Source organism: Flavobacterium frigidum, from assembly GCF_048286735.1.
Classification (GTDB): Bacteria; Bacteroidota; Bacteroidia; order Flavobacteriales; family Flavobacteriaceae; genus Flavobacterium.
On the sequence record NZ_JBLVPU010000006.1, the window covers coordinates 1 to 57,671 of the forward strand.

The window sequence follows — 57,671 nt, forward strand, 5'->3', positions numbered from 1 at the left end:
TCATTAAAATGTATCTAGCCCGACCACGATTATGCAACTTTGTTTTGTTATCAATTAATATTTCAAAAATAACTAATTCATATATTTGAATCCGATACAAAGATATGAGCCCGACCCGCTTTTTCTGCGGGACACACCCTAAAAATAAATTGTGAATAATAAAAAAATCTCGCCATTGCTGACGAGATTCTCTTGTTTTTGACTTGATATATTTCAGGATTAGATGATTAACATCGCATCTCCGTAAGAATAGAATTGGTACTTTTCTTCAATTGCTTCAGCGTAAGCTCTTTTCATTAAATCGTGACCACAAAATGCAGAAACCATCATCAATAAAGTAGATTTTGGTGTGTGAAAATTAGTAATCATACATGTTGGAATCGCAAAATCATGCGGAGGAAAAACGAATTTATTAGTCCATCCGTCAAAAGGATTTAAAGTATTTTGTGATGAAACTGAACTCTCCACCGCACGCATGGATGTTGTTCCTACGGTACAAATACGTTTCTTTTTGGTTTTTGCGCTGTTCACAATATCGCAAGCTTCTTGCGTGATTTTTAACTCCTCAGAATCCATTTTATGTTTAGACAAATCCTCCACCTCAACTGGATTAAAAGTTCCTAAACCTACGTGAAGTGTTACCTCAGCAAATTTAATTCCTTTGATTTCTAACTTTTTTAATAGGTGTTTAGAAAAGTGCAATCCTGCAGTTGGCGCCGCCACAGAACCCTCTTCCTTTGCATAAATAGTTTGGTAACGCTCTGCATCTTCTGGGGTTACATCTCTAGAAATATATTTTGGAATGGGAGTTTCTCCTAGTTCGGTTAGTTTATTTCTGAATTCTTCATAGGATCCATCATATAAAAAACGCAAGGTTCTACCGCGTGATGTAGTATTGTCAATCACCTCAGCGACTAACGAATCGTCATCTCCAAAATATAGTTTATTACCTATTCTGATTTTACGCGCTGGGTCTACTAGAACGTCCCAAAGTCTTTGTTCTGAGTTGAGTTCTCTTAACAAAAAAACTTCGATTCTAGCACCTGTTTTTTCTTTATTTCCATACAAACGCGCTGGAAAAACCTTAGTGTTATTTAGAATTAAAACATCTCCGTCATCAAAATAATCGATAACATCTTTAAACATTTTATGTTCTATTGTTCCTTTCTTACGATCAATAACCATAAGACGTGCTTCGTCTCTGTTTTCAGCTGGATATTCGGCAAGAAGCTCTTTTGGTAAATCGAATTGAAAGTGTGATAATTTCATCTTAAAAATTTATAAGTTATGAATTATAAGTTACGAGTTAAGCCTCAACAAATTATAATCGTGTGCAAATATACGATTGTGAGATAGGCGTTGTCAAGTGTTTTGCTGTTTATTTTTCCTCACCCCTCCCGAAACCTCGGGACTCACCAAAGGAAAGGGAGAACGAAAACATGTTTTCTTCAATGAATTGAGGGTGTGTTACGAAATTTTGAAACCTAAACTTTTTAAATCTTCCCAAAAATCAGGATATGATTTTGAAACTACTTCGGCGTTTTCTATAACAATTGGCACTTTTAAAGCTAATGGCGCAAATGCCATCGCCATTCTATGATCGTTATAGGTAGCAATTTTAATATTGTGATTGATTTTGTTTGAGGCTACAAGCGTCAAGCTATCATTGGTAACCGATATAGTTGCTCCTAGTTTTGTTAGCTCTATTCGTAGTGCTTCCAGTCTATCGGTTTCTTTAATTTTTAGCGTATGAAGGCCCGTAAGATGACAACCAATTCCTAATCCTAAGCAGGTCACCACAATGGTTTGCGCGATGTCTGGCGTATTATTTAAGTCTAAATTTAAATTTTCTGGTTTAAAATCAGACTGTTTAACTAAAGTCATTTTGTTTCCTTGAAAATGCGTATCGACACCCATTTGTTTATAGATTTCGACCAAAGCCGAATCGCCTTGCAAACTGGTTTGTTTGTAACTTCTTAACGCTATCGTGCTGTTTTTGGATAAAGCAACAATACTAAAATAATAAGAGGCTGAGCTCCAATCGGATTCGACAGTCATTACTGTTGAGGCTACTTCTTGTTTTGGATAAACGGCAATAACATTTCCTTCAAAACTAGTTTTGATGTCCAAATCATTTAATAATGCCAAAGTCATTTTGATATACGGAACCGAAGTGATTTCGCCAACCAAAGTGATTTCGATACCGTCTTGCAATTTTGGCGCCACTAACAATAACGCCGAGATATACTGACTACTCACATTTGCTGGAATGCTTACCTGGGATTTGGTGATTTTTTGGCCAATTATCCGAATCGGCGGATAACCAACTTCCTTTTCATACGTAATTTTAGCCCCCAATTGTTCTAGAGCTTCTACCAATACTTTGATAGGACGTTCTTGCATTCTTTGAGAACCCGTCAAAATTACTTCACTCCCTCCGCTAACGGCAAAATAAGCAGTAAGAAACCGCATTGCAGTGCCCGCATGATGAATGTCTATTAATTGTGAGTTTTGAATTGTGAGTTGTGAATTTGCTAAAGCCTTACTCATTACTTCGCTATCATCAGAGTTGGATGTATTTTCTAAAGTTATATTTGGAAACAATGCTTGTAGCAATAACAACCGATTGGTTTCACTCTTTGAACCAGTAATATTTAATGATCCGGTATCAATTGTGTGTTGCGAATCCGTACTTATTTTTAAATTCATATAGCTAATTATGAGTTATGAAGTATGAGTTATAAATTATAGATGTGGACTACTATATTTCATGTTCGCAATTTATCACTCCGAATTTGGAATTCATAATTTATAGTTGACAAATTATTTGAGTTTATCGTTGTTTTTGTGACGATCTTTATCTCTAACGGATTTTAAATCCATTTTTTTATCGAAAGCCGCCTGTAAATCGATACCCGTTTGATTGGCTAAACACAATATTACAAAAACAACATCGGCAAGCTCCTCGCCTAAATCTTTATTTTTATCACTTTCTTTTTCGGATTGTTCGCCATAACGACGTGCAATGATACGCGCTACTTCACCTACTTCTTCGGTAAGTTGCGCCATATTAGTTAATTCGTTAAAATAGCGTACACCGTGTTCTTTGATCCAGGTGTCTACGTCGAGTTGGGAGTTTTTTAGGTTCATGGGTTTAGTTTTTTTATTTCTTTATCAAAATCAGAAATTATTTTTTGTGTTTTATTAAATTCTTCATAAGCAGCGATTGCTTTTTTATCAGCTTGTATTTTAGAAATTTTCCCTTTACCATCCAAAACCTTATAATCATTAAAGTTTAGAAATTTATTCACACTTGTTGCCAATTGACTCATCGTAAAAGTATTCTCCCGCTCTATCAATCCTTCTATGTAATCAAAATAACCCGTTACGGTGCGCTCCAATTGTTTAATTTCTTTTTCTTGTAAATAATTTTTGGCAACTACCACATCCGATTTCAAAACCCTTCCACTTGGACTGTTTTTCCAAGTCGTTAATCCCATATTTTCCTTTTTAGCATCGGCAATTTTAAAAATAATTTCTGCAGCCGTATTGCCTGTTATTGCAAAATGAAATTTATTTTGAACTGTGGCATAGAAATTTTTTGTGATATCGGCACTGCTGTCATAGTCAATACTGCACTCAGCAAAAATATCCGTTACTTGCTGGTAAATCCTTCTTTCACTTGCGCGAATCGAACGAACTCGTTGCAGTAACTCTTTAAAATAATCTTTACCAAAAATAGCCTGACCTTGTTTTAAACGATTGTCATCAAGAACAAACCCTTTTATAATATATTCTTTTAACGTCTGGGTTGCCCAAATCCTGAATTGTGTAGCTTTGGTAGAATTTACTCTGTAACCAACAGAAATTATTGCGTCAAGACTGTAATGTTTTACTTTGTAGGTTTTGCCATCTGATGCAGTTGCCGAGAAAACCTCGGTAACTGCATTTTCTTCTAATTCGTTACTCTCAAAAATATTTTTTAAGTGTAATGAAACATTGTCTGCACTGCAGTCAAACAATAATGCCATTGCTTTTTGTGAAAGCCACACCGATTCGTTTTGCAGTAAAACATCAACACGTATTTCTCCGCTTGGTGCAGTATATAAAATAAAATTTTTTAAACCTTCTTCCATAATTATTCTATTGCTATTGTATCAATTGCTTTCATTAAGCGATCGGTTTCGGTCAAGGCAACTATGATTTTTTTATAATGTGCAATATCGTCAAATTCCAGTTTGAGTTCCTTACGGTCTTTAAGCCATTTTTGAGCAGGTTGATAACCCTTAATATAGAAATTCCAAGCTACTTCAGGAACGTTGTCGAAATATTGGGTTTCATTGGTTGCGGCAACATCCGGAACAATACTTTCGATAAGTTGCTTTAAATTAACACAATAGGTATTTTCTGTTGCGTTTCCTCTTTTGTATGCGGAAATTAAATTTTGAATGAATTGTTCTAAAGTCATCTCAGTTGTATTTGAACAAATGTAAAGCATTGGAACCTAAAAAAACACCTTCAGTGAGGTGTTTCTTAGGATAATTTGTGGTATTTGCTTTTATGTTTGGAGAGCCCTACGGAAAGCTACTCTCTATTTTTACTATCAATAATAATGGTTACAGGTCCGTCATTTAGTATTGCTACTTTCATATCGGCACCAAAAACTCCCGTTTGCACTTTTTTGTCTAGATCTTGTTCAATTTGGGTGACAAATTTTTCATACAAAGGAACGGCTATTTCTGGTTTTGAAGCTTTAATGTAGGACGGACGATTTCCTTTCTTGGTCAAGGCATGAAGGGTAAATTGAGAGACTATTATGATATCGCCATCAATATCTTTTACAGATAAATTCATTACGTCATTTTCATCCCCAAAAATGCGGAGATTCACAATTTTTGAAGTCAACCAAGTAACATCTTCTGGAGTATCGCTATCTTCAATACCAACTAAAACCATCAATCCTTTTTGGATTTCGGCTACGATTTTAGCATCTATGGATACGGAGGAGGAAGAAACTCTTTGAATTACTACTTTCATTTGTTAGTCTTAAAGTTTTAAAGTCATAAGGTCGAAGGTCGTAAAACTAGTATAAATGATTAGTTACTTCTGACTTTCGACTTTCGACATTGCAATTTTTGACACTTTTACTCCCTCGTTTTATCACTTATAATTCGATCTTCATTATGAATGTCGGTTCGGTAATTTTCATCATCTCCTTCTAGAATTTTAAGATAACTTCTGTAACGAGACCATGCGATTTCATCTTTTTCCAAAGCGGCTTTGATAGCGCAATGCGGTTCGTCTTTATGCAAACAATTATTGAACTTACACTGGTCTTTTAACTTAAAGAACTCTGGAAAGTAACCGCTAATTTCCTCCTTTTCCATATCTACAATTCCAAAACCTTTGATTCCAGGTGTATCAATTATCCTAGCATGAAATGATAAATCATACATTTCTGCAAAAGTCGTCGTATGTTGCCCTTGCTTACTGGCTTCCGATATTGTCTTTGTTTTTAGATGCAAAGTAGGCTCCATAGCATTGACTAAAGTCGATTTTCCAACACCTGAATGTCCAGAAAACATACTTACTTTGCCAATCATTATTGCTTTCAATTCCTCAATTCCTTTCATTTCAGTAGAAGAAACGCGCAAACATTTGTATCCAATTTCTTGATACACATGCTGCATGTACAATTGCTCGTCTAAGGTAGATTCGTCAAACGTGTCTATTTTGTTAAAAACTAAAATAGTTTCAATTCCGTATGCTTCGGCTGTAACCAGAAAACGGTCTATAAAATTAAAAGTGGTTGGAGGATTGTTTATCGTTATCAATAAAAAAACACGATCAATATTAGAAGCAATAATATGCATCTGATGAGATAAGTTCACTGATTTTCGTACGATATAATTTTTTCTTTCATGAATGTTGTGAATGGTTCCGGTAACAGTATCCGAGGATTCTTCCAACTCATAATCAACAACATCTCCTACTGCAATTGGGTTGGTGCTTTTGATTCCTTTAATTCGGAATTTCCCTTTCATACGGCATTCTATAAAATCACCTTGATCGGATTTTACGGTGTACCAACTTCCTGTAGATTTATAAACGAGTCCTGTCATGCGGCAAAGGTAAAATTTTGTTTCAAGTTTATCCCGACACTTCGAGATAAAATTTGTGGTATTTAAGATTACCTCATAAACAAAGAACTCCAAAACTTTAAATTTAAAGCTTTGGAATTTCATTTTAGAAAATATTATTGGAAAATAAATTCCTTATTTTTTAACTTGGTAAGGAAAATTACGTCCCACTTTTCGCATCATTCTTTCCATGACAGCATTGGCTGAACTCATTACGTCTTCGTTCATTTCTTTGTAAAATCTCCAAAGCAAATCTCCATCTGCGCCATTGTAGACATTCATCGTCATTTCTCCACTGGCAACTTTTCCTGTTCCAAAACCAATTAAAAGTGTTTTTGCAAGTGCTAATCCTTCGCTGCTGGTTTTTTCATAAGCATAACCACATTTTATTACTGCATCAACACCTAGGATTTTGGCAAGTGCATCCGGAGTCATTTCATCGATTTTATCGTAAACTTCACTTTGTTTTAATAAAACATTTGTTCTTTCTATATCCTGAACAGTAACCGTATAATCCGCAGATTTTCTCAAAAGGTAGGTATACATTCCAGATTGCAAGTTAAAGCCTAATTTTCTTTCTTCATCTCTATTTGTTTGCGCATCAAAATTTTTAGGCAATCTTTTGTACGAAATGGATGCTTTAAAAGGTAATATTGCGACCGTTTTATGTTCTGCCACTAACTGAACTAATTTAGGGGATTCAAAAATTTGTTTTGAACTTTCAAATTGTGCTAGCATTAAAGTTGTCGTAAACAAACAGGTAAGCAGTAAAATAATTTTTTTCATTATAATTAATTGATTTTAGGTTACCGCAATACTACAAAAAAACCTACAAACATTTGTAGGTTTTAATAAAAAAATTACTTGTTTGAATTATTAAGCATTCAACACTTTATCTTGATGACTGATACTTTCTTGGTGAATGGCCTTGAATAATTTTAACACAAACTCTTCTGAAAGTCCTTTGGTTTCACCATCTAAGATCATTTTTCCTAATATTTCATTCCAACGGGTGTTTTGTAATACCGCTACATTGGCCGCTTTCTTCACCACGCCTATTTCGTCAGCTACTTTCATTCGTTTGCCTAAAAGTTCTAGCAAAGTGGCATCTAGAACGTCAATGTTAGCTCTTAATTTTTTCATTTTCTGTGTATACTCGTCAGACACATCATTTAGTTTTCTTACTTTCAAATCAATAAAAATTTGTTTCAAAGCATCAGGTGTTACTTGCTGAGCCGCATCGCTCCAGGCATTATCTGGATCAATGTGTGTTTCAATAATCATTCCGTCGTAATTCAAATCTAGGGCTTCCTGTGTAACTTCAAGAATCATTTTTCGATCACCAGTAATATGCGATGGATCAATAATTAAAGGCAAATCAGGAAATTTGTTTTGCAATTCTATAGCAATTTGCCATTCCGGAATGTTGCGGTATTTTGTTTTCTCATAAGTCGAAAATCCTCTGTGAATCACACCTAATTTTTCAATTCCTGCATTGTATAACCGTTCTACTCCACCCAACCACAAAGATAAATCTGGGTTTACTGGATTTTTTACCAAAACAATTTTATCTGTTCCAGCAAGTGCATCAGCAATTTCTTGTACGGCAAAAGGATTCACTGTAGTTCTTGCTCCTATCCACAAGACATCAATATCATATTCAAGGGCTAATTTTACGTGAGCAGCATTGGCCACCTCGGTTCCCATTAGCAATCCGGTTTGCTCTTTCGCTTTTTTTAACCATTTTAAACCTATTTCGCCAACGCCTTCAAATCCTCCCGGGCGCGTTCTTGGCTTCCAGATTCCTGCTCTAAAAATACTTACATCTGAATCCTTTAATTCATGTGCAATTTTCAATACTTGCTCTTCGGTTTCAGCGCTACATGGCCCCGCTATCACTAGTGGATGGGTCAAATTAAATGCCTCCAACCAATTCCTCATTTCTTTCTTATTTTCCATCTTTTCTAAATTTTATTTTCTAAGTTTTGTTTTTTTATGTTTTTTATGAACTCTCAAAACTGTTAACTGTGATTGAAAACTGCTCACTTCTTAACATTCATCCCGTTCAATATTTCTTTTATTTTATTCACACTTTCCATTTCATTGTAGATCGCCTCGTAATCCTCATTCTCTAAAAGCTCTTTAAATTTAGATAAATTCGAGATGTATTCATTCAGTGTTTTTACTACTTGCTTTCTATTTTGTTTAAAAATGGGTGTCCACATCGCGGGCGAACTTTTCGCAAGACGCACAGTACTTTCAAAACCAGAACCTGCCATATCAAAAATATCCTGCTCGTGTTTCTCCTTGTCAATTACTGTTTTCCCTAACATAAAAGCACTGATGTGAGACAAATGCGAGACGTACGCAATGTGCTTATCATGAGATTTTGGATCCATATACCTAATCCGCATTCCCATTTCTTGAAACAACGCCAAGGCACGTTCTTGCAATTTAAAAGTCGTTTTCTCCACCTCACAAATAATGTTTGTTTTTCCTTGAAACAAGCCTTTTATCGCTGCCGATGGTCCCGAAAATTCCGTTCCAGCAATAGGATGCGTAGCTATAAAATTTCTCCTTTTAGGATGATTGGCAATTCCCTCACAAATAGGTAATTTTGTAGAACCAACTTCAAAAACAATCGTTTGGTCCCCTATTGAATCCAAAACTTGGGGCACAACCGTGAGCGCTACATCTACCGGAACCGAAACAATCACAAAATCAGCATGCATCAAGTCTGCAAATGTTGCCACCTCATCAATAACACCCAACTCAATTGCCTGATCCAAATGTTTTTCGTTGGTATCAATCCCATAAATCACAGCATGGGGATACAAATCTTTAATATCCAACACCATCGAACCACCTATCAAGCCTATGCCTATTACAAATACTTTCATTTTTTTGTTTTTTATCCGAAGCTTATCCTGCTATCCGTTGCAATCTTTCCTGCCGAACGCCGGCAGCAAAGGATTTCCAGGGCTATCAGGGCTAGGGAATTTCGTTCTCGAGAACATTTATTTTTTCATTAAACAAATTCATTTGATCATGAATAATAAGTTATCACAATAAATCTCTCTGCTATTTCATTCCCCCTTTGGGGGTCAGGGGGCTTAAAATCGACTGATTGCTTCTCTAATCTTTTCTTCTTTAATACATAAAGCAAACCGAATATACCCTTCACCATTACTCCCAAAAATAGTTCCCGGCGTAATAAAAATTGATTTTTCGTGCAAGATCGTATCAATAAAATCGGCAGCCGATGTGACTCCATCTGGTAATTTTGCCCAAACAAACAAACCAACACCTTCTTTGTACACTTGACAACCTAATTTTTCGGCTAACTGTTCCGTAAGGATTCGTCGTTTTTTATAGATTTCATTCATAGAATCAAACCAAGCTTTTTCGCTTTTAAGTGCTTCAATGGCTCCTTTCTGAATTCCGTAAAACATGCCGCTATCCATGTTACTTTTTACTTTTAAAACCGCATCAATACATTTTGCATTTCCTAAAACCATTCCCACTCTCCAGCCAGCCATGTTAAAAGTCTTGCTTAACGAATTCAATTCTAAAACTACCTCTTCGGCACCAGCAATCTGCAGCAAACTAATCGGATTATCATTCAAAACAAAACTATACGGATTATCGTTTACTAACAAAATAGTATGTTTTTTGGCGAAAGCCACTAACTTTTCAAACAACTGTAAACTGCCACTTGCTCCTGTGGGCATATGCGGATAGCCAATCCACATGATTTTTACTTTCGTTAAATCCAGTTTTTCTAATAATTCGAAATCAGGTTCCCAATTATTGACCTCTTTTAAATCATAATAAACGGGTACTGCACCAACTAAATTCGTCACCGAAGTATAGGTTGGATATCCCGGATTTGGAATCAGCACCTGATTGCCTTCATTCAAGAAAGCCAACGAAATATGCATAATTCCTTCCTTAGAACCCATCAAAGGCAGGATTTGGTTCGCTGGATTTAATACAACTCCGTAATTATTTTTATAAAAATCTGCCATACCCTCGCGCAACTCTAGTAATCCTTGATAACTCTGATACTGATGCGCGTTTTCATCTTGCATAGCACCAACTATAGCGTCAATAACCACTTGTGATGGCAGTAAATCTGGACTTCCAATTCCCATATTGATAATGGGTTTCCCTTCCGAAGCCAATTGCCTTACTTCTCTCAATTTTGACGAGAAATAGTATTCTTCAATTATATCTAGGCGTTTTGCTGTAGTTATCATGGTTTTGTATTTTTATATTCACCCAAAACTTTAAAGTATTCTGCCATAATGATCAACAACGCTTTTGCCTTAGCATAATCTTCGTAATTTTCGAAAGTAACATCTACGAAAAAGGAATAGCGCCAAGGTGTTTCTATTTTTGGCAACGATTGGATCTTGGTTAAATTCAATTTACAATCGCTCATTACATTCAAAACTGCAGCTAAACTGCCGCGTTTATGATTCAATTCAAATTTGATGGAAGCTCTATTTATTTCGTTTTCAACAACAAATGAATTCTCCTTTTTTATAATAACAAATCGTGTCATGTTATTATTTATAGTCTGAATCTCTGGAGCCAAAATTTCTAAATCATACATTTCTGAAGCCGTTTTACTGGCGATTGCAGCAATTCCTTTCAACTGCTTTTCCTTAATTCGTCGCGCTGTTTCGGCAGTATCTTTGTCTTCGACTAACTTTATATGTGGATATTTCTTCAAAAAATCCATACATTGTAATAGGGCCATCGGATGCGAATGTACTTCTAAAATATCTTCTATTTTTTGACCTTTAAGCGCCATTAAATTTTGATGAATACTTAAATAATGTTCCCCTATGATGTGCAAATTATTTTTATCAATTAAAGCATAATTAGGAATAATGGGGCCAGCAATAGAATTTTCGATCGCCATAACCGCTTGATCTGATTTACCTGATATTAAATTATCTATCAATTCCTCAAAAGACAAACACTCGTCTAGAACAAATTCATGATTGAAATATTCTTGAGCAACTTGATGATGAAATGAACCCGCTATGCCTTGTATTCCTATTATTGTATTCATTATTATTCCGTTTTAAGCAAAAAAAAATCCCGATTCACATCGGGATTGTATATTTATAGTATCAATTTAATATTTCGATTAAACAACCATACAACAATCCCTTTCGACCTTCCAGAAGAAATAATAAGAATTGCTAAAATAAAATTGGTTATCTAACATGATGCTGCTTTTTTGTAATTTTTACATTGCGAATGTATGCAAAATTTACACTTCACCCAAAGAAAAAGTTTCTTTTGTTCGACAAAAAAGAGAATCTCTAAAAAACTGGTTATTAATTGTATAATGTTCAATAAATAGCCTTTAAAATACCACTAAAAAGAGTGTCACACATTCGATTAAAAAAAACTGAATTGAAATCTTTAATTGAAATACTGAACTTTGTTACACCGTTACTTTCTCCGATAGCCATTTTTTCCCTTCTGCAATTCGGGTTACTAGCATAGCCGAAACTAAATCTCCATTGGCATTGAGCAATGTAGCCATAGGATCTACTAGTGTTCCTATAATCATAGCGGCTGGTAATGCTTGCTCCATTGGAAATCCATAAACTGATATGGCTAAAATCTCACCAATATACCCACCATTTGGGATTCCGCCTTCTACTACTGATACAATAACTGTGATTCCCAAAGCAACCAATATGGTATATGGATCTGTAAGGTCTTTTCCAAATAGAGCAAAAATCACCGCTATTTTGACGATCGACGACATGCTCGAACCATCTTTATGCAACGGTGCGCCCAACGGTATTACCACGTTCCTGATATATGCTGGAATATTCATTTTTTCTGCACCTTCCAGATTTGCGGGGATTGTTGCAATGCTACTACAAGTTCCCAGTGCTGTCATGGAAGGGGTTATGTTGTTTTTCCAAAACACTTTAAACCCTAATTTTCCGCCCGCCATATAGGCATACAAACTAAAGAACACTATAAAATAAAATGCACAAACCGCGTAATACAATCCTAAAGGTTTGGCATACGCGCCAAACAGCTGGGGACCAAAAATACCTACTTGGTAGGCAAAATAAGCACCCAAACCAACAGGCGCCGTTTTCATAATAATGTGAAGCAATTGCTTCATAACTTCATTACCAGAATGAAGAAACCGACTAAAATCCTTCCCTTTTTCGCCCGAGTTCAAACACGCAAATCCTATTAAAAATGAAAATATAATAAGTGCTAACATATTTTTTCGAGACAGAAGTTCGAAAAAATCGCTAGCCGTTAGCAATTGCGTAATTTGTGAACCAGCAGATCCTGTTTCGACCATTTCCACTGGAACCTGAGAAAGAATAATATCTTGTTGTATGGGAAAAAGCAAAACGCCTACCAGCATCAAGATAGCCGAAACCAATACCGTAAATAAAAAAACGCCTAGAACTATTGCAAATAATTTTCCTAACTTTTCCGTCTTTTCTAAACTAGCAATAGAAGAAGCGATAGTAAAAAATATCAACGGGATAATTGCGGTGAATAATAGATTTAGAAAAATATCGCCTAGCGGTTTAATAACAGTAACATCTTTTCCAAAAACCAAACCTAAAATACTCCCCACAAAAATCCCACCGAGTAACAAAATAATACTGTTGTAATTTTTTAAGAAACTACTTGAAGTCGTGTTTTTCATATTTCTCTTTTTTTAGCGTACCGTAAATATAGAAATCTAAATGCTAGATTAGTAACCTCATTTGTCTTTTTATACCGTATTGCAAGTGAATAGATACTCTTGTTCAAAAAATAATTTAGGAATTAGCAGGACGTCTAACAACAAATTCATTGATTTTCTGTTTACTTTTGCAACAAATATTTCATCATGTCAATAGAGGTAAAAAACATATCTAAAAGTTATGGTGCTCAAAAAGCGCTAGATAACATTTCATTTGCGGTTAAAAAAGGAGAGATTGTTGGTTTTTTGGGCCCTAATGGCGCTGGAAAATCGACTTTGATGAAAATATTGACTACCTATATTAATGCAGATGAAGGCGATGCCCTAGTAAACGGCCATAATGTAAACACCAACCAGAAAGCGGTACAACTTGCTATTGGGTATTTGCCGGAGCACAATCCGTTGTATTTAGATTTGTATGTTCGTGAATATTTAGCGTTTAACGCAGATGTGTACAAAGTTGCCAAATCTCGAATCGAAGAGGTAATTCAACTGACTGGATTAAGTACCGAAAGCCATAAAAAAATAGGCCAACTCTCTAAAGGGTACCGCCAGCGTGTAGGTTTAGCCAATGCGCTACTGCACAATCCTGATGTTTTAATCTTAGATGAACCTACCACTGGTTTAGATCCAAACCAGTTGATGGAGATTAGAAACGTAATTAAAAACGTGGGAAAAGACAAGACTGTTTTTCTTTCAACACACATTATGCAAGAGGTTGAGGCTATTTGTGATCGCGTTATCATCATCAACAATGGAAAAATTGTAACAGATAAAAAACTGGATAACTTAATTTCTGAAGATAAAGAACAAGTAATTGAAGTGGAATTTGATTTTCAAGTCGAGGAACAAATGATTTCTAAAATTGAAAATCTTGTTTCGTATGTCAACATTCACGATATGATGTGGGAACTGACTTTTAAATCAGATAAAGACATGCGTTCTGTCGTCTTTGATTTTGCTCAAAACAATGGTTTGAAAACCTTACAACTCAATCAAAAGAATAAAAACTTAGAAGCGGTCTTTAGGGAGATTACGAAATAGTTAGCAGTGTTCCGTTATGTTTTCGAATAAAAAACAAACGCTGTTAAAACACAAAATTCGGCTTTGTCATTCCGACGAAGGAGGAATCTCACCAAGTGTGGCTCCTCTTTCATCAGAATGACAAGACAATAAAAAAAGCTTCTAGTTCACCAAGGCTAACTGGAAACTTTCAAAAATGTAGGATTGCTTCGTTCCTCGCAATGACTTTAAAAAAGTTGACTCGCAATTTGACGAATATTTTCCGATTTACCCATCGAATAATAATGCAAAACAGGAACTCCAGCAGCTTTTAATTCGCGTGATTGCTGAATAGCCCATTCGATCCCCACTTGTTTTACATCGGCATTCGTTTTGCAAACCGCAACGGCATCTATCAAATCCTCAGGTAAATCTATACGGAAAATTTGTGGCAAAATTTGTAAATGTCGGTGTACCGCTAAGGGTTTTATTCCGGGGATAATGGGAACGGTAATACCTATTTCACGGGCTTTAGCAACAAAATCAAAATACTTAGCATTGTCAAAAAACATTTGGGTAACCACATAATCCGCACCTGCGTCTACTTTTTCTTTCAGTCTCTTCAAATCAGAAAGTAGCGATGGAGATTCCAAGTGTTTTTCAGGATAGCCCGCAACTCCGATACAAAAATCAGCTTTATTGTCTACGTGTACAACTTCATGCAAATACTTGCCTTCATTCAATAATTTAATTTGTTGCACTAAATCTATTGCGTGAATATTTCCGCCCATTTTCGGTACAAAAGATTGTTCGTCCTTCATGGCATCACCACGCAACGCCATCACATTATTGATCCCCAAATAATGACAATCCACTAATAAATATTCGGTTTCTTCCTTCGTGAAGCCGCCACAAAGTACATGTGGAACAGTATCTACGTTGTATTTATGTTTTATTGAAGCACAAATCCCCAAGGTACCAGGTCGCATTCTAGTTAGTTTTTTGTCTAATAAACCATTGCCTTTGTCTACATAAATAAATTCCTCGCGAGATGTTGTTACATCAATAAACGGCGGTTTAAACTCCATCAAAGGATCAATATTGTCATACAGTTCCTGAATGCTTTTTCCCTTTTGTGGCGGAATAATTTCGAAGGAGAATAAGGTTTCTCCGTTAGCTGCTTCTATGTGTTGCGTTACTTTCATAATCCTCCCCCGACCCCTCCGAAGGAGGGGAGAACTCGGGTAATTTTAATTGAACAATTTTTTTATTCCTTTCTCAACTCCTCCCCTTTGGGGAGGCTGGGTGGGGATTTTAATCTGCAATATTTGGACCCAACCACTTCATTGCTTTATCTGTAGAAATACTTCTGCGTTTGGCGTAATCAATTACTTGATCTTCTTTTATTTTCCCCAGTCCGAAATACTTGCTTTCTGGATGTGCAAAATAATAGCCTGACACGGACGAAGCGGGCCACATCGCCATACTTTCTGTCAAGGTTACTCCTATTTCTTCTGCTACGTTTAGTAGTTTCCAAATAGTAGGTTTTTCTAAATGGTCGGGACACGCGGGATAGCCTGGTGCAGGACGAATTCCTTTGTAAACCTCATCAATCATCGCCTCTGTACTCAAGTTTTCATCAGGAGTATACCCCCAAATATTCTTTCTAATTTGCTCGTGTAAATATTCGGCAAAAGCCTCTGCAAAACGATCTGCCAATGCTTTCACCATTATCGAATTGTAATCGTCTAAATCTCTTTCAAATTCAGCCGCCCATTCATCTACACCAAAACCTGTAGTGACACAAAAACATCCCATATAATCTACTATTTTACTGTCTTTTGGAGCAATAAAATCAGACAAGGCAATATTTGGTGCTCCAGCCGTTTTTTGAGACTGCTGACGCAAAGTCAAAAATTTCTCTAGTACTTTCCCGTCCCCATTTTTTATGTCAATATCATCATCGTTCACTTGATTGGCTGGAAAAATGCCATAAATACCTTTAGCAGAGAGTTTCTTTTCTTTCAAAATAATAGCTAACATTTGTTGTGCATCTGCAAAAACAGATGTTGCTTGTTCGCCCACAATTTCATCAGTTAGTATAGCCGGATATTTTCCAAACAATTGCCACGTTCTAAAAAAGGGTGTCCAATCTATATACGGAACCAAAACATCCAAATCCACCTCGATAGTTTTTGTACCTATAAAATTGGGAGTTTTTGGAGTATACGTTTCCCAATTCAGTTGTAATTTATTTTTACGCGCTTGTTCAATTGTTAAATAGTCTTTATCTCGAGAACGGTTCAAAAAGGTTTCTCTAAAAGCATCATATTCGGCTCTAATATCGCTTGAGTATATTTTTCGATTGTGATCTAATAAATTCCCCGCCACTGTTACCGCTCTAGACGCATCGTTTACGTGAACTACCGTTTGCTTGTATTGTGGCGCAATTTTCACAGCAGTATGTGCACGTGAGGTTGTTGCACCTCCAATCATTATCGGGATTTGAACGTTCAATTTGTCTAATTCCTTAGCCAGATAAACCATTTCGTCCAGCGATGGAGTAATCAATCCGCTAAGACCAATAATATCAACGTTGTGTTCTATAGCTGCTGCAATAATTTTCTCTGGAGGCACCATGACACCAAGGTCAACAATCTCATAATTGTTGCATGCCAAAACTACCGAAACAATATTTTTTCCAATATCGTGAACGTCCCCTTTTACAGTAGCCATGAGGATTTTTCCATTGCCCGACTTGTCGCCAACTTGCTTAGCGGCTTCTATGTATGGAAGTAGATACGCCACCGCTTTTTTCATCACTCGTGCCGATTTTACTACTTGTGGCAAAAACATTTTTCCCGAGCCAAATAAATCGCCCACTACATTCATACCAGTCATCAAGTTGATTTCGATTACTTCAATCGGTTTTGCGGCTGCTTGTCTGGCTTCCTCAACATCTTCTTCAATAAATTGATCGACCCCTTTTACAAGCGAATGCGTAATTCGTTCTTGCACCGTTCCTGATCGCCATTCTAAAATCGCTTTTTCAATATTTTTTACATCGCCCTTAACATTCTCAGCAAAATCTAGCAATCGTTCTGTTGCGTCATCGCGTCGATCCAGAATTACATCCTCAACATGTTCCAATAAATCTTTTGGAATATCGTCATAAATCGATAGCATTTCTGGGTTTACAATCCCCATCGTCATTCCGTTTTGGATCGCATGATACAAGAAAACCGAGTGCATCGCTTCTCGAACAGTATCATTCCCTCTAAACGAAAACGACACATTACTTACGCCGCCACTTATGTGTGCGTGCGGTAAATTTTCGCGTACCCATTTAGTCCCTCTAAAGAAATCCAAAGCATTCAATCGGTGTTCTTCCATTCCTGTCGCTACTGGAAAAACATTCAAATCAAAAATAATATCCTGCGGAGGAAACCCCACTTTATGCACCATAATATCATACGAGCGTTGGCATATTTCTATGCGACGCTCGTAATTATCTGCCTGACCTTTCTCGTCAAAAGCCATGATAATTACAGCAGCACCATAACGTTTTATCAATTTAGCATGTGCAATAAAAGCTTCCTCACCTTCTTTCAGCGAAATAGAATTTACCACACTTTTCCCTTGAACAACCTTCAAGCCCGCTTCAATGATTTCCCATTTTGAGCTATCAATCATAATCGGCACACGAGAAATATCGGGCTCTGCGGCAATTAAGTTCAGGAATTTGGTCATGGCATACACACCATCGAGCAATCCCTCATCCATATTAATATCAATGATTTGGGCTCCACCATCTACTTGCTCCCGTGCAATTTCAAGCGCCTCATCGTATTTTTCTTCCTTAATCAACCTAAGGAATTTTCTGGAACCCGTCACATTAGTCCGCTCGCCAATGTTCACAAAAACACTTTCGGGTGTAATTATTAAGGGCTCTAATCCTGATAATACTAGGTTTCTTCTGTTTTCTGCCATTTTAATTTAAGTTACTAAGACCCTAAGTAGCTTAGGTGCTGAGTTGTTTTTATGATATCATTTGCTGCAAAGTTTTCAAAACCTTACCATTTTATTTCAATTTTTTTTTGGGCGTGTCCCTCTAAAAAAAGTCGGGTCGGGCTATTCGTTCTATCTTTTGCTCCGCTATCGCTTCACAAAAGGATGCCACTACTATCCCTCACGCGGGCATTGTGCTAACAACTCTTCTTTTTTTATTGATTCTTCCGTTTCTTTATTCTTTAATTTTGTCATTCTGAGGAACATAGAATCTAAACAAATTGCTCTGCTGCTTGCGCGAGCGTCACGCTCGTGCTTATTCTTTTTTCTTAAAAATCTTTTCCTGCCTATATTGTGTGCACTAGCGGGACGCTTGCGCTAGCTTTAGGCCACAACAATCACTTAAAACTCATTTGAGTCATCTCTTTCTTCATTAAATTTCTCTACATCCAAATCTTCAAATTCTAAACAATTATTAATCTCATGAAAAGTAATGGGAAGTAATTCATTAAATGTTTTAGCTTGTTCGTAACTTATTTCATCAGGGAAATTAAAATAATATTTATTTATTAATTCTATTCCAAACTCTGATTTATAATAATCTTGTAAGCTCAAAAAAACTTCATCATAATTATCACAACCATATATAAAATCAACTACATTTTTTCCCGCTAAATTTATTATTGATAAAGTATCAGCCTTAGTTCTTCCGTCTAATGCTTTTTCAATAGTATCAAATCTACCAACCAATAACCCTAATTCACCCTCGTCAACATAATAAGATTCACCTGAGTGCAAATAAACTATCTTTCGAACAACAAATTTACCAGTCTTATTTTCATTGAGAATTTTGCTGTATTTTTCTATTAAATTATCTCTAATTTCAAAATTTACTAAGTTTTTTAAACTTGGCAAGATTTGAATTTGTTTTATTTTATTTGAGCTCAAATCCAAACTATTTAGAGAAATTAAATTATTTAAGTTTTCAATTTTGGAGATATAATTATGGCCTAAATACAATTTAGTTAATTGTGACTGATTTTCTAAACAATCTATTTTTGATATCTTATTATTACTCATCCATAATTCTTTCAAACTAACAAGGTTTTCTAAACCTTCTAACTTACATATTTGATTGTCAGATAAATATAATTCTTCAAGATTTCTTAAATCATCTAAACCCTCTATTTTAGTGATTTCATTATTAAACAAATACAAAACTTTTAACTTTCTCAGATTTTGTAAGTTTTCAATCTTTTTTATTTTATTATTAAATAACGTAATTTCATTCAAATTTATATTTGAATCAAGCCCTTCAATTTTTTCAATATTATTATTATCAAGACTAATAAATCGAAGTTTTGTTAATTTCCCTAACCCTTCTATTTTAGTAATTTGATTTTCATCCAGAATTAAATTAAATAACTCGGTAAAACTTTCAAAACCTTGTATTTTGTTTATTTTATTTCTCCGTAGATTTAATCCAATTACATTTCTATTGATATCTAATAAATACCTATTATTATTATCTATCGAATTTATATGTCCTTCAGTGTGTTCCTCAATTGTAATCTTATAAATTTTCTCAAGTCTTAAAATTTCTTTCGGCTTACTTGTAGTTTTAACATTAAAAAAAAACTTTAAATATTTCAATATGTTAATCTTTCTTATTCTTTAATATATTTATGGTATAAAAATATTTAAATCTTCATAATTTAAGTAAAATCATTAACATTTTCAGTTAAAACTACATCACCGCAGAAGAAACTCTCGGTTTATACTCCTTAGCAATATCAGCAATTAACTTGATGTGTGCCGGTGTTGTGCCACAACACCCGCCTATGATGTTGACCAAATTATCATCGAGATATTCTTTGATAAAAGCTTGCATTTGTTCTGGTGTTTCATCGTATTCTCCAAAGGCATTCGGTAAACCTGCATTAGGATGCGCAGATACGTTGAACGAAGTGTTTTGTGACAAGGTTTGTAAATACGGCTTGAGTAAATCGGCACCAAGTGCGCAATTAAATCCTACACTCAACAACGGTATGTGCGATACCGAAACTAAGAATGCCTCAACCGTTTGTCCCGAAAGTGTTCTTCCAGACGCATCGGTAATCGTTCCTGAAACCATGATTGGAATATCAAGATTGCGTTCGTCTTTTACTTCTTCAATTGCAAAAAGTGCTGCTTTAGCATTCAAAGTATCAAAAATCGTTTCTACCAATAATAAATCACAACCGCCATCCATAAGCGCTTCTACTTGTTGCTTGTACGCGATGCGCAAATCATCAAAAGTTACGGCTCTGTATCCTGGATCGTTTACATCTGGTGACATGCTTGCCGTTCTGTTCGTGGGACCGATCGAACCCGCTACAAAACGAGGTTTGCCAGGATTTTTGGCGGTAAATTCATCGGCTACTTCGCGGGCTATTTTGGCCGACTCATAGTTCAATTCATACACATATTCTTCAAGATAGTAATCGGCCATACCGATGGTGGTTCCTGAGAATGTATTGGTTTCAACAATATCAGCTCCAGCTTCAAAATAAGCAGCATGAACGTCTTTTATAGCTTGTGGCTGAGTGAGCGACAATAAATCGTTGTTTCCTTTTAGCGAATGCGGAAAATCTTTGAAACGTTCTCCCCTAAAATCTTCTTCGGAGAAATTGTAACGTTGCAACATGGTTCCCATAGCTCCATCAAGGATAAGGATGTTTTTTGTAATGGCTTCGTGAATGCTTGACATAACTTTCTATTTCTTGCAAAACACAATTTGAAATTGTGATTTTTACTTTTGATTAGTATTTCCAAAAGTTCACTATTTTTCTTTTTAGCCCTGATGGTAGCGGCATCCTTTCTATTAGCCTTTTTTCGGCGAATAAAAAGATATAGCGTACAGCAGGAACGATTATGACTGAAAAGGGTCATTAATCTGCTCTAAAAAAATCGATACGTTGTCAAGAAAAGGTTTGAGAAATACTGTAGAAGTATTCTTGTGTTATCTATCTTAGATGTTGAAACAAGTTCAACATAAAGTAGAATGTAGCACCTTCTTTAAAGATAAAGGGTTGCTAAGGTTTCATTGGGTCTTTCCCTCCGCCTTTCGTGATAACTTTCAATAAATATAGGAACACTGCAAAGAAAAGACAAAGCGCTAACAATTGCAAGTTTTTTTTTAAAGTTTCTAGCGGAGTTTGTTGCAAATCGTTTAAATAAAAAGGTTCTGAATTGCAATGATTTGAACCAACCTTTGCAACTCAGAACCTTTGTATCTCAGCACCTTTTTAGACTATGGCTTTCACTACAGCTTTTGGAGCTTCTTTACGTGTACCATCAAAACCATCTACGCCAGAAACAGTAGTATATTTCAAAACATAACGCTTGCCTGGATTTATGATTTGGTACGCTGCCTGACACATTAAAGTGGCTTCGTGGAATCCGCAAAGAATCAATTTCAGTTTCCCTGGATAGGTATTTACGTCACCGATGGCGAATATTCCCGGAATATTGGTTTGGTAATCCAATGAATTATTGACTTTTATGGCATTTTTTTCGATTTCCAATCCCCAGTCTCCAATAGGACCCAACTTTGGCGTAAGACCAAAAAGCGGAATAAAATAATCGGTTTCGATGGTGCGTTGTGCACCATTTTCTTCGACCACAACTCCTTCTAAATGTTCAGCACCCTTTAAGCCAACCACTTCTCCGGGCGTAATCATTTTTATTTTACCAGAATTTTTAAGCTCTTGTACTTTTTCAACAGAATCTAATGCGCCTCTAAATTCGTTACGTCTGTGAATTAAAGTCACTTCAGAAGCTACATTGGACAAGAAAATACTCCAGTCTAGCGCCGAATCTCCGCCTCCAGCGATTACTACTTTTTTATCCCTAAATTTTTCTGGATTTTTAATAAAATACTTGATTCCTTTGTCCTCGTAAAACTCAATGTCTTCGATAAGTGGTTTTCTGGGTTCAAAACTTCCAAGTCCACCTGCGATAGCAATAACAGGAGCGTGGAATTTTTTCCCTTTGTTTGAAGTCACAATAAATGTTCCGTCTTCTTGTTTTTCAATTGTTTCAGCACGTTCTCCCAGTGTAAATCCAGGTTCAAATTGTTTGATTTGTTCCATCAAATTATCCACTAAATCACCTGCTAGCACTTCTGGAAAACCGGGAATATCGTAAATTGGTTTTTTAGGATACAATTCTGATAATTGTCCGCCAGCTTGTGGCAATGCATCTAAAATATGACATTTTAATTTTAATAATCCTGCTTCAAATACTGCAAATAAACCTGTAGGTCCTGCTCCAATAATTAGTATGTCTGTTTTAATCATTTTGTTTTAATTAGTCCTTAAATTTCCAACAGTGTAATTCAAGGAAAGTGTTATTTTATTTACTATTTTTCAAAAAAAAAGTCTGAATACTATTTATGTACAAATATCATTATTATGATTATCAAAAAAAACGAAAAACTATTATTAAGAACTAGTACAAGTTAGTTTTAGTATTTTTTGAATTATGCTTTTCGCACTCTATTTTTATTGACCTTTTAAACTTGCTGTTATTTCATTCATTTTTTGAACTTTTTCTTCAAAATTTCCTTTCAACGTTTTGCGATATTCATTCAAATTTTCGACCATTGCATTGATGTCTTCTGGAATAACTTCTTCAAAAAACTCGCGCAATCGCTTTGCAGTTGTAGGTGATTTTCCGTTAGTCGAAATCGCAATTTTTACATGGCCTTTTGTGACAATTCCACCTAGATAATAATCACACAGTGGCGGGGTATCCGCAATGTTGCAAATTAAAAATCTTTTTCGGGACAAATCATAAATCCGTTTGTTCACTTTCAAGTCATCGGTACAAGCAATGACCATGTGGCGTTTACGAAGCATCCAGCGATTGAACTTTTTGTACGTAAGTTTTACTGATCCATGGCTTGCCGCTAAAGTTTCTAATTCGGGTAAAAATCGAGGTGCGACTACCTCAACAATAGCGTTTGGACTCGATTTTAACAAAAAAGACAACTTTTCTAATCCCACATTTCCACCACCCACAATTAGAGTGTTAAGATTGTGTAGTTTCAAAAAGATGGGATATAATTCATTCTTTTCCATAAGCCAAAACCTGGTTGTGCTGTGATTTTAATTCCTTGTAAAAAGCAGCATTTCGTTTCGCATCTCTTACCACTTCTCCGATAACAATTATAGCTGGCGAACTCAAACTTTTAGCTGCAACAACTGATTGAATAGTATTTACTGTGCCAATTCCTACTTTCTCTGCTGCTGTTGTTCCGTTTTGAATAATGGCAACAGGCATTTCTCCTTTTGACTCTTTTTGGAACAAAGCTACAATCTGATCTAACTTACTCATGCCCATCAAAATCACAACAGTTGCCGTAGATTGCGCTGCTAAAGCAACATCAGTTGACAATTTTCTTGCCGAAGTTGTCCCCGTAATCACCCAAAAACTTTCTGAAACACCTCTTTTTGTCAAAGAAATACCTTGCGAGGCTGGAACCGCAATCGATGAGGAAATACCCGGAACTACAAAGGTAGGGATTCCAAAACTCTCTACGAACTCTATTTCTTCGCTACCCCGACCAAAAATAAATGGATCACCACCTTTTAACCGAACTACATTTCCATAAGTAAGTGCATTGTCTACTATCAATTGATTGATTTCCTCTTGCGTATATTCATGCGAACCCTTTCGTTTTCCCACAAATATTTTAAGCGCTTTTTTAGGAGCATAAGACAGTAATTCTTCATTTGCTAGGGCATCATACAAAACCACATTTGCCTCAGCCAGCGCCTTTGCTCCTTTGATAGTAAGTAAATCTGGATCACCCGGACCAGCGCCTACCAGTGTTACTTGTGGTTCTCTTTTATTTTTCATCTTGTAGGTCTTTGGCTCTAAATGCTTCTATAGTTTCAAAAAAAGCAATGGCTTCTTGTCTGTATTTTTGAGCAAATTCTGGAGTAGGTTCATTATCTCTGATTTGAAACACTAGCTGTTTCAATGTTGTTGGCAATTGAATTTTGTTTGTTTCTACGAAAACGGTATCAAATAAATCGATGATTCCTGCTTGGTGATTTGTTTTTTGGTTTTCGGCAAGCAATAACGCTTTGGCACCATTAACAAAACCAGCATACGCATGGTAAATGGCATCTGACCATTTTGATTCTTCATACGCTTCTTGTGCATACGTTAATTTGTCTTTTGCTTCTAGAATTAATGTCGCCACTAAATCAATCACAACTCCAGCGCATTCGCCAACTCCAACTGCTTTTACATAATTATCTGCATTACCCCAATCTACAAAATCAGCTTCGGTAAGATTGGTTAGATCGGCTAATGGTTTCAAAAATTCGTAGAAATATTTTTCGCCTTGAGCGTCATAATAATTCAAGAACGATTGTCCGTTTGCATTGGCTTCGAAATCATTTAAAATCAATCGCAAAGCATCCGGTCCTCTTCGGCTTGGAATTTTGATTACTTTATCAGAGAATCTTCCAGATCCATTTCCTAAATTTCCTCCTCCTAATAAAACTTGTAACGCTGGAGCTACTAATTTAGCCGCATTGATTGACATGCCTTGAAAGCCAATTTCGGCCATATTGTGTTGCCCGCAAGCATTCATACAACCACTAATTTTAATGGTAATTTCACGGTTGTTGATGTACTGCGGATATTCAGTAATTAACACGCGTTCTAACTCTACGGCGATTCCGGTGCTACTCGCAATTCCTAAGTTACAGGTGTCGGTACCTGGACACGCTGTTATATCAGAAATACTGTTGTAGCCTGTGGTTACAAAATTTAATTTTGCTAATTCTTGGTAAAAGAAAAAAAGGTTTTCCTCTTTTACGTGACGAATTAAAATATCTTGACGCAACGTAAAACGCAATTCGTTTGCTGCATAATTTTTGATTAAGTGCGCTAATTCTCTAGCTTTATCAGTATAAAAATCACCTAATTGAACTTTGATTCCGATGGCCACATAACCCGCTTGTTTTTGCGGAATTACATTTGATTTTTTCCAAGCGTCGAAAGCTGCAGTATCTTCAATTTCAACTTGCGGCACTTCTAATAATGGCGCTGCAATAGCTCCCTCAAAAGCAGTGGTATCAATTTCGACTGTATGCAGTGACAACGCTTTTTTCTCTTCGTCTACCAATCGTAAAAATTCGTCTTTCCCTATTTCTTTCAGCAAAAATTTCAATCGTGCTTTTAAACGTTTGGCTCTTTCGCCATAGCGGTCAAAAATTCTTAAAATCCCTTCGGTAGTTGGAATGATTTGATTGGCCGGAATAAACTCTGTAAGCAATTCTGCATGACTCGGTTGCGAACCTAATCCTCCGCCTAACATAACTTTGAAACCTTTTACACCGTTTATAATTTTTGGAATAAACCCTAAATCGTGTAAATAACTCAAACCCGTATCTTTATCTGATGACGAAAACGACATTTTGAATTTACGTCCCATTTCTTGACAAACCGGATTTCTCAAGAAAAACTGAAACATCGCATGCGCATACGGAGACACGTCAAAAGGTTCCTCAGGATCAATTCCTGCTGTTTCGCTAGCGGTAATATTTCGAACTGTGTTTCCACAAGCTTCTCTTAGGGTAATATCATTTTTTTCTAGTTCGGCCCAAAGTTGCGGTGTTCTATCTAAACTCACATAATGAATTTGGATATCCTGACGTGTTGTAATGTGCAAACGTCCTGTTGAATACTCATCAGAAACTTTTGTAATTCGCACGAGTTGCTCGCTTGTTACTTTACCAAAAGGCAATTTGATACGAATCATTTGTACGCCTTCCTGACGCTGCCCATAAACGCCGCGTGCTAAACGCAGACTACGAAAACGCTCGTCGTCAATTTTTCCGTCACGGAATAAAGCAATTTTTCTTTCTAAATCGATTATGTCTTTTTGAACAATCGGATCTTCAATTTCGGTTCTAAAACTTTCCATTTGTTATAAGCTATTAGCTATTAGCTTTGGGCTGTTAGCTGTTTATGAAATTCATTTTACATTTTTGCTGAAGGCTCAAAGCCAATAGCTAAAGGTTATTTTATAAATCCTACTCCTGCTGTTGTGTTGGTTGTTGCATCAATTAAGATGAAGGCGCCGTTTGATTTATTATCGTTGTAAGCATCAAAATAAATGGCTTTGCTTAACTTAATGTTCACTTCGCCAATTTCGTTTATTGCTAATTGAGAGGCTTCTGAAGTTCCTGAGAAATCAGTTGAAATCACATTTTTTACACTATCAATCTTAGCCAAAACTCTGTTGGTATTGTGTTGTACAAAATATTTGGCACCGGGAACTAACTTTTTACTGTCCATCCAGCATACGGTAGTGTTGATGTCTTTCTCTACTTTTGGCAATTCAGATGATTTTACAATCATGTCGCCTCTAGTCACATTGATATCATTTTCTAATTCAATTGTGATCGAAGAACCCACAGCTGCTTCCGCAAATTGCTTGTCAAAAAAATGAATATTAGTCACCACTGATTCTGTTAAAGAAGGCAGCACCGTTACCGCATCGCCTACTTTGATATTATTGCCATACAATTTTCCAGCATAACCTCTAAAATCGTGGTATTCTTCAGTTTTTGGTCGGATTACGGTTTGAACGGGGAAACGCGCTTTTCCTTTTTCGTAAACATCAGCTGGCTCTAACTCTTCAAGATGTTGTAAGATCGTCTGTCCTTGGTACCAAGGCATTCCTCCTAATGATTCTACTACATTATCACCTGTCAAAGCACTTAACGGAATGTAACTCACGTTTTGTTCTTTGAAAGTACTTTTAGCATTTAAGGCTTCAAAATCCGCTTTGATTTTATTAAAAACTTCTTCTGAATAATCCACCAAATCCATTTTGTTGATCGCCACAATGACCTCTTTTACTCTCAATAAATTATTGATAAAAAAGTGGCGGTAGGTTTGCTCAATTACACCTTTACGAGCATCAATTAAAATGATTGATACTTGCGAGGTCGAAGCTCCTGTAACCATATTACGCGTATACTCTACGTGACCAGGAGTATCGGCAATGATGTAACTTTTTTTGGCTGTCGAAAAATAAATATGCGCCACATCAATGGTAATTCCTTGTTCTCTTTCGGCCACTAAACCGTCCGTAGCCAAAGAAAAATCTAAATAATCATATCCTTTTTGCTTGCTGCTTTTTTCTATTGCTTCTAATTTATCTGTTGTCAACGATTGCGTATCGTACAACAACCTCCCAATTAAGGTACTCTTTCCGTCATCTACACTTCCTGCTGTTGCTATTTTCAAAACTTCCATATTACCGTTATATTTTCCCCTCCCCGACCCTCCCTGAAGGGAAGGGAGACGAGTCTGGCATTTATTTAATTAAAACTAACTCTTTTATCTATTTCATTAATTTCTAAAACCCTCAACCAATAATTGCTTTTTATCCAGCTATGGCTCCCTTCCCTTCGGGGAGGGCAGGGGTGGGGGTGGGGATTCTAAAAATACCCTTGTTGTTTTCTTTTTTCCATCGCTGCTTCCGAACGTTTGTCATCAATTCTAGCACCTCTTTCTGAAATTGTTGAAGATCTAATTTCGCCCACTACTTCAGAAATTGTTGCTGCATAAGAATCAACTGCTGCTGTACAACTCATGTCCCCTACCGTTCTAAAACGAACAATACGTTCTACAATTTCTTCGTTTTCTTCTTGGTACACAAATGGAGAGTGCGACCAAATCATTCCATCTCGCAAGAATACTTTACGCTTGTGCGAAAAGTAAATGGATGGGATTTCAATTTGCTCATGTTCGATGTAACTCCACACATCTAGCTCGGTCCAGTTCGAAATTGGAAAAACACGTACGTTTTGACCATTCTCTATTTTTCCGTTCAACAAATCGAATAATTCAGGACGCTGATTTTTTTCGTCCCATTGACCAAAATCATCACGTACCGAAAAAATACGTTCTTTAGCTCTGGCTTTTTCCTCGTCACGACGTGCTCCACCAATACACGCATCAAATTTAAATTCTTCAATAGCATCTAAAAGTGTTGTGGTTTGCAAGCTATTTCTGCTTGAATATTTTCCGGTTTCTTCAACCACTTTTCCTTGATCAATCGCGTCTTGTACATTGCGCACAATTAATTCTAATCCTAGATCAGCAACCAATTTGTCTCTAAATTCAATGGTTTCCGGAAAATTATGCCCTGTATCTACGTGCAATAACGGGAACGGAATTTTAGCAGGAAAAAAAGCTTTTTGAGCCAAGCGAACTAGCGTAATCGAATCTTTTCCGCCCGAAAAAAGTAACACAGGTTTGTCAAACTGAGAAATTACCTCCCTGAAAATGTATATCGCTTCGCTTTCTAAAGCGTTTGTTTTTAATACTGAACTCATATTTTTATTGTAAAGATTTAAATGATTGAAAAATTCAAAGATTCCAACAATCATTTATAATTTATAATTCATAATTTAAAATTACTTTTAGTGCAACCCGCATTCTTTATGACTGGATTCCCACCACCATCGTCCGGCTCTAATGTCTTCATCTGGAGTAATGGCTCTCGTACAAGGTGCACAACCTATGCTTACAAATCCTTTTTTGTGTAATGCGTTTTGTGGTACATTATTTTTTTCTAAATAATCTTCCACTTCCAGTAAAGTCCATTTTAACAAAGGATTGAATTTGATAATCTCAAAGTTGGAATCGTATTCAAACAAAGCCAAATCATTTCTGTTTTCGGATTGCTCTGCTCTCAAACCAGTTATCCAAATTGCATTTCCTTGTAATGCTTTGCGCAAAGGCACTACTTTACGAATGGAACAACATTCTTTTCTATTCTCTACCGATTCGTAGAAACTATTAGGTCCTTTACTATTTACTAATTCCTCAACTGCTGTTGTTTCTGGAAAGTAGGTTTTAATGTTTAAAGTGTACTTAGTAACTGTTTTATGAAAAACATCATAGGTCTCTTGAAATAATCTGCCAGTGTCCAAGGTAAAGATGGAAATTGGAAAATGATTTGAACCAATTAAGTCCGTTATAACTTGATCCTCTTGACCAAATGATGTAGAGAAAATTACTTTATCCTTATACGTTACTGACAAAAAAGATAATGTTTCTTCCAAAGAAAAAGCTGCTGTTTTTTCTAATAAAGCCGTTGTAATTGCTGTACTCATTATAATAATTTTGATAATGTTCTTAAACTTAAAATAATAATTAAAATTCCAACCAAAATCATCATCGGTTGTCTTTTAATTTTATTGACTAATAAAGCAGCTATCGGTGCGGCAATAACACCTCCTAAAATTAATCCTATAATCACTTGCCATCCTTGGATTCCTCCAAAAAGCATAAACGTTACACCACTTGCAAAAGCTACTGCAAACTCCGCCGCATTTACAGATCCGATAGTATATCTTGGGTTCCTGCCACGACCTAATAAAGTGGAAGTCACAATAGGACCCCAGCCGCCACCGCCCACAGCATCCATAAAACCACCGAAAGTGGCTAATATGCCCAAGCGCTTCGTTTTCTTTTTGATGATATTTTTTTGCATTGCTTTCCTAATAATTATCACTGCCAACCCAATCATATACAAAGCAATAAATGGCTTGATCACATCTCCATCAATTACATCAGACAGCAAATACGCTCCGGTTATCGAACCTAAAACACCAGGTATCAATAGGTGTCGGACTAATTTTTTATTTATATTTCCAAATTTATGATGCGATATAGCAGAAACTCCGGTGGTAAACATCTCAGCGACATGCACTCCAGTACTACTTACCACGGGAGGCACACCATAAGCCAATAAAAAAGAAGTTGATGTTGCTCCATAGCCCATTCCTAATGTTCCATCTACTAGTTGCGCAAAAATTCCTATTGCAAAAAAGATTACAAATTCTGAATCAAACCCAGCTACAAAACCATTCCAAGAAAATTCAGCATGGTGATTGTAAACTAATGTTGAAAGCAATCCCACTAATAACACTACCGGAATTACAACCCATAAACGTTCTTTGAAGGATGTTTCAATTCTTACAGCACCATTATTCTCTCTCATTTCTTTGCTCATGCTTTTTCAATTTTCAACTGGTTTTTTATTTAAATCTATTACCCTATAGGAATAGTAGATTAATATGCAAAAGTAAAGAATTTAAAATAACTACAAAATTTATTTTGTGATAAATTGTCTAAAAAGCGATATCTGCAAGTGTGTTGTTTTCCAATATCATAAGTGTATTGTCTCGCACTTCGGTCATCAACTTACGTACTGCGCACGTAGCTTCATCTGTACAATCGATACAAGGCTCGTAAAAATTGTGGCTGGCACAAGGAAGTAATGCAATTGGTCCCTCAAGAATACGGTATACATGTGCCATATTAATCTCTTGTGGCGCTTTTATCAAGTAATAACCACCGCCTTTTCCTTTTTTGGCTCCTAAAAATCCAGAATGGCGCAACAACAGTAAAATACTCTCTAAAAATTTGAGTGAGATATTCTCAGACTTGGCAATATCAGCAATCGCAACAGGAGTTTGGTCTTTTTGGCGGGCCAAAAAAGTAAGTGCTTTTATTCCGTATTTTGTTTTTTTTGAGAGCATTTAAAAAGATATAAGATTTAGGTTTAACGAATTTTGATTTTTGAGTAAACGAAAACTGTTCGATTTACTTTTAAATCTATAAACCAACACCAAATCTACAATCTAAAATCGTTAATCCCAAATCTGAAATCTTACGAAAGCGCCTGCTCCAAATCGGCAATTACATCTTTTACGGTTTCTAAACCTACAGAAACACGCACCAAACCATCGGTAATACTAACAGCCAAACGTTCTTCAACAGATAACTTACTATGCGTTGTTGAAGCTGGATGGGTAACAATCGTTCTCGTATCGCCTAAATTTGGCGATAGCGAACACAATTTAATTTTATCCAAGAAAGCCCTTCCCGCTTCCAATCCTCCTTTAATTTCAAAAGCAACAATATTGCCACCCAACTTCATTTGCTTTTGTGCAATTTCATATTGAGGATGCGATTTCAAAAAAGGATATTTCACTTTATTCACTTTAGGATGATTTTCTAAAAACTCCGCTACTTTCAATGCGTTCTCACAATGTCTATCCAATCGAATGGCTAATGTTTCTAAACTTTTAGACAATACCCATGCATTAAAAGGTGATAAAGAAGGACCTGTAAGTCGCGAAAACAAATAGATTTTCTGAATCAAATCAGCATCACCAACAGTTATTCCGCCCAAAACTCTACCTTGACCGTCCATTAATTTGGTAGCCGAATGCACCACTAAATGTGCGCCCCATTTTATTGGTTGCTGCAAATAAGGTGTTGCAAAACAGTTGTCAATAATTAAAATCAAATTATGCTTTTTGGCAATATTTCCTAGCAATTCCAAATCAATAATATCAACAGCAGGATTGGTTGGTGACTCTGCAAATAGAATTTTTGTATCTGGCGTAATCAAACCTTCAATGGTCTCGGGTTGATTGATGTCAAAATACGAGGTTTGTATGTTCCATTTTGGAAAATAATTAATAAACAATGAATGTGTTGCACCAAAAACACTACTAGATGAAACAATGTGATCTCCAGAATTTAATAACGTAGCCAAAGTGGAATACACCGCTGCCATACCTGATGCAAAGGCAAAACCAGCTGCAGCACCCTCCATAGCGCATACTTTGCTAATAAATTCGTTGTTATTTGGGTTGCTGTATCGGCTGTAAATATTCCTGTCTTTTTCCTCTGCAAATGAGGCACGCATGTCTTCGGCATCCTCAAATACAAAACTAGACGTGAGGTACAACGGCACCGAATGCTCTAAATATTGTGTTCTTTCTAACTGATTGCGTATGGCTTGGGTTTCGAAACCATATTCTGAATTATTCATAGTGTATAATATTATCCCCACCCCAACCCTCCCCAAAGGAGAGGGAGCCGAAGTCGGAAAATTGATAATTAAAATTGTTTCATTAACTATTACTGGTTCCCCCTTCGGGGGTTAGGGGGCTTCCGTTCAAAACTACTCTGTACTGTATGGTTGCCGTTGGTTCTAATGTTTTGGAAACCGAACAGTATTTTTCAAAAGAAAGTTGTGCGGCTTTTGCTGCTTTGTCTTCCTTTATATCGCCTTCTAAATAAAACACCACATGGATATTTTTAAAAGGTTTTGCTTCTCCAACTTGTACGCGTTCTCCTTCAACCTCAGCTTTGAAAGACGTGATTTCTTGACGTTGTTTTTTCAAAATTGAAATCATATCAATGGCGCTACAACCCGCAACACCCATCAATACTAATTCCATCGGACTGGCGCCCATATCATTTCCTCCATACTCAGGACGGCTGTCTACGTTTACTAGATGCCCTCTTTCGTTTTTCAATTCGAAATGGAAATTGTCGTTTACTCTGTTTAATGTTATTTTCATTGTTATCTTTTTTGAACGCTGATGACGCGGATTTTCAAACGCGGATTCAACGGATTTTTATTTTAAAACTAATTACTGAAATCTGTTCACTAAAAACTGAACACTGAATACTCTTTTACCCTTTATCCGACAACCTCAGAATATCACCAAAAACACCTCTTGCCGTTACTGCTGATCCTGCGCCAGCTCCTTGAATTACAATTGGTCGGTCTCCGTACGATTCAGTGTAAATTTCGAAGAAAGAATCTGAACCTTTCAATCCACCTAAAGCCGTATCTGATGGCGCCGAAACTAATTTTACTTCTAGATTTCCTTTGTCATTTTGCAAATCACCTGATAATTCTCCGATGTAACGCAACACGTGATTGGGCTTTTGATCGGCTTTTATTTTTGCATAAATAGGATCAAACTCGGTCAATTTATTCAAAAACTCTCCCACATCTCCGCTACGCAAATGTTCTGGAATTAAATTTTGAATCGCAATTTCTTCAAACTCATTTTGCAAGTCTAGTTCTCTAGCCAAAATCAATAATTTTCTTCCTACATCATTACCGCATAAATCCTCTCTTGGATCTGGCTCGGTATATCCGTTTTCGATAGCTTCTTTCAAAATCTCGCTAAACGGCGCATCTTTGGCCGAAAAATTATTAAACAAATAACTCAATGTTCCCGAGAAAACTCCTTTAATCTTTGTGATATTTTCGCCAGAAAGGTGCAACAATTTAATAGTATCAATCAACGGCAATCCTGCTCCAACATTGGTTTCATAAAGATACGTCTTTTGGTTTTCTGCCAGAACTTTTCGCAATTTTTTATAAAAACTATAACTCAACGTATTGGCTACTTTGTTTGACGAAATCAAATCGAAACTGTTTTCAACTAACGAAATGTAATTCGTAACAAAATCTGCGCTTGCAGTGTTATCAATGGCGATTAAATTCTCTAAATGATGCTCATTTGCGTAAGCAATTACATCATCAATAGTATACGAGAATCCGTTGGTTTGAATCTCGTTTTTCCAGTTGGGTGTCACGCCGTTTTTATTCAAGAGCACGTTACTTGAATTAGCAATAGCAAATACATTCAATTTGATGTCTTTTCTTTTTTCGATGGCTACAGCCGATTCTAAAATTTGATTAATCAAAGTACCACCCACCAAACCGTGACCAAAAACAGCAATATTTATTTTCTTGGCTACGCCAAAAATCTCCCCGTGAATCACATTCAAGGCTTTATGCAGTTGTGATTTTTTAACAACCAAACTCACATTCTTACCCGTAACGGTGTTGTTGAAAAGTATTGGAACAATTTTATTTTTGATTAAAGCGGTGTACGGTTTGTGAAACGTGCTTAAATCCTGCCCGATAATGGAGATGACAGCTACATCATCAGCTACGGTTATTTTATTAACATCTTTCGAATAGAAATCATTTTCGAATTCTTTTTCCAATTCAATCATGGCCGTAGTAGCTTTATCAGCAGCCACAACCAAGCCTATTCCGCGTTCTGATGAACCTTGCGAAATAATACTCACACTGATATTATTGTCGCCCATTACTCTAAAAATTCGAGCATCGACACCTGTTTTCCCAAGCAAACCTCTTCCTTCTAGATTTACCAAAGCCACATTTTCAAGAACCGAAAGCGTTTTAATTCCCTCCTTATTAGAATTGGAAGTAATTAAAGTACCTTTATTTTCATGATTGAAGGTATTTAAAATTCGGAGCGGAATGTTTTTTTCTAATAACGGAATGATGGTTTTGGCATGCAAAATAGTTGCTCCAAAATTAGCAATCTCATTCGCCTCATTAAACGATAGATGATCAATTTTCTTAGCATCTATAACTAAATCTGGATTGGCAGTATAAATTCCGTCTACATGAGTGTAATTTTGTAATTCATCGGCATTTAAATAATTCGCAATCAACGAAGCGGTGTAATTACTTCCGTTTCGACCAAGAGTCGTTGCATCATTATTGGTCGTAGAACCTATAAAACCCGTGATTACATTGACCGTATTTTCAGAATTTTGCTTAAAAAAAGCAATTACATTTTTCTTCGAAAGTTGTTCTAAGGGTTGTGCATCACCAAATTTAGCATCGGTTTTTATCAATTCGCGCGTATCGGTAAAACGAGCGTGAATTCCTTTTTCTATGAGGATAGCCGTCAGTAATTTTGCCGAAAGCAATTCGCCTTTGGACAAAATTTGGTCTTTGATTTTTTTACTGTAATCGCCGATCAGACTTACGCCCTCGAACAATTTTTCTAAAATAATAAACTCCTCAGACAAATCAACAGCTTCATAAACATCTTGCTGATATGTTTTAAAATCTTCAAAAAGTGGTTTGTAATTTTCGTTTTGAGAAGCAAGAGTTAAAATTTGTTCCAACTCATCCGTTGCATTACCACGTGCCGAAACTACAATTGCAATTTTTTCGCCTTGATTTATTTTGTCTGTTATTATGGCAACCACCTTATTTAATCCGTCACCATTTGATAACGATTTACCTCCAAATTTTAATATTTTCATTGTGTTGTGTATTTTTAGCTTTAGAAAATATCCTGAAGCAAATTGTGTAATTGTTTGTATTCTATCAAAAAAGCATCGTGTCCGTGAATGGAAACAATCTCTTGATAACTGACTTTTTTATTCTGTTTTTGTACTATTTCAAAAGTGGCTTTGTTTTCACTTGCTGTAAAAAACAAATCCGAATTGATGGCTATGATGTGAATTTCTGCTTCAAAAGTTTCGATTGAATTTTCAAACGAAGACCTATTGCGAGTAATATCAATTGTTTTCAGTAATTGATTCATCATTTTGTAAGATGCCAATTGGAAACGCTGCTGCAATTTTTCGCCATGATGCAACAACCAACTTTCAACATTAAAAATAGCTAACTCCTCATTAGTGGTTCGCTGAAATTTTGCTGCAAATGATTCTGGAGTTCTATAACACAACATTGCGTGTGTGCGAGCGTCTTGAACGGGTTTAGATGAGTTATTCAGAATTTGTTCTTGCAAAAAACAATTGGCAATAAGCCAGTCTGTAGCTTTCCAATCGGTCGCAATAGGAATTAATTTTTGCGTTATTGTTGGTTCTAATGCAACCATTTCCCATGCAATTCCGCCACCTACAGAACCTCCAATAATGGCGTATAGTCTTGTAACCTCAAGTAGCTGAATGCCTTTTATAAAAATTCTAGCAATGTCTCTTGCTGTAAAATCAAGATAATTTTCAATTATAGCGCCATCAAATCCATTTCCAGGAACATTAAAAGCAAGTACTGTATATTTTCTAGTATCAATAGTTTTATTGGCGCCAATTAAGTCATTCCACCAACCAGTATCGCCCACAACCTGTGAATTTCCGGTTAGCGCATGATTGACCAAAACGATGGGAGCAGTATGTAATGACAACCCAAAAACTTGATAACTTAAGTTTAGATCATCAAAAATTGCACCTGACTCCGTGGTGAAATTGTGTAATGTAATTGTTGTTGGTTTATTTTCCAATTGCAAATCTGTTATAATTAGGACTTGTGTTTGGAAATATTAGAAAGAAAGCTAGGTGTTATCTAGACAAATTCTTAGTGTTATCTTTCCACGATGAGCGTGGTAGAATGCAGCACCTTCTTCGATAAATCGAAGGGTTGCTAAGGCTTCATCGGGTCTAATCCCTCTGCCTTTCTTTATAACATTTCAATACAGTTGTGAACTTTATGTATGCAAATTAAATACTATTTTAGTTAGCAAGCAAATTTTATAAGCAATCTATTGTTTCTTATCCATTTAAAAAAAAGAGATTTGTTTGTATTTTCTCCATTGTTATTTTGACGAGGCACCAGCTAACAAAACCATTTCACACCCCGCCAAAACAACAACATTAAAACTATTGCAAACCTCAACTTTAACCACAATAAATCAAGATTCTCTGCAAAAAAAAGCACCTCATTTTGATACGAATACCTTGCGACAAATAATAAACTACATGACACAATTCATTTTAATACATCCATTTTTTAATTTCAATCCTGAATGAATTAATGCATCGAAAATATCCATACAACTTACTTTACATTTGAAAATCAAAAGTTCTAAAAGATAAAAACCCTTTTAGAGGCTAATCAAAAAGGGCATTCAAGTTATACTATAACTTATACTTTTGGTATCAGCAGTCCAAAATCAATAAAATGGCACCAGAACAAAATAATTTTTTGTCAAAATATGTTCTGGTGATTTCAAATATTTGGTAATGCATATTTGTTTTAAATTTATGGCATTCTTAAATTTTGTTCAAAAAAAAACTTCCCTTTTTAGTGGGAAGTTATTGCTTTATAATTTAATTGAAATTATACAATATAACACCCAGAGGAGAACTCCTCTTCATCTTTATACATATTGCACATATTCATTTTCATGTTTCATTGATTTGATTATCAAATATCTAAATTAGTTTTTAGAAAAACAAACCCCTTTTTAAAATAAATTCAAAAAAGTTTTTTGAATTCACTTTTCTAAAAAAGATTTAACTACAAAAAAAAATGAAGTTTAATTTGCAATTCAAAATGGTTTCATACCTTTGCACCCGAATATTAGAGGAAAAATTTGAACTGATTGCAACCTCTTCATAATGATACTGATTCATTATGAGTACTGATCTATTTTCAGTAGAAAAAAATGCTAAAGCAGAAACGCTCCTTTAGTCCTTTTCAGCAATTATTTTTTCTCGCTTAATTTTAAAACAAAAGTACTTATGGCCTATTTATTTACGTCAGAATCTGTAAGCGAAGGACATCCAGACAAAATTGCAGATCAAATTTCAGACGCATTAATTGATAATTTTTTGGCATTTGATGCCGATTCTAAAGTAGCATGTGAAACTTTAGTGACAACAGGTCAAGTGATATTGGCAGGTGAAGTAAAATCAAATACCTATTTAGATGTACAACAAATCGCTCGTGATGTAATCAGAAAAATTGGTTATACCAAAAGCGAATATATGTTTGAAGCCAATTCTTGCGGTATTCTTTCAGCTATTCACGAACAATCTGCTGATATTAACCAAGGTGTTGATAGAGCAAATCCAGAAGAGCAAGGTGCTGGAGATCAAGGCATGATGTTTGGCTATGCTACTAATGAAACCGATAATTACATGCCATTGGCACTTGATTTGTCTCATAAATTATTACAAGAATTAGCGATTTTAAGACGTGAAAATAACGAAATTACGTATTTACGTCCTGATGCTAAATCTCAAGTAACTTTAGAATATAGCGATGATAACAAACCTACGCGTATTGAGGCTATTGTAATTTCAACACAGCACGATGATTTTGATGAAGAAGCAACAATGCTTGCTAAAATCAAAAAAGATATCGTTGAAATTTTGATCCCGAGAATTATTGCTAAAAATCCAACACACGCTCATTTATTTAATGATACCATTCAATACCACATTAATCCAACGGGGAAATTCGTAATTGGAGGACCACACGGGGATACAGGTTTGACTGGAAGAAAAATTATTGTAGATACGTACGGTGGAAAAGGAGCTCACGGTGGTGGCGCGTTTTCTGGTAAAGATCCAAGTAAAGTAGATAGAAGTGCCGCTTATGCAACACGTCATATTGCTAAAAACTTAGTGGCAGCTGGTGTTGCCGATGAGATTTTAGTACAAGTTTCGTACGCTATTGGTGTGGCTAAACCAATGGGTATTTTTATTGATACCTACGGAACATCAAAAGTAAATTTGACAAACGGTGAAATTGCTAAAAAAGTAGAAGCTATTTTTGATATGCGTCCGTACTTCATCGAACAACGATTGAAATTAAGAAACCCAATTTATAGCGAAACTGCTGCTTACGGGCACATGGGACGTACTCCAGAAACAGTTACTAAAACATTTTCTGCTCCAGGTGGAAACGAAAAAACAGTTACTGTTGAATTATTTACTTGGGAAAAACTAGATTTTGTAGATCAAGTAAAAACTGCTTTTGGTTTGTAATTCAATATAGACTTAAAATAAAAAAGGGGATTTTGTTCAGTCAAAATCCCCTTTTAATTTGGCTATATATTGTACTTTAAAATAAAGGTCACAAAACGCGGTAAAATAATAGTTTCATTCGCATTAAAACCATTTACGCTAAACGAGTTGTTTAATCTTGATCTCGTATTTAAAAGGTTATTTGCCTGTATTCTATACTCGAATTTCGAGTCCTTTTTGATATAATTTAAGCTTGCCGTCATGATTTCAAAATCGTTTGTTAACCCAGAAGTTTCATTTTTAAAGCGATTAAATGAATAATCCCAATTCACATTTAACCCATTCAAAAAATAGTAGTTCAGCTTAACCGTTGGCGTTTGCGTAGTAAACCTGTTCGAAGCTTGCTCTGAGAAATTAATTCGGTAGCCTAAATCAATATTCGGATATTTTTTGAATTGCGTTGCAAATGCTAGATTGTAGCTATGATTCACGTTTTCGATTCCTTGAATAAACTCCTGCGTAGTACCATTGGCCACTCTTCGGTTTAAAACAAAGTTTTTATTCCAGCTTGCATTAACACCACCCGTTACTTTGTAATACTTTTTAAAACTCTTGCTGTAAAACAAATTCCCGTTCAAGTTTTCATTTTCTGCGTCTAAATTCAAACGGTCTGATGTTGAATAAATACTTTGAAATGATATCCCATTCACCACTGGATCCTTTGTGGTTGTATACGATATATTACCAAAAATGGTAGTGAAATTATACAAATTGTACTTTGAATAATTCAATCTATGGCTCGCAATTAGTGAGTTTTGCAGTTGAGAATTTCCTCTTGCAATACTGTTGAAATTAGTAAAAATATACCCTTCGACTAAAGAGTTTATATCATTAAACCCATTACGAACATTAAAATTATAGGTTATGTTTTCTGATTTTTTTAAATCCCAACGGGCAAACATATCAGGAAGAAATCTACTGAAATTCAATTGATACCGAGTACCAAATTGCTGATTGTTGGTGTTGTATTGATGGATCGAAAACCCAGGATTAAAGGTAAACTTACCAACTATGAACTTGTAATGAAATCCTAAAAAAACATCATTAAACGCGTAGCGAACATCATTGTTATAGGCTGCTTGTTCTACTGGATTAACTGATTTATCCTCCAAAATTTGCAACAGACTTGAATTATAGGTTTGAAATGCATTAGAATTTCCTGCCGTTACATTCAATATACTTTTGTTAGAGATTTGGTAATAATAATCAGCTTTAGCATCTACTTTATTCGTTTTTACAAATCGAGACTGCTCAATATTTAAACTATTTTCATTTACAAAAACAGCGCTTGGATCATTTGGATCTTGCGAGCTATTGTTTTGATATGGATTAACAGATAATTGCGGATTGTAAAAGGGATCTTCATCCTCGTATTGATGCTGCACTTCAATTACCCAAGTATTTTTGGGGTTTTGTGTATAAAATAAATTCAAACTTTGATTGAATGAAACTGGTGCTTGATTTTGAAATGCAATAACCGTGTTTGAGCTGTTAAAAGAATTTCCATTAGCAAAAGAACTAAAATTACTTTGACTATTATCAACATCCTGCTGGTCGTTTTTTCTAAAGAAAACATCGTAATCCAGCTGAAAATTATCATTAGCTTTATACTTTGAACCTACCTTAGAGATAAAAGCATTATTTCTAGAATCGGTTCTGTTTTTTCTATTTTCGAGGGTTGCAATATTCGTTGTATTGGGTTCAAAAATACCGCGATCGGAGTTCGTTATCGACTGATTGAATGTAGAGGAATACGCTGCAAAACCGGTCAGGGTCCATTTTTTTGAAACAGAATGATTAATGTTTAAAGTTCCGAATTTATCGTTTGCCTTAGCAACATTATCGCCACCAGAAAGCCCAAAGAAATTCCGATTCAGATTTAAAGTAGTTCCGCTTCTGCCTATAGTATTTCTGGCGCCTCCATTTATCCTGAAAAAATCAGCTGAAGTCAAGGAAACCTCACCAATATTATTCAAATTTACAATAGAGTTGATACTAGTTTTAGGGGAATAGTAAAACACTTTTGGATTAAAAATATAGCCTTTATCGTTCGCTAAACCGGCACTTACATCACCAAACCAAAACTTATCTTTTCCTTTTTTGAGTTTAATATTTAGTGCGATGTCATCATTATTGTTTTCCAATCCTTTCATTTGAGATACCTCGTTGAAGTTTCGCAATACTTGCACTTTATCAACTGCATCCGACGGAATGTTTTTGGATCCGAGTTTAGTATCGCCATCCATAAATGGTTTGCCATTGACAAATAATTTGGTTACTTTTTTACCTTCAACTTGCACTTGACCATCGGCCATGACTTCAAAACCTGGTAGTTTCTTAAAAACATCTTCTAACTTTCGCTCTTCGCCCGTTTTAAAGGAATCAGTATTGTAAACAATGGTATCGCCTTTTATAGAAACCGGCATTTCACGGACAATTTCAACGCCATCTAACTCAATTCCTCCAGATTCCATGGTGATGTTTTGCATCATGTTTTCAGACTTAGTTACCACCGTGATTTCTTTATTTTGCATCCCAAGATAACTCAGCTTAATAACATAGGTAGAGTTGGGCTTTAAATTTAAACTATACTTGCCTTTATCGGTAGTAATTGCATATGCATCCATGGCTTTAGTAGTTTGATTAACCGCCATAACATTGGCCATTTCTAAAGGCGCTTTGTTTATATCTTGAATTACTCCTTCAACTTTAATATTTTGAGCAAAGGAGAATGAAGTTATAAAGAAAAATAAAAAAAGATACTGATTTTTCATTGACTGGTTTTATAAGTATGACTAGTTGGTCATAAAAAGGTTTAATTCGTTACAAAAACAACTAATTCGTGAAGGTTCTAAAAATGATATTTCCATCTTTATCCTTCATGCTGTCCATTTTTATTTTTTCTTCTTTATCGAATTCTTTTTGAGTTAATACTTTTCCTGCCGTTGGAGCTTTAATTTTTACTTTATCCTCACTATTTAAAACTACTTTAGAGCATAAAAATGTGACTTCTCCATCATTTAATTCTAAAATTAAACCTGGTAGACCTGAATATTTATCTGGTCCATGATTAACCGGGATTTCTAAGGTATACCAAGCAGTAACAATGTTGTTTTTGGGTTCATTCATTTCAAATAAATTTGTTTTCTGTTTAAATTTATTTTTTAAATAATCCTGATACTCTTCTTTTTGAGCAGCAGTAACCTGAATTACAACCTCAGCCTTATAACATAGGTAATCGCCAATTTTTTTAGTTTCTTCTTTTAATTGCCAATCCCAATTTTTTAATTCATCAGTAATAAGATATTTTTTTTCGAAGATTTCGTCTTCAAAAATTTGTTTTTGCATCTTTCGATTCATGTACTTCTTTCCATTTCCTGAAATGGTAATACTAATAGTCATTCCGCTATCACTTTGTCCCACAGGCTCTAGCTTTTGTTCTTCTTCAAATATAGACTCTGTTTTATTAAAACTTAATGAATATGTTTTTTGTGAAACTTTCTCCCATTCTTTTTGTACTGCCTTGTCAAATTCTACATCTTTTTCAGACTTGATCTCACCGTCAGTTTCACCAGATTTAATTTTAGATTGATAAATTGCTTTACCTTTAAAGTTTTGAGCAACCGTTAAATTGACATTAGTTAAAATAATTATTAAATAAATTACTTTGAATAAATTTTTCATTTTTTAGTTTTTAAGTTAGATGACAAATAAAGTTCTAAATAATCAGAATAATAGTTAACTAAAGTTAACGATTGTTAATGGCTAAATATAAAAGCATTTAGTTCTTATATTTGAAAAATGAAAGTGAAAAATTACGCCTCTATTATTTTTTTTGTAAGTCTAACTATTTTGGCAACCATCAGTTTACAAGTATATTGGAACATTAAAAACTACAAAGAAAACAAACAACGATTAATTAATGATGTGCAAATTGCTTTTGACAATAGCACTGAATACTATTATATCGAACAGTCAAAAGAAAATTATATCGCTTTTGTAAACCGAGATAATTTGATATCCGAAGAACAGTTTATGGATGACTTAAAACTTGATACAGTTTTTAAAAATTATAAAGCAAAAAGGAATCAAAATAAAATTCCAAAAGTTGATTCAATAAAATTTAAAAAAAAATCATCTGTAACTGTATCTTTAAAAACTTCAGAATCCAAAATTCGTCCGGTTCCCGACACCAGTAATTTGATAAAATTGGATTCAAAAATCATTAAAAACGAGAAAGAAAATGACACTAAAATAGTTAGCTATACTAAACCAAAGTCTAAAACGAATTCCTCAGTATTAATATTACGAGGAAAAAAAGCAACAGATAGCCTCCTACAAATAAAAGATTCAAGAAGTAGAATTGTAATATCTATGAATAAAGATTCCGTTGCATTCAATAAATTAAGTAAAATTTTAGATATTGAACTTTCTCGAAAAAAAATTGTTGTTGATTATACTTTAGAGCATTTTAAATTAAATACTCTTTTTGATAAATTTAAAAAAAATACTTCGGTCAAATCAGTTAAATTACCTCTTTCTACTTTTTCAAAATCAGTCTATCTTCCCATTAACGAAAAACTGAAAATTTCATTTTCTGATCCTACGGTACTACTTTTAAAAAGAAGCATGATTGAAATAATTCTTTCGTTACTGTTATCGCTTTCCATTGTAGGTTCTTTATTTTATCTTTTGAGAATTATAAACCGTCAGAAAAAAATTGATGAAATCAAAAGCGATTTAATCAGCAATATTACTCATGAATTTAAAACGCCTATCACCACCATTTCTTCGGCAATAGAAGGAATCAAGAATTTTAATTCCGTAAATGATCCTAAAAAAGCAAATCGTTACTTAGACATAGCAAGCCAGCAATTAGAAAAATTAGCCCTTATGGTTGAAAAACTTTTGGAAACTGCTTCGTTAGAATCTGACAAACTTACGCTAAACAGAGAACCGATTAATATCGTTCAATTATTAAAGAAAAATGTTGAAAAACACCTATTGAACACTTCAAACAAAACAATTGATTTTATTTCTAATCAGGAAAAATTAATTTTGAAGGTGGATTCATTTCATTTTGAAAATGCATTTTCAAATCTGGTCGATAATGCCCTAAAATATGGAGGTCCTCAGATTGAAGTTTGCTTAACATCAGACAAAAAAAGGATAGAAATAACAGTTCAAGATAATGGAACCGAAATTGATAAAAATCAACAAGAAAAGATTTTTGAAAAATTTTACAGAATTCCTAAAGGTAATATTCACGATGTAAAAGGCTTTGGAATAGGTTTATATTATTCCAAAAAAATCATAGAGAAACATCAGGGAACACTTGAACTAATAGTAAACTCCAAAAACATTTTTAAAATCACGTTAACTCATGTCTAACAAAATAAAAATAATCCTAGCCGAAGACGAGCTTGCTCTAGCACAAATCATTAAGGAAAGTTTAGAAACTAGGAATTTTGAGGTTATTCATTGTAAAGATGGCGAAGAGGCTTTTGAAGTTTATAAAAATGAAAAAATAGAGTTACTTGTTTTAGATGTCATGATGCCTAAAAAAGATGGTTTTTCAGTAGCTAAAGATATTCGGAAATTAGATAACAAAACTCCTATAATTTTCCTCACTGCTAAATCACAAACACAAGATGTAGTGGCTGGATTTAATTTTGGAGGCAATGACTATTTAAAAAAACCTTTTAGCATGGAAGAACTAATCGTTAGAATCCATTCTCTTCTTGGTAGAAAAACTGCTGTTAAAAATGATGATAACATTGATATAGGCAACTACATTTTTAATCTTACCAAACAAACCTTACAGGGGCTTGACACGACAATCACCTTAACGCATCGTGAAGCAATTCTATTAAATATACTGTCTGAAAATAAAAATGAAATAGTTGAACGTTCTTTAATTTTAAATAAAATTTGGGGAGAAGATGATTTTTTTAATGGTAGGAGTATGGATGTTTTTATTACAAAGTTGAGAAAAAAATTAAGCCTTGATCCCAATATTCAAATTATTAATATTCGTGGTCAAGGTTGCAAATTAATTTGTTAAAATTAGTTTATCCGCCTATTCGAAAGGTTCCCGTAGCATTACCTCCACGTCCTTGATTCATTTCTCTCCACTCTTCCATTTTTTTTATGACAGCATCATCATACTCCTTTTGAGAAACTACTTTCCCTTTTGTTAATGCTTTAATTTCTAATTTTTCCTTTGGATTCAAGACAATTTTAGAGCACAAAATTGTGGTTTTCTCATCGTTAACTTCTAGAATTAATCCAGGCAAACCCCAATATCCTTCTGGTCCTTGACTAACCGGAATTTCCGGAGTATACCAAGCAGTAATTGTAACTTCTTTGGGAAGTTCTATGGCATCCATAAAGTTGGTTTTCTTATCCGTGGCCGATTTATCATCCACTTTTTCAGCACCCTCTTTTTTAGCTTCTTCTTTTTTAGGTCGGAAATTTCTAAAATCAGTAACACTTGCCGCCTTAATAGCGGTAGCCTTGTAACAGGTATATCCACCTATAACTCTCGTTTCCGCTTCCATTTTCCATTTTAGACTTGGCAAAGAATCTTTAACTAAAAACTCTTTTCCCATAAAATCTTTATCAACGGTATAGTTTTTCTCTTTTACATTCTTATAATAAGTACCTCCGCCGCCACTCATCGCATTCATCATACGCATTCCACCGCCAGCTTGTGCTGTAGCCTCTAACTTTTCTTCTTCTTTGTAAATTGATGCCGATTTATTAAAATTTAGAATAAATGTTTTTTCAAACATTTTTTTCATACGCTCTTCAATCATTTTTTGCATATCGGGAGTCATATTTTTGTTGCCCTCCATTCGCGATTTAAAATCCGCCGTACTGGTTTTTGACTCGTACACCGCCATTCCTTGAAATTCTTGAGCATGAAGCCCCATCAATGATGCTACAGCCAATACTAATGTGAAAATTACTTTATACATACCTTTAGGTTTTTATAAGTGAGACAGAAAAACACAGCTATTGTTACAAGCACATGTGTTAAAATAATACTAAGACCATTATGCTAGTATATGGTTTAATTGTAAATTCGCTTTTATGAATAAATTCGCTTTTTTGCTCTTTATCAGCTCATTTACAATTGTTTTTGGTCAAAATCAAAAACCAAATCTTGTTACTGTTAATACGATTCATTTTGATGCAGATGAGTTTTTGGGGTATGATTCTTTTGGTTTTTATTACACCGTTAAAAACAATATTTTTTCTAAAATCGGCACACGCGAAACCTTCGTATATCAAAACTTTAGTTTAGGTAAGATCGCAAAAGTTGACCTTCAAAATCCGCTTAAAATTGTCTTGTTTTATGAGAACTTCAATACCGTTGTTACTTTAGACAATCAATTGAATGAAATTCAAAAAGTCAATTTTTCCGAAAGTTCAGTTCCTATTGTGGCAACAGCTATTGGCATCGCTTCGCAAAATCAATTTTGGATATACAATAGCTTAAATCAGCAGATAGGTCTTTTTGATTATTTAAATCAAAATTACAAACCGATTTCCGTTCCGTTAACGGATAGCATTGCTTACTACACCTCAGATTTTAATACCTTTTACTGGATTGACAGTACAAATAATTGGTACAGCTGCGATATTTTTGGAAAAGTCAGTAAGAAAGGTCTAATCCCAGATTATGATTTGATTGTGATAGTAAATGACAATCAATACCTGTACTCCAAAAATGGTGTTTTAAAGTTCATTGACGTACAAAAAGAGCAAAAAACTGAAATTGAAATTGCAGAAAAATCGTTTAAAAAATTCTACTACAAGGACCAAATTTTATCTATTTTTACAACTTCAGGAATTACAAATTATAAAATCACAATACCGTAATGCACATAGCAATAGCAGGAAATATAGGTTCAGGAAAAACAACTTTAACGCGTTTATTAGCCAAACATTTTAAATGGGAACCCCATTATGAAGATGTTGTCGACAACCCCTACTTGGATGATTTTTACCATCAAATGGAACGCTGGTCTTTTAATTTACAAATTTATTTCTTGAACAGTCGTTTCCGTCAAGTGATGCAAATTCGCGAAAGCGGTAAAAAAATCATACAAGACAGAACCATTTATGAAGATGCGCATATTTTTGCACCCAACTTGTATGCGATGGGCTTAATGACCAATCGTGATTACCAGAATTACTCCTCTCTTTTTGAATTGATGGAATCTACTGTTAAAGCGCCTGATTTATTGATTTATTTACGAAGTTCTATTCCTAATTTAGTGGGACAAATACACAAGCGCGGTCGCGAATATGAAAACTCTATTTCTATTGACTATTTGAGTCGCTTGAATGAACGTTACGAAGGCTGGATTCAAACGTATGACAAAGGAAAATTATTAATTATAGATGTAGACAACATCAATTTTGTGGATAATCCAGAGGATTTAGGAAATATTTTCAATAGAATCGATGCAGAGTTGCATGGGTTGTTTTAATCCCCTCCCGAAGCTTTGGGACTCTCCGAAGCAAAGGGAGTAAAAATTAAATAAAAAACATAGAAATAAAAAATGCCTTGCAAATTGCAAGGCATTTTTTGTTAGACTTTCACGAAACTACATTTGCTTTATCAAACTTATTGCTTTCTCTAAATTATAGGCGCCATCAATTGCATTTTTATCAAAAACCATCATATAGTTATAATTAGATCCAGAAAGTCGTGCCCAAGATTTTCCCAATCTCAACTTTGCTGCAGTATCTGGATTATTCAAATGAGAACCTTTGGTTTCAACTACAATTACTTTATTGGTTTTTGTAACCAATATAAAATCGGGATAATGATTTGATTTATACCCATTCAAAGAAAAACCCTTACCTCTTCCTAAATTACGATGCCAAAAAGCAATATTTGATAAACTGGAAATTTCCAAAATAAATTGCTCTTCTAATCCGTTCATATCGCCTTCGTGAACATACAATGAATTACCAATGTCATTTCCAATTCTTGTCGGAATGATGGCTTTATCAAATTTCCAATTGGGCTCCGTTCTAATTTTAGGAATTTCTAGCCAATCATTAAACTTTTCTTCCGCATACATATCGGCCAATTGATTTATTTTTTCCTTAATCGAATCAGAGTATGTTAACTTATATTGATTGAAATCTATCAACTCTTGTGCTGACATGTTCTCTAAAATCCTATTAACGTATTTCTTAATTTCATTATCGGCAATAGGTGGTAATTTGTCAATTTGTTTAACTATAAAATATGCTAAATCTTTAATTTGTCCTTCTTTAGGTTTAGCTAAGATGTATTCCGTCATTTTTTCTTGAACCGCATTTTCTATTTTGAAAGAAACCATTTTATAACCGCCATCGTTCGTTTTCTCAGTATCAATTTTATATAAATCAGAAGAAATACTTTTAAAAGCAATTTGAATATCTTTATCCGAAAGCTTAAATTCTTTCAAAAGATTGACTCTGTCTAACAATTGCGTGCCGCCTTGTTCCATTAAAAGAAATTCATTTCGAGGAACTTCAACTACAAATTTTGGCAATACAATTGTTGAAGCTTGTTCAGCAACACTTTCGCGCATTTTATATTGTTTCACTTTCATACCAACCTCTGAATATATTTGTTGAATTGTGTTAGAATCATCTTGATTTGCGATTTGAATCTCCATTTTCAGACTGTCTTCAATTGCCATTTTTTCCATTTCAAATACAGCAATATTAGGAGTGTTGTTTATTTCATTGGGATTGAATTGAATTTTTTGAACATCAATCAGATCTTCTTTTACAACTTCTATTTGCTCTGGAAAAAAGAAATTATCTAATGTTTCCTGCTTAACTTCTTCTTTTACAAATTCGGGCATTATGTCTTTTTCTCGATAATCTTTTTCGCTAAAACCGGATTGCTGCAAACCTTTGATGATATTTTGCAACGTATTCTGAAACTTAACCGAAGCTGTAATTACATACGATAAATTCAACATTGTACTGTTGTGTTTCATAACATACGGTTGACGTAAAACACGACCCAAAATCTGAGTAACATCAACTTCCGAAGATTTATCAGCCAAGGAAGCCAAGATATAAGCAAACGGACAATCCCAACCTTCTTTCAAAGCATTGATTGTAATAATATAACGAACTGGACAATCCTTGCTCATTAAATCTTCGTTTTTCAACTCATCTTTATTAGCCGTTTTTATTCTAATTTGTTCCTCTGGAATTCCAACAGCAATTAATTGTACTTTCAATTTTTCAAAAGTTGTATTATCCTCTTTCCCTTTGGGTTGTGCCTGAAACAAAACTATTGGACGAATGTATTTCCCTCCATTTTCTTCCAAAATTTTAGCTTCTGTCTCTAATTTGTTTTGCAAATGCAACGCACTTTCTATAACGCCTTCTATATTTTGATGGTTGTAAACGATGACCGGCAATTTAACCATGTGCTCTTTTTTGAGTTCAATAGCCGAAACTAAACTCACAATATTAGCATTTTGTTTAGGTGTTGCGGTCAAATCTAAAATAAAACTTGGGTTAAGATTATTCAGCATTTCGACACTCAAGTCACTTTCGGCATTATGACTTTCGTCAACAACCAAAATTGGGTTTAAACTTCTAATAACATTAATTAATGCTTCTTTTTCAGTCCCGTCTAAAACAATGTCGTCAGCAATAGAATCGGAGAAACTGGATAAATTTGAATTTTGCTCATTAAATTTTCTGTCCTCTTTATTCTTAGCTCTTATGGAAGCAAAATTTACAATCATAATACTCAGTTGCTCTTGCACTGATGATGGATTGAAATTAGCTCCTTGCAATAAATCCCGTTTTTCATAAACTTGAACACGATTATTGAACAACGAATTCATTTTTTGACAATAGGGATGATCGGGATTAGAAAGGTTTCGTACCGTTTGATCTAATAAATTGCTCCAGGGTACCAACCAAACAACCGCTCTTGTCTTAGTTTCTGGCATTGCATCAAAAATAGTTTTCAATGCATTGCAGGCAAGAAAGGTTTTTCCTCCCGCAGTTGGCACTTTTATACTTAAATGAACGGCATTTGGAACGGTGTTTTGATACGGCCTCATTCCTTCACCAGTTAATGGATTGTAGAAACCCACTTTTTCCTGCCAAAAAGAATTGAAAGCGATATCCGCTTTTTTATGGTTTTGCAAGTACTCGAAATACTGTTGCAAATCTTCGATGACTTGCTTTTGATAGGTTTTTAATTCCATAGTTAAAAACGAGTTATATCACGAGGGATTTTCTTGAACTCAATATTTTTTTCTTTCATAAAAGTTTCGGGCAATAAACAATTATCAGCATAAATGATATATCGCTCTGCTTTTTGTTGTACAAATTCCGCTAAAGATTCATAATCGAGTGTGGTTAAGTTGTCCTTTTCGTAAATGAAATAATAACTGGTGTCGTTGTGGATTCCTAAAAAAGGAGTAGTCAATTTTTGAATTGTATATGGAATTCGAGTTTCCGTAAACCAAACGTATTCCCTGATTTTTTCAATATCTATTGTTTCGTTAAGATTGTTGTTTTCATCAAAAAGTGGTTCTCCCAAAGTGTAATAATCAAAACTACCTCCAGTCCCTTCTTTGTCTGCATAGCCATTGATGACTCTTTTTACACGTTCGGCAGTAATGGTTTCAGCATAATCCTCCATTTCTATTAAAATGAATTTTCTATCGCCTCCGTCTTGTTTGTTAAGGCTTAAAACGGCGTGGGCTGCAGTTCCTGAGCCTGCGAAGCTGTCTAGGATTATGGAGTTTGGTTTGTTGTACGTAACAGATTTAATTAAATTTGAAATTAACAATGACGGTTTTGGATAATCGAATGGTTTTACTTTAAATATGCTTTGTAACTCCTTATCACTATCTTGGTTATCACCCCAATCTAACAATAAATCAACAACTGTCTTTTTTTTATCTTGTTCTTCAAATGTTGGCAATCTTCTGAAACCAAAATTTCTTGTAATAAATAGTAAATCTTCATCACAAAACTTATCAAAATCTTCTTGTTTGTTTCTAAAATTTCCTTTGACATTAAAGTCATTTAATGTTCTAAAATCTTTTATTAAAACATCATCTAAAAATTCTAATTGCATTGTTTTATTTTGATAAATCCCTTTTTGAATAATTTCTACATCAACTTTAGCAATTATACCTTTTTTTATTTTTCTTAATCCAATATCATTTGCCGCATTATCAACTCTTCTAGTTTCATCTGAGACATTATCAATACTTAGTTTATCAACTAGATTACTATTTTTACCATATACAAATATGAATTCTGTAATGTTTGCGATATGTTTTGCTAGAAATGATGGTTGTTTCTTTTTTTTCCAAATAAACCTTCCTATAAAATTTCTGTTACCAAAAATCTCATCCATCATAAGCTTCAAATTGGCTTCTTCATTATCATCAATCGAAATAAATATCATTCCATCCTTAGCCAATAATTTATGAAGCAATTTCAATCGTGGATACATCATACACAACCATTTATCATGTCGGGTCAAGTCTTCACTTTCTTTACCCACGACTTTGCCTAACCATTTTTTAATCTTCGGAGAATTCACATTGTCATTATATACCCAACTTTCATTTCCTGTATTGTATGGCGGATCGATATAAATGCAATTAACTTTTCCTTCGTATTTGGGTAATAAAGATTTCAACGCTTCAAGGTTATCCCCATTGATGATATGGTTTCCAAAACCAATAGGAGTTTCCGATTTTTCATTTTCAGAAAAACCATATTCGTGATTTAAAACTTTATAAGGAACTTCTTGATGATGATTGATAATTTTGTCTTTACCAATCCAGTTTAGTGTAGGCATTTATTTTTTACTTTGCCCAAATATATAATTTCGGACAAAACTCCGAATAGTAAAATCATTTATTTTCTTTGGGATGGTTTTATTTGTTTTGTGCAAACAGAACTAGACTATATAAAAGAAACCTTAACCAAAAAAATCTATATTCTCTTTATGGAAAAATATAAAGGGAATAAACTTCAGTTTGCAAAAAAAGTAGGTTGTGATGAAAAAACAATCCGCTTAATTTTTGATAAAAATCAAGGAATGACAATGAATTTGTTTTTTAAAATTGCATCAGCTCTTGAAGTAGAACCTACAGAATTAATCAAAGATTTAAAAATCAGCAAATAAACCGTACATTTGCAGTCTTTTAACAAAGAATATTGAACTATTTCTTTATATTTACGTATGTTTAGAAGAATAAATAACGATAAAATCAGCAATGTTTTAAACTATTTTGCGTCACAGATAGACTATTTATCTATGACCAAAACGTTGAAACTATTGTACATTCTGGATGAAACCTCCATCAAGGAAACGGGAACTCCTGTAACTTGGTTGGATTATAAAGTTTGGGAAAATGGTCCAGTTGCCATTGATGTTTACAATGAAATCAAACATCAAGAAGTCTTTTGTTATCAGGGAAAAGAATTATCATTACTACATTCCATTCAACTAGAAAAAAAATTCAATACTGACCGAAATTCTGAAGAGGTTTTCTTAAAACCTAATGGTGATTTTGACGAAACCATTTTTAATAGATATGAATTAAATCTATTAGAAACCATAGTTTTTAAATATGGAAATTGGAATGCTACAGAGTTGATTAACTTTCTGCATGAAGAAGGGTCACTATGGCACAAAATGGTTTCTGAACATAATTTGATTAATCATTTTCAGCAAATAGGAAAAAGAACAAATCATTCTATTGAATTCAATGATTTGTTAGAAAACAACCCTGTTTTACAAATGGCTGCAAAATCTTCTTTTGAGGCCTTATCATTTCAGGAAAGCATAAGCTAGATTTGATATGCTTGACGAAATTTTAAAACAAGGCCATTTATTATTAATTGAAGATTATCAGTTTCAAGATGGAAATGGCAGTAAAGACAAGTTCTTGATTGTATTAAATCGTAATGAGGAGTTTGCTTATATCATTCATACTTTAACAACATCACAAAACAAATTGAATTTACCTTCTGAGAATTTTGGTTGCTTAGTTGCAGGAAACATTCCGTACTTTTTTATTCAAAAGAATACAGCTTTAGGGAAAAATCAATTTAGTTTTGACAAAGACACTTTTATATTTTTCAGAAATAATGTTCGTAAAGAAAACCTATCTTCTTTTCTGAAATACAACGAAAGAAATCTTATTTTAAAAGAAAAACTATCCAATACTTTTTTAAAAAGACTTTTGAAATGTATGCTAAAATCTGACTTTATCGACCTAAATATTGAAAAAGAATTGATTAAAATTAAGGATCAACTTTAAATAAAACATCTTCAAAATATTTTTCTATTAATTAATCGATTCAAAAAAATATTTTTTTTGTTCCAAAATAGGAACTCATCCTGAATATGACAATTTGAAAGACATTAAAAACTTATAAAAAATGGAAATAAATCTTATAAAAACAGAAAAAGATTATGATTTAGCTTTAGAAAGAATCAATGTTCTTTTTGACGCTAAACCAAATACAGATGAAGGCGATGAATTAGATATTCTAGTCACTTTAATAGAAAAATATGAACAAATACATTATCCTATTCCTGAGCCAGATCCAATTGAAGCGATTAAGTTCATGATGGAACAAAACGAACTTACAGATGCTGATTTAGGAGTTATCTTGAATAGTCGCTCTAGAGTGACTGAAATTTTTAAACGTAGAAGAGCTTTAACAATTAAACAAATTAGAGTTTTGACAAAAACACTTCATATTCCAGCTTCAACTTTAATCAAAGAATATGCGTTAAAACAATAATTTTATAATTTCAAAAAAAATGCCTCACAATTGCAAGGCATTTTTTGTTAATCTGATCTTTATAAAACTCTACTTCGCAGCATCAATTTTAGCTTGAACTTCTGCATCAGTACCTTCAAAACTTTGAATATCTTCTTTACCGTTAATAGTTGTTTTGATAGTCGCTTTTACTTTACCATCTAAATTGGTTTTTTCGATGGATACTTCTTTAGAATTTGTTACAGTTTCCGAAGTACCTGCACCCATGAACTTACATGTTTTACTTTCACATCCTTTGGCCATACATTCTTCTTTAGACATCGAAGTACACATTTCAGTAGCTGCGCAACAAGCCGCTTTTTCTGAAATTGTATGGGAACCATTTCCTAATATTGGAGCAATAACCAAACCTATTAAACAAGTCAATTTGATCAAGATATTCATCGATGGTCCAGAAGTATCCTTGAAAGGATCACCAACAGTATCTCCAGTCACTGCAGCTTTATGCGCATCAGAACCTTTATATGTCATTTCACCATTAATTAGTACTCCAGCTTCAAATGATTTTTTAGCGTTGTCCCAAGCACCACCAGCATTGTTTTGGAATACCGCCCAAAGCACACCCGAAACAGTAACTCCAGCCATATAACCACCTAACATTTCAGCAATTAGCTGGTTGTTGTCAGCATAAACTAACTTTCCAAGAAGTACAATAGCAATAGGAAAACCAATAGTCAAAATTCCTGGTAACATCATTTCGCGCAAAGCTGCTTTAGTAGAAATGTCTACACATTTAGCATATTCTGGTTTTCCAGTTCCTTCCATGATTCCTGGAATTTCTCTAAACTGACGACGCACTTCATAAACCATATCCATAGCTGCTTTCCCAACCGAATTCATGGCTAAAGCCGAGAAAACTACCGGTATCATTCCACCCACGAATAACATCGCTAAAACTGGCGCTTTAAAAATATTGATTCCATCAATTCCGGTAAACGTAACATACGCAGCGAATAAAGCCAGTGAAGTTAATGCTGCCGAAGCAATAGCAAAACCTTTTCCAGTTGCTGCTGTCGTATTCCCTACAGAATCTAAAATATCAGTTCTAGTACGTACTTCTTTTGGTAATTCACTCATTTCTGCAATTCCACCCGCGTTATCCGATATTGGTCCGAAAGCATCAATGGCAAGTTGCATTGCTGTAGTTGCCATCATCGCTGACGCAGCCAAAGCCACACCGTAGAATCCTGCAAAAGCATACGATGTCCAAATCGCAGCTGCAAATAATAGTACAGTTGGAAACGTAGAAATCATTCCCGTTGCTAAACCTGCAATCACATTGGTTCCTGCTCCTGTACTTGATTTTTGTACAATAGCCATAACTGGTTTCGTACCTAAGCCCGTATAATATTCCGTAACTGATGAAATAACTGCACCAACGGTTAATCCAACAATAGTCGCATAAAAAACACGCATAGATGAAATTTCTTTAGTGCCTTCGCCAAAAAAGTCCATTTTCATAGTTTCAGGCAACATATAATCCACTAAAAAATAACATGCAATTAGGGTCAAACCTATCGAAACCCAGTTCCCTATGTTTAATGCTTTTTGAACTTGTGCTTCTTTAGCATTATCATCTGATATTTTTACCAACATTGTCCCGATAATCGAAAATAATATTCCAAAACCGGCAATTGCCATAGGTAGTAAAATAGGTCCTATTCCGCCAAAAGCATCTTGAATATTTCCGCCCATGTCTTTGATCACATAATTTCCAAGAACCATAGCCGCCAATACGGTTGCAACATACGAACCAAATAAATCGGCTCCCATTCCCGCAACGTCACCTACATTATCCCCTACGTTATCAGCAATTGTAGCAGGGTTTCTTGGATCATCCTCAGGAATTCCTGCTTCCACTTTTCCCACTAAATCCGCTCCAACATCAGCCGCTTTAGTATATATTCCGCCGCCAACTCTAGCAAACAAAGCAATTGATTCTGCTCCAAGAGAAAAGCCAGCTAATGTCTCTAGAACAATCGTCATGTCTTCAGTAGAAGTCCAAACGCCGTTCATAAAAAAGTGAAAGAAAAATATAAAAAAAGTGGTCAATCCTAAAACCGCTAAACCTGCAACTCCTAATCCCATTACGGTTCCGCCGCCAAATGAAACTTTTAAGGCTTGAGGCAAACTCGTACGTGCGGCTTGGGTAGTTCTAACATTCGTTTTGGTTGCGATTTTCATTCCCATATTTCCAGCCAAAGCAGAGAAAAATGCTCCAAAAATAAAGGCAACAACAATTAAAACATGTGTAGTAGGAACGATAAATGAAATTCCGGCCAAAACAATACTGGCACCAATAACAAAGAATGTTAACAAACGATATTCTGCTTTGAGGAAGGCCAAGGCGCCTTCATAAATATAATCTGATATCTCCTTCATCTTGCCGTCACCTGGATCTTGTTTTAAAACCCATGCGCGTTTGGTAAACATAAATGCCAGTCCAATGAATGCCATGGCAATTGGCAAATAAATCATTATTGTATTCATAATTTTGGTTTGGTTTTTAGTTAATAATTATAGTGTAACCAAACGAATTTAAACAAAAAAGCAATACTCCGAACGGAATATTGCTTTTTTTATAAAAATTATGAAAATTATTTATTTGATGCTAAATAATCCTTCCGGTTTATTTGGAATTTCATTAAAACGTGCTGTACACTCCTTAATTATTGCGTATGCTTCGTTTACATCTCCCCAACCTTCAACATCAACTTGTTTGTTTTCAAGGTCTTTATACACTTGAAAGAAATGCTCAATTTCTTTTAATAAGTGAGGGTTGATATCTGATAAGTTTTCTAATGAATTCCATATTGGATCTGATACTGGTACACAAATTACTTTTTCATCTGGTCCTTTATCATCTGCCATGTGGAAAACACCAATAGGCTTTACTTCCATCACACAACCAGGAAACGTAGGTTCGGTTACTAATACCAAAACGTCTAGTGGATCTCCGTCTAACGCTAATGTTTCTGGGATAAATCCATAATCTGCTGGGTACATCATAGATGAGAACAACATTCTATCAAAACGCATTCTTTTTATTTCGAAATCATATTCGTATTTGTTTCTACTTCCTCTTGGAATTTCGATAAGTACATCGAAAGTCGTTAATTTGTCTGCAGTCATTGTAATTTTTATTTTCTATAATTAAGGGTGCAAAAGTACGCAATCATTACGTTTTTACAATAGAAAAACAGTGTTATCTCTGTATTAAGTTTTCAGAAATTAATATTGGTATGTGATTGTTCTATTTCGTTTATTTAAATAATAGTGCCACAAAAGATAGGTTGCGTAAGATCGAAACGGACTCCATTGTAAAGCATGCGTTTCCATCGCTTCCTTATCGTGAATATCGAGTAATTCTTTAATAGTATTTACTACCGCTACATCGCCTAATGGCAATAAATCCGGTGCTTGCAGGCTAAACATCAAATAAATATCAATGGTCCAGTTTCCTATTCCTTTAATTTTAATGAGTTCCTCCCGTACTTGTGCCGCTGTTTTTAATGGCAAACTGTCTAAATCAAGTTCTTTGTTGATTAAGGCTGTGGCCAAAGCTTTGATGTAGCTTGTTTTTTGACGGCTTACACCAATGGTTCGAAATTCGGCATCAGATAAATCGAATAATACACATGGTTCAAAGACTTGTATCCTTTCTCGCAATCTTAAAAAAGTAGCTTTGGCCGAATCGATCGAGACTTGTTGTTCTAAGATCAATAAAACCAGAGTCTCAAAACCCTGAGGCCGAAAGGGAATTGTTGGCAACCCATATTTTTCAATAATAGTTTTGAAAACGGTGTCTTTAGCTAAAAGGAAATCAATGGCATCTTGCATATTTTTACTTTTTTTAGCCCGGATGAAAACGGCATCCTTTTTATAAGGCAATTTTTTTCGCCTTATAAAAAGATATAGTGTACAGCCGGATTAGCTCCTAGAAATTAAATCCGAACGATCCTTTTATAGTAAAACGATTAGTTTCGGGCACGTTGAGATAATTGGCTCGCCAAGCAAAATCAATTCGGAATACTTTGAAAATATTTCCAATACCAGCGCTGTATTCCCAATATCCTTTTTCTGGCGCATTGTAAACTAATCCAGATGCATTGATGGCTCTATTTTCATCTGAAATACTTCCATAAACACCTTTTATAGAAATTAATTCTCTCCAATTGAGCTTCCGCATAAAAGGAATTCTTGAAAAAACACGACCGTTAAAATTGTGATTCCACTGTAAAGTAGCATATTGATCTGAGACAAATTCATAGAAATTAAGGTTGCTAAACGTATTTTCTATGGTGAAATAGGTTTGGTTTCCTGGAATTACACTCAACAATCCCAACGGCACTTTCCCGAAGGTTTTGCCCACTTCTACAATAATATTTGTTCTT

The 57,671-nt window shown here is 34.8% G+C and carries 49 protein-coding genes and 2 riboswitches (1 of these 51 running past the window's edge); of the genes, 10 read left to right on the forward strand and 39 right to left on the reverse strand.

All coding sequences use genetic code 11. The features are described from left to right. Positions 1–219: 219 nt before the first annotated feature. The 13 genes from queA to ACNQGO_RS05160 form a co-directional block, all read right to left on the reverse strand. The gene (queA, locus tag ACNQGO_RS05100; protein ID WP_417984513.1) at positions 220–1,269 is read right to left on the reverse strand and encodes a tRNA preQ1(34) S-adenosylmethionine ribosyltransferase-isomerase QueA; all 1,050 of its coding nucleotides are present in this window, start codon (positions 1,267–1,269) and stop codon (positions 220–222) included. A 198-nt stretch (positions 1,270–1,467) separates the two neighbouring features. Continuing rightward, positions 1,468–2,709, reverse strand: coding sequence for a 3-phosphoshikimate 1-carboxyvinyltransferase (gene aroA / locus ACNQGO_RS05105; protein WP_417948032.1), 1,242 nt, complete (start codon positions 2,707–2,709; stop codon positions 1,468–1,470). A 114-nt stretch (positions 2,710–2,823) separates the two neighbouring features. After that, complete coding sequence (locus tag ACNQGO_RS05110) at positions 2,824–3,150, reverse strand: nucleotide pyrophosphohydrolase (RefSeq protein WP_417984515.1); 327 nt, start codon at positions 3,148–3,150, stop codon at positions 2,824–2,826. After that, entirely contained in the window at positions 3,147–4,136 is a 990-nt protein-coding gene (locus ACNQGO_RS05115) for a virulence RhuM family protein (protein ID WP_417947373.1), read from the reverse strand. The genes ACNQGO_RS05110 and ACNQGO_RS05115 overlap by 4 nt, the downstream gene beginning before the upstream one ends. Positions 4,137–4,138: 2 nt before the next feature. Further along, on the reverse strand, positions 4,139–4,468 hold the full coding sequence (locus ACNQGO_RS05120) for a type ISP restriction/modification enzyme (protein ID WP_417947374.1): 330 nt from the start codon (positions 4,466–4,468) through the stop codon (positions 4,139–4,141). A gap of 116 nt (positions 4,469–4,584) precedes the next feature. After that, positions 4,585–5,037: a D-aminoacyl-tRNA deacylase gene (dtd, locus tag ACNQGO_RS05125; RefSeq protein WP_417947375.1), complete on the reverse strand. Its 453-nt coding sequence runs from the start codon at positions 5,035–5,037 to the stop codon at positions 4,585–4,587. Between the two features lie 107 nt (positions 5,038–5,144). After that, a complete protein-coding gene (gene rsgA / locus ACNQGO_RS05130; RefSeq protein ID WP_417947377.1) occupies positions 5,145–6,122 on the reverse strand; it encodes a ribosome small subunit-dependent GTPase A in 978 nt (325 codons plus the stop codon). A gap of 153 nt (positions 6,123–6,275) precedes the next feature. Next, entirely contained in the window at positions 6,276–6,926 is a 651-nt protein-coding gene (locus ACNQGO_RS05135) for a hypothetical protein (protein WP_417947378.1), read from the reverse strand. A 90-nt stretch (positions 6,927–7,016) separates the two neighbouring features. Continuing rightward, positions 7,017–8,099: a chorismate mutase gene (locus tag ACNQGO_RS05140; RefSeq protein ID WP_417984516.1), complete on the reverse strand. Its 1,083-nt coding sequence runs from the start codon at positions 8,097–8,099 to the stop codon at positions 7,017–7,019. Between the two features lie 83 nt (positions 8,100–8,182). Beyond that, a complete protein-coding gene (locus tag ACNQGO_RS05145) occupies positions 8,183–9,040 on the reverse strand; it encodes a prephenate dehydrogenase (RefSeq protein ID WP_417984518.1) in 858 nt (285 codons plus the stop codon). 213 nt (positions 9,041–9,253) lie between these two features. Then, on the reverse strand, positions 9,254–10,399 hold the full coding sequence (locus tag ACNQGO_RS05150) for a pyridoxal phosphate-dependent aminotransferase (RefSeq protein ID WP_417984520.1): 1,146 nt from the start codon (positions 10,397–10,399) through the stop codon (positions 9,254–9,256). Next, entirely contained in the window at positions 10,396–11,223 is an 828-nt protein-coding gene (locus ACNQGO_RS05155; protein WP_417948222.1) for a prephenate dehydratase, read from the reverse strand. Before ACNQGO_RS05155 ends, ACNQGO_RS05150 begins: the two co-directional genes overlap by 4 nt. Positions 11,224–11,604: 381 nt before the next feature. Beyond that, entirely contained in the window at positions 11,605–12,852 is a 1,248-nt protein-coding gene (locus ACNQGO_RS05160) for a dicarboxylate/amino acid:cation symporter (protein WP_417984522.1), read from the reverse strand. A 186-nt stretch (positions 12,853–13,038) separates the two neighbouring features. On the opposite strand from ACNQGO_RS05160, the gene gldA reads away from it, so the two are divergent. Further along, positions 13,039–13,935 (forward strand): gliding motility-associated ABC transporter ATP-binding subunit GldA, encoded by an 897-nt coding sequence (gene gldA, locus ACNQGO_RS05165; RefSeq protein WP_417947787.1) that lies wholly within the window; start codon positions 13,039–13,041, stop codon positions 13,933–13,935. Between the two features lie 206 nt (positions 13,936–14,141). Here the strand turns inward: gldA and metF are convergent, their stop codons facing one another. From metF to ACNQGO_RS05250, 17 genes are all read right to left on the reverse strand, one after another. Next, positions 14,142–15,098 (reverse strand): methylenetetrahydrofolate reductase [NAD(P)H], encoded by a 957-nt coding sequence (gene metF / locus ACNQGO_RS05170; RefSeq protein ID WP_417947788.1) that lies wholly within the window; start codon positions 15,096–15,098, stop codon positions 14,142–14,144. 109 nt (positions 15,099–15,207) lie between these two features. Next, positions 15,208–17,883 carry a methionine synthase gene (gene metH / locus ACNQGO_RS05175; protein WP_417984524.1) on the reverse strand — a complete coding sequence of 892 codons (2,676 nt, stop codon included), beginning with the start codon at positions 17,881–17,883 and terminating at the stop codon, positions 15,208–15,210. 420 nt (positions 17,884–18,303) lie between these two features. Beyond that, entirely contained in the window at positions 18,304–19,554 is a 1,251-nt protein-coding gene (locus ACNQGO_RS05180; RefSeq protein WP_417984526.1) for a leucine-rich repeat domain-containing protein, read from the reverse strand. A 94-nt stretch (positions 19,555–19,648) separates the two neighbouring features. Then, positions 19,649–20,650 carry a homocysteine S-methyltransferase family protein gene (locus ACNQGO_RS05185; RefSeq protein ID WP_417984528.1) on the reverse strand — a complete coding sequence of 334 codons (1,002 nt, stop codon included), beginning with the start codon at positions 20,648–20,650 and terminating at the stop codon, positions 19,649–19,651. A 249-nt stretch (positions 20,651–20,899) separates the two neighbouring features. After that, a riboswitch (SAM riboswitch) is annotated at positions 20,900–21,019 on the reverse strand. Between the two features lie 169 nt (positions 21,020–21,188). Next, entirely contained in the window at positions 21,189–22,241 is a 1,053-nt protein-coding gene (locus ACNQGO_RS05190) for an NAD(P)/FAD-dependent oxidoreductase (protein ID WP_417984530.1), read from the reverse strand. Positions 22,242–22,445: 204 nt separating this feature from the next. Beyond that, positions 22,446–23,024 (reverse strand): precorrin-2 dehydrogenase/sirohydrochlorin ferrochelatase family protein, encoded by a 579-nt coding sequence (locus ACNQGO_RS05195; protein ID WP_417984532.1) that lies wholly within the window; start codon positions 23,022–23,024, stop codon positions 22,446–22,448. Then, a complete protein-coding gene (cobA, locus tag ACNQGO_RS05200) occupies positions 23,011–23,805 on the reverse strand; it encodes a uroporphyrinogen-III C-methyltransferase (RefSeq protein WP_417947170.1) in 795 nt (264 codons plus the stop codon). The genes ACNQGO_RS05195 and cobA overlap by 14 nt, the downstream gene beginning before the upstream one ends. After that, entirely contained in the window at positions 23,795–25,888 is a 2,094-nt protein-coding gene (locus ACNQGO_RS05205; protein WP_417984534.1) for a HEPN domain-containing protein, read from the reverse strand. The genes cobA and ACNQGO_RS05205 overlap by 11 nt, the downstream gene beginning before the upstream one ends. Positions 25,889–25,983: 95 nt before the next feature. Continuing rightward, positions 25,984–27,228 carry a sulfate adenylyltransferase subunit 1 gene (locus tag ACNQGO_RS05210; protein ID WP_417984536.1) on the reverse strand — a complete coding sequence of 415 codons (1,245 nt, stop codon included), beginning with the start codon at positions 27,226–27,228 and terminating at the stop codon, positions 25,984–25,986. A gap of 185 nt (positions 27,229–27,413) precedes the next feature. Next, positions 27,414–28,313 (reverse strand): sulfate adenylyltransferase subunit CysD, encoded by a 900-nt coding sequence (cysD, locus tag ACNQGO_RS05215; protein WP_417947944.1) that lies wholly within the window; start codon positions 28,311–28,313, stop codon positions 27,414–27,416. An 87-nt stretch (positions 28,314–28,400) separates the two neighbouring features. Continuing rightward, on the reverse strand, positions 28,401–29,096 hold the full coding sequence (locus ACNQGO_RS05220; protein WP_417984538.1) for a phosphoadenylyl-sulfate reductase: 696 nt from the start codon (positions 29,094–29,096) through the stop codon (positions 28,401–28,403). Next, positions 29,096–29,998 (reverse strand): sulfite exporter TauE/SafE family protein, encoded by a 903-nt coding sequence (locus tag ACNQGO_RS05225; protein WP_417947334.1) that lies wholly within the window; start codon positions 29,996–29,998, stop codon positions 29,096–29,098. Before ACNQGO_RS05225 ends, ACNQGO_RS05220 begins: the two co-directional genes overlap by 1 nt. 118 nt (positions 29,999–30,116) lie before the next feature. Further along, a complete protein-coding gene (locus ACNQGO_RS05230; protein ID WP_309760700.1) occupies positions 30,117–30,527 on the reverse strand; it encodes an RrF2 family transcriptional regulator in 411 nt (136 codons plus the stop codon). Between the two features lie 131 nt (positions 30,528–30,658). Continuing rightward, positions 30,659–31,831 (reverse strand): trans-sulfuration enzyme family protein, encoded by a 1,173-nt coding sequence (locus tag ACNQGO_RS05235; RefSeq protein WP_417984540.1) that lies wholly within the window; start codon positions 31,829–31,831, stop codon positions 30,659–30,661. An 82-nt stretch (positions 31,832–31,913) separates the two neighbouring features. Beyond that, positions 31,914–32,366 carry an OsmC family protein gene (locus ACNQGO_RS05240; protein WP_417984542.1) on the reverse strand — a complete coding sequence of 151 codons (453 nt, stop codon included), beginning with the start codon at positions 32,364–32,366 and terminating at the stop codon, positions 31,914–31,916. 115 nt (positions 32,367–32,481) lie between these two features. Beyond that, positions 32,482–34,896 (reverse strand): bifunctional aspartate kinase/homoserine dehydrogenase I, encoded by a 2,415-nt coding sequence (thrA, locus tag ACNQGO_RS05245; RefSeq protein ID WP_417984544.1) that lies wholly within the window; start codon positions 34,894–34,896, stop codon positions 32,482–32,484. Positions 34,897–34,916: 20 nt separating this feature from the next. Then, complete coding sequence (locus ACNQGO_RS05250) at positions 34,917–35,879, reverse strand: alpha/beta fold hydrolase (RefSeq protein WP_417984546.1); 963 nt, start codon at positions 35,877–35,879, stop codon at positions 34,917–34,919. Between the two features lie 77 nt (positions 35,880–35,956). Next, positions 35,957–36,064: riboswitch (SAM riboswitch) on the reverse strand. A 1,055-nt stretch (positions 36,065–37,119) separates the two neighbouring features. Between ACNQGO_RS05250 and metK the strand changes: the two genes are divergently transcribed. Next, positions 37,120–38,370, forward strand: coding sequence for a methionine adenosyltransferase (gene metK, locus ACNQGO_RS05255; RefSeq protein ID WP_417984548.1), 1,251 nt, complete (start codon positions 37,120–37,122; stop codon positions 38,368–38,370). Positions 38,371–38,432: 62 nt separating this feature from the next. Here the strand turns inward: metK and ACNQGO_RS05260 are convergent, their stop codons facing one another. Then, the gene (locus tag ACNQGO_RS05260; RefSeq protein WP_417984550.1) at positions 38,433–41,183 is read right to left on the reverse strand and encodes a carboxypeptidase regulatory-like domain-containing protein; all 2,751 of its coding nucleotides are present in this window, start codon (positions 41,181–41,183) and stop codon (positions 38,433–38,435) included. Between the two features lie 61 nt (positions 41,184–41,244). After that, positions 41,245–42,093 carry a GLPGLI family protein gene (locus ACNQGO_RS05265; protein WP_417984552.1) on the reverse strand — a complete coding sequence of 283 codons (849 nt, stop codon included), beginning with the start codon at positions 42,091–42,093 and terminating at the stop codon, positions 41,245–41,247. A gap of 117 nt (positions 42,094–42,210) precedes the next feature. Here ACNQGO_RS05265 and ACNQGO_RS05270 point away from each other — a divergent pair, with 117 nt between their 5' ends. Together ACNQGO_RS05270 and ACNQGO_RS05275 are read left to right on the forward strand one after the other, a co-directional pair. Beyond that, positions 42,211–43,800 carry a sensor histidine kinase gene (locus ACNQGO_RS05270; protein ID WP_417984554.1) on the forward strand — a complete coding sequence of 530 codons (1,590 nt, stop codon included), beginning with the start codon at positions 42,211–42,213 and terminating at the stop codon, positions 43,798–43,800. Then, entirely contained in the window at positions 43,793–44,473 is a 681-nt protein-coding gene (locus tag ACNQGO_RS05275; protein ID WP_417984556.1) for a response regulator transcription factor, read from the forward strand. The genes ACNQGO_RS05270 and ACNQGO_RS05275 overlap by 8 nt, the downstream gene beginning before the upstream one ends. 7 nt (positions 44,474–44,480) lie before the next feature. Here the strand turns inward: ACNQGO_RS05275 and ACNQGO_RS05280 are convergent, their stop codons facing one another. Further along, positions 44,481–45,389, reverse strand: a complete 909-nt coding sequence (locus ACNQGO_RS05280; RefSeq protein WP_417984558.1) for a GLPGLI family protein — start codon at positions 45,387–45,389, stop codon at positions 44,481–44,483. 115 nt (positions 45,390–45,504) lie between these two features. Between ACNQGO_RS05280 and ACNQGO_RS05285 the strand changes: the two genes are divergently transcribed. Together ACNQGO_RS05285 and ACNQGO_RS05290 are read left to right on the forward strand one after the other, a co-directional pair. Next, on the forward strand, positions 45,505–46,296 hold the full coding sequence (locus tag ACNQGO_RS05285; protein ID WP_417984560.1) for a hypothetical protein: 792 nt from the start codon (positions 45,505–45,507) through the stop codon (positions 46,294–46,296). Further along, positions 46,296–46,910, forward strand: coding sequence for a deoxynucleoside kinase (locus ACNQGO_RS05290; RefSeq protein WP_309758950.1), 615 nt, complete (start codon positions 46,296–46,298; stop codon positions 46,908–46,910). Before ACNQGO_RS05285 ends, ACNQGO_RS05290 begins: the two co-directional genes overlap by 1 nt. Positions 46,911–47,027: 117 nt before the next feature. On the opposite strand, the gene ACNQGO_RS05295 is transcribed toward ACNQGO_RS05290, so the two are convergent. Together ACNQGO_RS05295 and ACNQGO_RS05300 are read right to left on the reverse strand one after the other, a co-directional pair. Continuing rightward, the gene (locus ACNQGO_RS05295; protein ID WP_417984562.1) at positions 47,028–49,661 is read right to left on the reverse strand and encodes a DEAD/DEAH box helicase; all 2,634 of its coding nucleotides are present in this window, start codon (positions 49,659–49,661) and stop codon (positions 47,028–47,030) included. 2 nt (positions 49,662–49,663) lie between these two features. Next, complete coding sequence (locus tag ACNQGO_RS05300; RefSeq protein WP_417968965.1) at positions 49,664–51,277, reverse strand: site-specific DNA-methyltransferase; 1,614 nt, start codon at positions 51,275–51,277, stop codon at positions 49,664–49,666. Positions 51,278–51,427: 150 nt separating this feature from the next. Here ACNQGO_RS05300 and ACNQGO_RS05305 point away from each other — a divergent pair, with 150 nt between their 5' ends. The 4 genes from ACNQGO_RS05305 to ACNQGO_RS05320 all read left to right on the forward strand — a co-directional run bounded on the left by ACNQGO_RS05305 (position 51,428) and on the right by ACNQGO_RS05320 (position 53,238). Beyond that, complete coding sequence (locus ACNQGO_RS05305; protein WP_417946682.1) at positions 51,428–51,607, forward strand: hypothetical protein; 180 nt, start codon at positions 51,428–51,430, stop codon at positions 51,605–51,607. Positions 51,608–51,664: 57 nt separating this feature from the next. Further along, on the forward strand, positions 51,665–52,279 hold the full coding sequence (locus ACNQGO_RS05310; RefSeq protein ID WP_417946684.1) for a Panacea domain-containing protein: 615 nt from the start codon (positions 51,665–51,667) through the stop codon (positions 52,277–52,279). A gap of 7 nt (positions 52,280–52,286) precedes the next feature. Continuing rightward, positions 52,287–52,748 (forward strand): hypothetical protein, encoded by a 462-nt coding sequence (locus ACNQGO_RS05315; protein WP_417946686.1) that lies wholly within the window; start codon positions 52,287–52,289, stop codon positions 52,746–52,748. A gap of 121 nt (positions 52,749–52,869) precedes the next feature. Next, on the forward strand, positions 52,870–53,238 hold the full coding sequence (locus ACNQGO_RS05320; protein ID WP_417946687.1) for a helix-turn-helix domain-containing protein: 369 nt from the start codon (positions 52,870–52,872) through the stop codon (positions 53,236–53,238). Between the two features lie 69 nt (positions 53,239–53,307). Here ACNQGO_RS05320 and ACNQGO_RS05325 read toward each other — a convergent pair whose 3' ends face one another. From ACNQGO_RS05325 to ACNQGO_RS05340, 4 genes are all read right to left on the reverse strand, one after another. Continuing rightward, the gene (locus ACNQGO_RS05325) at positions 53,308–55,767 is read right to left on the reverse strand and encodes a sodium-translocating pyrophosphatase (protein WP_417984564.1); all 2,460 of its coding nucleotides are present in this window, start codon (positions 55,765–55,767) and stop codon (positions 53,308–53,310) included. Between the two features lie 111 nt (positions 55,768–55,878). Further along, on the reverse strand, positions 55,879–56,409 hold the full coding sequence (locus ACNQGO_RS05330; protein ID WP_417946196.1) for an inorganic diphosphatase: 531 nt from the start codon (positions 56,407–56,409) through the stop codon (positions 55,879–55,881). Positions 56,410–56,508: 99 nt separating this feature from the next. After that, a complete protein-coding gene (locus ACNQGO_RS05335) occupies positions 56,509–57,117 on the reverse strand; it encodes a DNA-3-methyladenine glycosylase family protein (protein WP_417984566.1) in 609 nt (202 codons plus the stop codon). A 97-nt stretch (positions 57,118–57,214) separates the two neighbouring features. Continuing rightward, positions 57,215–57,671, reverse strand: the final stretch of a protein-coding gene (locus tag ACNQGO_RS05340; protein ID WP_417984568.1) for a DUF5686 and carboxypeptidase-like regulatory domain-containing protein. Its footprint extends 2,030 nt past the window's final position; 457 of the gene's 2,487 nt are visible here — the last part of the coding sequence; its start codon lies off the right edge, out of view; it ends in the stop codon at positions 57,215–57,217.

What these genes read in the sequence shown, in the direction of transcription:
- queA (WP_417984513.1), bottom strand. Translation starts at nt 1,269, where the DNA reads ATGAAATTATCACACTTTCAATTCGATTTACCAAAAGAGCTTCTTGCC.
- aroA (WP_417948032.1), bottom strand. Translation starts at nt 2,709, where the DNA reads ATGAATTTAAAAATAAGTACGGATTCGCAACACACAATTGATACCGGA.
- ACNQGO_RS05110 (WP_417984515.1), bottom strand. Translation starts at nt 3,150, where the DNA reads ATGAACCTAAAAAACTCCCAACTCGACGTAGACACCTGGATCAAAGAA.
- ACNQGO_RS05115 (WP_417947373.1), bottom strand. Translation starts at nt 4,136, where the DNA reads ATGGAAGAAGGTTTAAAAAATTTTATTTTATATACTGCACCAAGCGGA.
- ACNQGO_RS05120 (WP_417947374.1), bottom strand. Translation starts at nt 4,468, where the DNA reads ATGACTTTAGAACAATTCATTCAAAATTTAATTTCCGCATACAAAAGA.
- dtd (WP_417947375.1), bottom strand. Translation starts at nt 5,037, where the DNA reads ATGAAAGTAGTAATTCAAAGAGTTTCTTCCTCCTCCGTATCCATAGAT.
- rsgA (WP_417947377.1), bottom strand. Translation starts at nt 6,122, where the DNA reads ATGACAGGACTCGTTTATAAATCTACAGGAAGTTGGTACACCGTAAAA.
- ACNQGO_RS05135 (WP_417947378.1), bottom strand. Translation starts at nt 6,926, where the DNA reads ATGAAAAAAATTATTTTACTGCTTACCTGTTTGTTTACGACAACTTTA.
- ACNQGO_RS05140 (WP_417984516.1), bottom strand. Translation starts at nt 8,099, where the DNA reads ATGGAAAATAAGAAAGAAATGAGGAATTGGTTGGAGGCATTTAATTTG.
- ACNQGO_RS05145 (WP_417984518.1), bottom strand. Translation starts at nt 9,040, where the DNA reads ATGAAAGTATTTGTAATAGGCATAGGCTTGATAGGTGGTTCGATGGTG.
- ACNQGO_RS05150 (WP_417984520.1), bottom strand. Translation starts at nt 10,399, where the DNA reads ATGATAACTACAGCAAAACGCCTAGATATAATTGAAGAATACTATTTC.
- ACNQGO_RS05155 (WP_417948222.1), bottom strand. Translation starts at nt 11,223, where the DNA reads ATGAATACAATAATAGGAATACAAGGCATAGCGGGTTCATTTCATCAT.
- ACNQGO_RS05160 (WP_417984522.1), bottom strand. Translation starts at nt 12,852, where the DNA reads ATGAAAAACACGACTTCAAGTAGTTTCTTAAAAAATTACAACAGTATT.
- gldA (WP_417947787.1), top strand. Translation starts at nt 13,039, where the DNA reads ATGTCAATAGAGGTAAAAAACATATCTAAAAGTTATGGTGCTCAAAAA.
- metF (WP_417947788.1), bottom strand. Translation starts at nt 15,098, where the DNA reads ATGAAAGTAACGCAACACATAGAAGCAGCTAACGGAGAAACCTTATTC.
- metH (WP_417984524.1), bottom strand. Translation starts at nt 17,883, where the DNA reads ATGGCAGAAAACAGAAGAAACCTAGTATTATCAGGATTAGAGCCCTTA.
- ACNQGO_RS05185 (WP_417984528.1), bottom strand. Translation starts at nt 20,650, where the DNA reads ATGTCAAGCATTCACGAAGCCATTACAAAAAACATCCTTATCCTTGAT.
- ACNQGO_RS05190 (WP_417984530.1), bottom strand. Translation starts at nt 22,241, where the DNA reads ATGATTAAAACAGACATACTAATTATTGGAGCAGGACCTACAGGTTTA.
- ACNQGO_RS05195 (WP_417984532.1), bottom strand. Translation starts at nt 23,024, where the DNA reads ATGGAAAAGAATGAATTATATCCCATCTTTTTGAAACTACACAATCTT.
- cobA (WP_417947170.1), bottom strand. Translation starts at nt 23,805, where the DNA reads ATGAAAAATAAAAGAGAACCACAAGTAACACTGGTAGGCGCTGGTCCG.
- ACNQGO_RS05205 (WP_417984534.1), bottom strand. Translation starts at nt 25,888, where the DNA reads ATGGAAAGTTTTAGAACCGAAATTGAAGATCCGATTGTTCAAAAAGAC.
- ACNQGO_RS05210 (WP_417984536.1), bottom strand. Translation starts at nt 27,228, where the DNA reads ATGGAAGTTTTGAAAATAGCAACAGCAGGAAGTGTAGATGACGGAAAG.
- cysD (WP_417947944.1), bottom strand. Translation starts at nt 28,313, where the DNA reads ATGAGTTCAGTATTAAAAACAAACGCTTTAGAAAGCGAAGCGATATAC.
- ACNQGO_RS05220 (WP_417984538.1), bottom strand. Translation starts at nt 29,096, where the DNA reads ATGAGTACAGCAATTACAACGGCTTTATTAGAAAAAACAGCAGCTTTT.
- ACNQGO_RS05225 (WP_417947334.1), bottom strand. Translation starts at nt 29,998, where the DNA reads ATGAGCAAAGAAATGAGAGAGAATAATGGTGCTGTAAGAATTGAAACA.
- ACNQGO_RS05230 (WP_309760700.1), bottom strand. Translation starts at nt 30,527, where the DNA reads ATGCTCTCAAAAAAAACAAAATACGGAATAAAAGCACTTACTTTTTTG.
- ACNQGO_RS05235 (WP_417984540.1), bottom strand. Translation starts at nt 31,831, where the DNA reads ATGAATAATTCAGAATATGGTTTCGAAACCCAAGCCATACGCAATCAG.
- ACNQGO_RS05240 (WP_417984542.1), bottom strand. Translation starts at nt 32,366, where the DNA reads ATGAAAATAACATTAAACAGAGTAAACGACAATTTCCATTTCGAATTG.
- thrA (WP_417984544.1), bottom strand. Translation starts at nt 34,896, where the DNA reads ATGAAAATATTAAAATTTGGAGGTAAATCGTTATCAAATGGTGACGGA.
- metK (WP_417984548.1), top strand. Translation starts at nt 37,120, where the DNA reads ATGGCCTATTTATTTACGTCAGAATCTGTAAGCGAAGGACATCCAGAC.
- ACNQGO_RS05260 (WP_417984550.1), bottom strand. Translation starts at nt 41,183, where the DNA reads ATGAAAAATCAGTATCTTTTTTTATTTTTCTTTATAACTTCATTCTCC.
- ACNQGO_RS05265 (WP_417984552.1), bottom strand. Translation starts at nt 42,093, where the DNA reads ATGAAAAATTTATTCAAAGTAATTTATTTAATAATTATTTTAACTAAT.
- ACNQGO_RS05270 (WP_417984554.1), top strand. Translation starts at nt 42,211, where the DNA reads ATGAAAGTGAAAAATTACGCCTCTATTATTTTTTTTGTAAGTCTAACT.
- ACNQGO_RS05275 (WP_417984556.1), top strand. Translation starts at nt 43,793, where the DNA reads ATGTCTAACAAAATAAAAATAATCCTAGCCGAAGACGAGCTTGCTCTA.
- ACNQGO_RS05280 (WP_417984558.1), bottom strand. Translation starts at nt 45,389, where the DNA reads ATGTATAAAGTAATTTTCACATTAGTATTGGCTGTAGCATCATTGATG.
- ACNQGO_RS05285 (WP_417984560.1), top strand. Translation starts at nt 45,505, where the DNA reads ATGAATAAATTCGCTTTTTTGCTCTTTATCAGCTCATTTACAATTGTT.
- ACNQGO_RS05290 (WP_309758950.1), top strand. Translation starts at nt 46,296, where the DNA reads ATGCACATAGCAATAGCAGGAAATATAGGTTCAGGAAAAACAACTTTA.
- ACNQGO_RS05295 (WP_417984562.1), bottom strand. Translation starts at nt 49,661, where the DNA reads ATGGAATTAAAAACCTATCAAAAGCAAGTCATCGAAGATTTGCAACAG.
- ACNQGO_RS05300 (WP_417968965.1), bottom strand. Translation starts at nt 51,277, where the DNA reads ATGCCTACACTAAACTGGATTGGTAAAGACAAAATTATCAATCATCAT.
- ACNQGO_RS05305 (WP_417946682.1), top strand. Translation starts at nt 51,428, where the DNA reads ATGGAAAAATATAAAGGGAATAAACTTCAGTTTGCAAAAAAAGTAGGT.
- ACNQGO_RS05310 (WP_417946684.1), top strand. Translation starts at nt 51,665, where the DNA reads ATGTTTAGAAGAATAAATAACGATAAAATCAGCAATGTTTTAAACTAT.
- ACNQGO_RS05315 (WP_417946686.1), top strand. Translation starts at nt 52,287, where the DNA reads ATGCTTGACGAAATTTTAAAACAAGGCCATTTATTATTAATTGAAGAT.
- ACNQGO_RS05320 (WP_417946687.1), top strand. Translation starts at nt 52,870, where the DNA reads ATGGAAATAAATCTTATAAAAACAGAAAAAGATTATGATTTAGCTTTA.
- ACNQGO_RS05325 (WP_417984564.1), bottom strand. Translation starts at nt 55,767, where the DNA reads ATGAATACAATAATGATTTATTTGCCAATTGCCATGGCATTCATTGGA.
- ACNQGO_RS05330 (WP_417946196.1), bottom strand. Translation starts at nt 56,409, where the DNA reads ATGACTGCAGACAAATTAACGACTTTCGATGTACTTATCGAAATTCCA.
- ACNQGO_RS05335 (WP_417984566.1), bottom strand. Translation starts at nt 57,117, where the DNA reads ATGCAAGATGCCATTGATTTCCTTTTAGCTAAAGACACCGTTTTCAAA.